45 protein-coding genes (1 of these 45 running past the window's edge) are annotated in these 57,671 nt (G+C 69.6%); 7 read left to right on the top strand and 38 right to left on the bottom strand.

Features of this window, described 5'->3' with window-relative positions:
• The 4 genes from ACFU6I_RS23110 to ACFU6I_RS23095 form a co-directional block, all read right to left on the bottom strand.
• Nucleotides 1–1,536 carry the 5' portion of an LCP family protein gene (locus ACFU6I_RS23110; RefSeq protein WP_384369826.1) on the bottom strand. Its footprint begins 144 nt before the window's first position, so only the first 1,536 of its 1,680 coding nucleotides appear in the window; its start codon is at nucleotides 1,534–1,536; the stop codon falls past the left edge of the window.
• 19 nt (nucleotides 1,537–1,555) lie between these two features.
• Nucleotides 1,556–2,173: a nicotinate-nucleotide adenylyltransferase gene (gene nadD, locus ACFU6I_RS23105; protein WP_266985757.1), complete on the bottom strand. Its 618-nt coding sequence runs from the start codon at nucleotides 2,171–2,173 to the stop codon at nucleotides 1,556–1,558.
• A gap of 38 nt (nucleotides 2,174–2,211) precedes the next feature.
• Nucleotides 2,212–2,373 carry a hypothetical protein gene (locus tag ACFU6I_RS23100; protein ID WP_266985755.1) on the bottom strand — a complete coding sequence of 54 codons (162 nt, stop codon included), beginning with the start codon at nucleotides 2,371–2,373 and terminating at the stop codon, nucleotides 2,212–2,214.
• 84 nt (nucleotides 2,374–2,457) lie between these two features.
• A complete protein-coding gene (locus tag ACFU6I_RS23095) occupies nucleotides 2,458–2,610 on the bottom strand; it encodes a hypothetical protein (RefSeq protein WP_266985753.1) in 153 nt (50 codons plus the stop codon).
• 110 nt (nucleotides 2,611–2,720) lie between these two features.
• Here ACFU6I_RS23095 and ACFU6I_RS23090 point away from each other — a divergent pair, with 110 nt between their 5' ends.
• Nucleotides 2,721–3,827, top strand: coding sequence for a M48 family metallopeptidase (locus ACFU6I_RS23090; RefSeq protein WP_384369823.1), 1,107 nt, complete (start codon nucleotides 2,721–2,723; stop codon nucleotides 3,825–3,827).
• Here ACFU6I_RS23090 and ACFU6I_RS23085 read toward each other — a convergent pair.
• From ACFU6I_RS23085 to proB, 5 genes are all read right to left on the bottom strand, one after another.
• Complete coding sequence (locus tag ACFU6I_RS23085) at nucleotides 3,772–4,914, bottom strand: hypothetical protein (protein ID WP_384369820.1); 1,143 nt, start codon at nucleotides 4,912–4,914, stop codon at nucleotides 3,772–3,774. The two genes, ACFU6I_RS23090 and ACFU6I_RS23085, sit on opposite strands and share 56 nt — an antisense overlap.
• Before the next feature lie 72 nt (nucleotides 4,915–4,986).
• On the bottom strand, nucleotides 4,987–5,631 hold the full coding sequence (locus ACFU6I_RS23080) for a hypothetical protein (protein ID WP_384369817.1): 645 nt from the start codon (nucleotides 5,629–5,631) through the stop codon (nucleotides 4,987–4,989).
• A gap of 65 nt (nucleotides 5,632–5,696) precedes the next feature.
• Nucleotides 5,697–6,980: a glutamate-5-semialdehyde dehydrogenase gene (locus tag ACFU6I_RS23075; protein WP_384369814.1), complete on the bottom strand. Its 1,284-nt coding sequence runs from the start codon at nucleotides 6,978–6,980 to the stop codon at nucleotides 5,697–5,699.
• 79 nt (nucleotides 6,981–7,059) lie between these two features.
• On the bottom strand, nucleotides 7,060–7,572 hold the full coding sequence (locus ACFU6I_RS23070; RefSeq protein ID WP_384369811.1) for a hypothetical protein: 513 nt from the start codon (nucleotides 7,570–7,572) through the stop codon (nucleotides 7,060–7,062).
• 143 nt (nucleotides 7,573–7,715) lie between these two features.
• On the bottom strand, nucleotides 7,716–8,822 hold the full coding sequence (proB, locus tag ACFU6I_RS23065; RefSeq protein WP_384369837.1) for a glutamate 5-kinase: 1,107 nt from the start codon (nucleotides 8,820–8,822) through the stop codon (nucleotides 7,716–7,718).
• 391 nt (nucleotides 8,823–9,213) lie between these two features.
• Between proB and ACFU6I_RS23060 the strand changes: the two genes are divergently transcribed.
• Nucleotides 9,214–11,253 carry a glycosyltransferase family 2 protein gene (locus tag ACFU6I_RS23060; protein ID WP_384369808.1) on the top strand — a complete coding sequence of 680 codons (2,040 nt, stop codon included), beginning with the start codon at nucleotides 9,214–9,216 and terminating at the stop codon, nucleotides 11,251–11,253.
• 52 nt (nucleotides 11,254–11,305) lie between these two features.
• Nucleotides 11,306–11,905, top strand: a complete 600-nt coding sequence (locus tag ACFU6I_RS23055; RefSeq protein WP_384369805.1) for a dTDP-4-dehydrorhamnose 3,5-epimerase family protein — start codon at nucleotides 11,306–11,308, stop codon at nucleotides 11,903–11,905.
• Nucleotides 11,906–11,978: 73 nt separating this feature from the next.
• On the opposite strand, the gene ACFU6I_RS23050 is transcribed toward ACFU6I_RS23055, so the two are convergent.
• The 10 genes from ACFU6I_RS23050 to rplU all read right to left on the bottom strand — a co-directional run bounded on the left by ACFU6I_RS23050 (nucleotide 11,979) and on the right by rplU (nucleotide 23,561).
• Nucleotides 11,979–12,773, bottom strand: coding sequence for a class I SAM-dependent methyltransferase (locus ACFU6I_RS23050; RefSeq protein WP_384369802.1), 795 nt, complete (start codon nucleotides 12,771–12,773; stop codon nucleotides 11,979–11,981).
• Nucleotides 12,774–12,938: 165 nt separating this feature from the next.
• Nucleotides 12,939–13,823 carry a dTDP-4-dehydrorhamnose reductase gene (rfbD, locus tag ACFU6I_RS23045; protein ID WP_384369799.1) on the bottom strand — a complete coding sequence of 295 codons (885 nt, stop codon included), beginning with the start codon at nucleotides 13,821–13,823 and terminating at the stop codon, nucleotides 12,939–12,941.
• Nucleotides 13,820–14,806, bottom strand: coding sequence for a dTDP-glucose 4,6-dehydratase (rfbB, locus tag ACFU6I_RS23040; RefSeq protein WP_384369796.1), 987 nt, complete (start codon nucleotides 14,804–14,806; stop codon nucleotides 13,820–13,822). Before rfbB ends, rfbD begins: the two co-directional genes overlap by 4 nt.
• Entirely contained in the window at nucleotides 14,803–15,873 is a 1,071-nt protein-coding gene (locus ACFU6I_RS23035; protein WP_266985732.1) for a glucose-1-phosphate thymidylyltransferase, read from the bottom strand. The genes rfbB and ACFU6I_RS23035 overlap by 4 nt, the downstream gene beginning before the upstream one ends.
• Nucleotides 15,874–15,985: 112 nt before the next feature.
• On the bottom strand, nucleotides 15,986–17,212 hold the full coding sequence (locus ACFU6I_RS23030; protein ID WP_384369793.1) for a glycosyltransferase family 2 protein: 1,227 nt from the start codon (nucleotides 17,210–17,212) through the stop codon (nucleotides 15,986–15,988).
• 139 nt (nucleotides 17,213–17,351) lie between these two features.
• A complete protein-coding gene (locus ACFU6I_RS23025) occupies nucleotides 17,352–19,397 on the bottom strand; it encodes a hypothetical protein (RefSeq protein ID WP_384369790.1) in 2,046 nt (681 codons plus the stop codon).
• 133 nt (nucleotides 19,398–19,530) lie between these two features.
• Nucleotides 19,531–21,030 carry a D-ribitol-5-phosphate cytidylyltransferase gene (locus ACFU6I_RS23020; protein ID WP_384369787.1) on the bottom strand — a complete coding sequence of 500 codons (1,500 nt, stop codon included), beginning with the start codon at nucleotides 21,028–21,030 and terminating at the stop codon, nucleotides 19,531–19,533.
• A gap of 337 nt (nucleotides 21,031–21,367) precedes the next feature.
• A complete protein-coding gene (gene obgE / locus ACFU6I_RS23015; RefSeq protein ID WP_384369784.1) occupies nucleotides 21,368–22,804 on the bottom strand; it encodes a GTPase ObgE in 1,437 nt (478 codons plus the stop codon).
• Between the two features lie 164 nt (nucleotides 22,805–22,968).
• Nucleotides 22,969–23,226 carry a 50S ribosomal protein L27 gene (gene rpmA, locus ACFU6I_RS23010; protein WP_116211787.1) on the bottom strand — a complete coding sequence of 86 codons (258 nt, stop codon included), beginning with the start codon at nucleotides 23,224–23,226 and terminating at the stop codon, nucleotides 22,969–22,971.
• Between the two features lie 14 nt (nucleotides 23,227–23,240).
• The gene (rplU, locus tag ACFU6I_RS23005; RefSeq protein ID WP_030921216.1) at nucleotides 23,241–23,561 is read right to left on the bottom strand and encodes a 50S ribosomal protein L21; all 321 of its coding nucleotides are present in this window, start codon (nucleotides 23,559–23,561) and stop codon (nucleotides 23,241–23,243) included.
• 343 nt (nucleotides 23,562–23,904) lie between these two features.
• On the opposite strand from rplU, the gene ACFU6I_RS23000 reads away from it, so the two are divergent.
• The 3 genes from ACFU6I_RS23000 to ACFU6I_RS22990 are packed head-to-tail and all read left to right on the top strand — an operon-like array spanning nucleotide 23,905 to nucleotide 27,369.
• Complete coding sequence (locus ACFU6I_RS23000) at nucleotides 23,905–25,182, top strand: hypothetical protein (RefSeq protein ID WP_384369781.1); 1,278 nt, start codon at nucleotides 23,905–23,907, stop codon at nucleotides 25,180–25,182.
• On the top strand, nucleotides 25,157–26,758 hold the full coding sequence (locus tag ACFU6I_RS22995; protein WP_384369778.1) for a glycosyltransferase: 1,602 nt from the start codon (nucleotides 25,157–25,159) through the stop codon (nucleotides 26,756–26,758). Before ACFU6I_RS23000 ends, ACFU6I_RS22995 begins: the two co-directional genes overlap by 26 nt.
• Nucleotides 26,755–27,369 carry an acyltransferase gene (locus tag ACFU6I_RS22990; RefSeq protein ID WP_345518317.1) on the top strand — a complete coding sequence of 205 codons (615 nt, stop codon included), beginning with the start codon at nucleotides 26,755–26,757 and terminating at the stop codon, nucleotides 27,367–27,369. Before ACFU6I_RS22995 ends, ACFU6I_RS22990 begins: the two co-directional genes overlap by 4 nt.
• Before the next feature lie 70 nt (nucleotides 27,370–27,439).
• On the opposite strand, the gene ACFU6I_RS22985 is transcribed toward ACFU6I_RS22990, so the two are convergent.
• The 19 genes from ACFU6I_RS22985 to ACFU6I_RS22895 form a co-directional block, all read right to left on the bottom strand.
• The gene (locus tag ACFU6I_RS22985; RefSeq protein ID WP_384369775.1) at nucleotides 27,440–28,723 is read right to left on the bottom strand and encodes a nucleotide sugar dehydrogenase; all 1,284 of its coding nucleotides are present in this window, start codon (nucleotides 28,721–28,723) and stop codon (nucleotides 27,440–27,442) included.
• A 2-nt stretch (nucleotides 28,724–28,725) separates the two neighbouring features.
• A complete protein-coding gene (locus tag ACFU6I_RS22980; protein WP_384369772.1) occupies nucleotides 28,726–30,369 on the bottom strand; it encodes a glycosyltransferase family 2 protein in 1,644 nt (547 codons plus the stop codon).
• Nucleotides 30,366–31,943: a glycosyltransferase family 4 protein gene (locus tag ACFU6I_RS22975; RefSeq protein WP_384369769.1), complete on the bottom strand. Its 1,578-nt coding sequence runs from the start codon at nucleotides 31,941–31,943 to the stop codon at nucleotides 30,366–30,368. The genes ACFU6I_RS22980 and ACFU6I_RS22975 overlap by 4 nt, the downstream gene beginning before the upstream one ends.
• Entirely contained in the window at nucleotides 31,933–32,952 is a 1,020-nt protein-coding gene (locus ACFU6I_RS22970) for a Gfo/Idh/MocA family protein (RefSeq protein ID WP_384369766.1), read from the bottom strand. Before ACFU6I_RS22970 ends, ACFU6I_RS22975 begins: the two co-directional genes overlap by 11 nt.
• The gene (locus ACFU6I_RS22965) at nucleotides 32,949–34,073 is read right to left on the bottom strand and encodes a DegT/DnrJ/EryC1/StrS family aminotransferase (RefSeq protein WP_384369763.1); all 1,125 of its coding nucleotides are present in this window, start codon (nucleotides 34,071–34,073) and stop codon (nucleotides 32,949–32,951) included. Before ACFU6I_RS22965 ends, ACFU6I_RS22970 begins: the two co-directional genes overlap by 4 nt.
• A gap of 360 nt (nucleotides 34,074–34,433) precedes the next feature.
• A complete protein-coding gene (locus tag ACFU6I_RS22960) occupies nucleotides 34,434–38,552 on the bottom strand; it encodes an Rne/Rng family ribonuclease (RefSeq protein ID WP_384369760.1) in 4,119 nt (1,372 codons plus the stop codon).
• Nucleotides 38,553–38,785: 233 nt separating this feature from the next.
• Nucleotides 38,786–39,568 (bottom strand): TIGR03936 family radical SAM-associated protein, encoded by a 783-nt coding sequence (locus tag ACFU6I_RS22955; protein WP_266985703.1) that lies wholly within the window; start codon nucleotides 39,566–39,568, stop codon nucleotides 38,786–38,788.
• A 123-nt stretch (nucleotides 39,569–39,691) separates the two neighbouring features.
• A complete protein-coding gene (locus ACFU6I_RS22950; protein ID WP_384369757.1) occupies nucleotides 39,692–40,954 on the bottom strand; it encodes a hypothetical protein in 1,263 nt (420 codons plus the stop codon).
• 104 nt (nucleotides 40,955–41,058) lie between these two features.
• Nucleotides 41,059–42,987 (bottom strand): TIGR03960 family B12-binding radical SAM protein, encoded by a 1,929-nt coding sequence (locus ACFU6I_RS22945; protein ID WP_345518297.1) that lies wholly within the window; start codon nucleotides 42,985–42,987, stop codon nucleotides 41,059–41,061.
• 50 nt (nucleotides 42,988–43,037) lie between these two features.
• On the bottom strand, nucleotides 43,038–44,564 hold the full coding sequence (locus tag ACFU6I_RS22940; protein ID WP_384369754.1) for a CHAD domain-containing protein: 1,527 nt from the start codon (nucleotides 44,562–44,564) through the stop codon (nucleotides 43,038–43,040).
• Between the two features lie 60 nt (nucleotides 44,565–44,624).
• A complete protein-coding gene (gene rodA / locus ACFU6I_RS22935) occupies nucleotides 44,625–45,815 on the bottom strand; it encodes a rod shape-determining protein RodA (protein ID WP_384369751.1) in 1,191 nt (396 codons plus the stop codon).
• Nucleotides 45,815–47,989 carry a penicillin-binding protein 2 gene (mrdA, locus tag ACFU6I_RS22930; protein ID WP_384369748.1) on the bottom strand — a complete coding sequence of 725 codons (2,175 nt, stop codon included), beginning with the start codon at nucleotides 47,987–47,989 and terminating at the stop codon, nucleotides 45,815–45,817. Before mrdA ends, rodA begins: the two co-directional genes overlap by 1 nt.
• Nucleotides 47,990–48,047: 58 nt before the next feature.
• The gene (mreD, locus tag ACFU6I_RS22925) at nucleotides 48,048–48,707 is read right to left on the bottom strand and encodes a rod shape-determining protein MreD (protein ID WP_266985692.1); all 660 of its coding nucleotides are present in this window, start codon (nucleotides 48,705–48,707) and stop codon (nucleotides 48,048–48,050) included.
• A gap of 11 nt (nucleotides 48,708–48,718) precedes the next feature.
• Entirely contained in the window at nucleotides 48,719–49,756 is a 1,038-nt protein-coding gene (gene mreC / locus ACFU6I_RS22920; protein WP_384369744.1) for a rod shape-determining protein MreC, read from the bottom strand.
• A gap of 101 nt (nucleotides 49,757–49,857) precedes the next feature.
• Nucleotides 49,858–50,877: a rod shape-determining protein gene (locus ACFU6I_RS22915; protein WP_384369741.1), complete on the bottom strand. Its 1,020-nt coding sequence runs from the start codon at nucleotides 50,875–50,877 to the stop codon at nucleotides 49,858–49,860.
• Between the two features lie 290 nt (nucleotides 50,878–51,167).
• Complete coding sequence (ndk, locus tag ACFU6I_RS22910) at nucleotides 51,168–51,581, bottom strand: nucleoside-diphosphate kinase (protein ID WP_037698740.1); 414 nt, start codon at nucleotides 51,579–51,581, stop codon at nucleotides 51,168–51,170.
• 100 nt (nucleotides 51,582–51,681) lie between these two features.
• Complete coding sequence (locus tag ACFU6I_RS22905) at nucleotides 51,682–52,038, bottom strand: DUF4233 domain-containing protein (RefSeq protein WP_266985688.1); 357 nt, start codon at nucleotides 52,036–52,038, stop codon at nucleotides 51,682–51,684.
• Between the two features lie 5 nt (nucleotides 52,039–52,043).
• Nucleotides 52,044–53,567 carry a folylpolyglutamate synthase/dihydrofolate synthase family protein gene (locus ACFU6I_RS22900; protein WP_345518281.1) on the bottom strand — a complete coding sequence of 508 codons (1,524 nt, stop codon included), beginning with the start codon at nucleotides 53,565–53,567 and terminating at the stop codon, nucleotides 52,044–52,046.
• A 290-nt stretch (nucleotides 53,568–53,857) separates the two neighbouring features.
• The gene (locus tag ACFU6I_RS22895) at nucleotides 53,858–56,479 is read right to left on the bottom strand and encodes a valine--tRNA ligase (protein ID WP_384369738.1); all 2,622 of its coding nucleotides are present in this window, start codon (nucleotides 56,477–56,479) and stop codon (nucleotides 53,858–53,860) included.
• Nucleotides 56,480–56,619: 140 nt separating this feature from the next.
• Between ACFU6I_RS22895 and ACFU6I_RS22890 the strand changes: the two genes are divergently transcribed.
• Nucleotides 56,620–57,630 (top strand): hypothetical protein, encoded by a 1,011-nt coding sequence (locus ACFU6I_RS22890; RefSeq protein WP_384369736.1) that lies wholly within the window; start codon nucleotides 56,620–56,622, stop codon nucleotides 57,628–57,630.
• Nucleotides 57,631–57,671: the final 41 nt, after the last annotated feature.

The following is a 57,671-nucleotide window of genomic DNA, read 5'->3' as shown; positions in this document are numbered from 1 at the left end:
GACCTCGGACGAAGCCGCGGTACCGGTGTTGCCGCCGCCGACGAAGGCATAGCCACCGTTGACCAGTGCGATCCGGGCGGACTCCGTACCGCCCGCGTTCCCGGTGCCGTTCCTGACCCCGACCCGCACGGCCGCGTCCTGGTCCGGTGCCTTCACCGTGCCGCCGAGGATGTCCTTGACGACGCTCTCGGTGGCCGCGTCGGTCAGGGTTCCGTCGGCCTGCACCGGCAGCAGCGCCGTCTTGTAGTCGCCGATCTTGGCATGTTCGGCGAGCTTCGCCAGGGACGCGCCGAGGTCCTTCTCCGGCAACGACGGGTCGAGGATCTGCGCCAGCGTCTGCACAGTGACGGTGGCGGCCTTCGGATCGTCCGAGATCTTCCGCAGCACGCCGCGCATGACCTGCCCGAACCGCATCAGCTGCTTCGCCTCGGCCTCACCGGTGCCCCGGTAGGTGGCGTACGCGACGGCCATCTGCCCGCTCAGGGTCTGCGCCTCGCCCTTCTTCACGAGGGGGGACGCGTCCTTCTTGGTGTCGGGCACATCGGTGTCGGTGTCGACCTCGATGTTGCCGACCAGGTCGACGAGGTTCTCCAGGTACGGGGTGTCCAGGCGCCACGTACCGGAGATCTTGGTGCCGAGCAGCGTGTCGATCGACTCGCGGGTGCCGGTCGAACCGTCGTCGTCGACGGACTTTCCGAGAGTGGTCGTGTTGCCCTCGTCGTCGGCGACGGCGAGCGAGTTGGGGAGAAGGACCGTGGTCCCCTGCTTGGTGGTGACGTTGTCGACGAGCAGCGCCGTGGAGGTTCCGCCCTTCTTCGTGTTGTGCAAATGGACCACGATGACATCGCGCTGCTGCGGACCCGTCGCCGCGGTGTTCTTCTCCTCCGAGCCGCCGAGGCCCGGGATTTTGCCCGCGGACCAGAGGTAGCCGACACCGCCGACCACGACGAGGGCCACCACGACGACGAGCGCGACCATCCGGTTGCGGCCGCGTCGCCGTGCCTCCTCGCGCCGCTCGCTGCGGCTCTCGGTGAACTTCAGCCAGTCGATGACGTCTTCGGAGTCCTCGTCGGGCTCCTCGATGAAGGAGAACTGCCCGGTGCCGTACTCGCGGTCCGAGCGGCGCTGCTCCGGAACGGCGGGCTCGGGCTCGGAGTCGAACCCGGATCGCGGTTCCGGCTGCTGCGGGGCGGATTCGGGTGCGGGCGCGGGAGCCTGCTGCGGGATGCTCCACTGCGCCGTGGTGTCGACCGCGGCCGGCTGCTGACCGGTGTCGTAGCCGTACCCGTCGTAGCCATGGCCCTGTTGCTGGGAGGCATACGGGTCGTACTGCTGCGGCTGTTGAGACTGCTGCCCGCCGTACGGGTCGTATCCGTACCCCTGCTGCCCCTGCTGCTGCGCGTACGGGTCGTACTGCTGCGGCTGCTGTTCCTGGTGCTGCCCGGGCTGCTGATACACCGGCTGCCCGTACTCGTCGTAGCCGACGATCTGCGGCTGCTGGTAGTACGGGTCGTACGGGTTCTGTCGGTCGTTCACCGCTCCCCCTCTCCGTGGCTCATTCGCCGCGGTACAGCTGGCGCTTGTCGATGTATCGGACCACGCCGTCCGGCACCAAGTACCAGACGGGATCCCCGTGCGCGACCCGCTCACGGCAGTCCGTGGACGAGATCGCGAGCGCGGGGACCTCCACGAGGGAGACACCGCCTTCCGGCAGCCCCGCGTCCGTGAGCACATGCCCCGGCCGTGTCACACCGATGAAGTGGGACAGCGAGAAGAGCTCCTCGGCGTCCCGCCAGGTGAGGATCTGGGAGAGGGCATCGGCGCCGGTGATGAAGAAGAGGTCCGCGTCGCCGTGGATGGCGCGAAGGTCCCGGAGCGTATCGATCGTGTACGTCGGTCCGCCACGGTCGATGTCGCTGCGGCTGACCGAGAACTGCGGGTTGGACGCCGTCGCGATGACCGTCATCAGATAGCGGTCCTCGGCCGGGGACACATTCTTGTGGCTCTTCTGCCACGGCTGCCCGGTCGGGACGAACACCACCTCGTCGAGGTGGAACCGGGCGGCCACCTCGCTGGCCGCCACCAGGTGTCCATGATGAATCGGGTCAAACGTCCCGCCCATCACGCCGAGTCGGCGTTTTGCGGCACCAGTAGGCACTTCCTGCTCTCCCATGCGTGCAGAGCCTACTGGCACAGCTGTACGCCTCGGCCTCAGCGGTCGCGGTTGAAGCGGGTGGTGATCCACAGCAGGAGCAGCAGCACGACGAACGCACCGCCACCGGTCAGGTACGGGTTGAGGCTTTCGTGGTTACCACCCTCGCCGCCCTCGGAGGCGAGGGTGACCAGCTGGTGCGCGGTGCTTGTGAGGCTCATCTTCGGCAGGACCTATCGATCGGGAGTCGGAAGGAAGACGTCGCGGACATCGTATGCGGGTGCTCCCGGCACGCTCACGCCGACTCAGTCGTTGTTGTCGTCGTTGCGGTATCCGCGGAGCAGGAACCACGCGAGCAGCGCCGCGCCGATGAGCGACGCGAGCAGCACGATCCGGAGGGTGTTGCCCGGGCCCTGGTCCTCGGATGCGGCGGCGAGCAGAGCAACGGTGTGCGGCATATTGGGCGTCTCCTCAGTTATCCACAGCCCCCCGCACACCGTAGCCCCAGCACCTACGCTGGGATGTGCCAGGGGGCGAGCGACGTCTCGTACGAACAGGGGGCCCATCCATGACCGACAGCAGCCACACGAGTCACGAGAACGTGCCGAGCAGGCAGCGCAGGCGTTTCGCCGGCATCTCGTCCCGGGCCTACGAACACCCGGCGGACCGCTCGGCCCTGGTGGCCCTGCGCAAACTGAGCGGTTTCGACACCGTGTTCAAGGCGCTCAGCGGACTGCTCCCCGAGCGCAGTCTGCGGCTGCTCTTCCTCTCCGACTCCGTCCGGGTGAGCGACGCCCAGTTCGCCCATCTCAACGACATGCTCCGCGACGCCTGTTACATCCTGGACCTGGAGAAGGTCCCGCCGATGTACGTCACCCAGGACCCGAAGCCCAATGCCATGTGCATCGGTCTCGACGAGCCGATCATCGTGGTGACGACGGGGCTGGTGGAGCTGCTCGACGAGGAGGAGATGCGGGCGGTCGTCGGCCACGAGGTGGGACACGCCCTCTCCGGCCACGCCGTGTACCGCACGATTCTGCTGTTCCTCACCAATCTTGCGCTGAAGGTCGCCTGGATCCCGCTCGGCAATGTCGCGATCATGGCGATCGTGACGGCGCTGCGCGAGTGGTTCCGCAAGTCGGAGCTCTCCGCGGACCGGGCGGGACTGCTGGTCGGCCAGGATCTGCAGGCGTCGATGCGCGGCCTGATGAAGATCGCCGGTGGCAACCATCTGCACGAGATGAACGTGGACGCCTTCCTCGCCCAGGCGGACGAGTACGAGAAGGGCGGCGACCTGCGCGACTCCGTGCTCAAGATCCTCAATGTGCTGCCCCGCTCCCACCCGTTCACCACGGTGCGCGCGGCCGAGCTGAAGAAGTGGTCCGAGAGCCGCGACTACCAGCGGATCATGGATGGCCACTACCCGCGGCGCGACGAGGACAAGGACACCTCGGTGACGGACTCGTTCCGGGAGTCCGCCTCGCATTACGCCGATTCGGTGCGCACCAGCAAGGATCCGCTGATGAAGCTCGTCGGCGACATAGCGGGTGGCGCCGGGGACCTGGGCGGCAAGCTCCGCGACAAGTTCACCGGCGGCGGCTCGGCCGGCAAGGGGGGCGCTACGGGTGGCTCCGAAGAGACCCGGCGGTCGGGGCCGGAAGACCAGGAGAGCTAGAGCTCACAGGAGCCCGGGACGGGTGCGCGCTGAGCTCCAGCGTCCCGCAGAGCGCCGCAGCGGGCCTGCCCGTGGCGTACGGGTCGGTGCCCGCCGGTCCGCGGGATTCCGCCCGCTGGCCGGCGAGCAGCGGACGCAGTGCGCCGGTGGTGTCGGCCGAGCAGGCCTGCGGTCCGGCCTGGACGTAGCTGGTCCGCAGCTCCAGCCGGTGCAGCCGCAGGTCCTCCCGGTCGAAGCGGAAGTGCAGCTCGCGCCGGACGGTGAACAGGGAGACGCCACCTGCCGGTTGGGGGCCGGAGACGGCCGGGCGCAGGGCGTACGTGAAGGTGTGGTCCGACACCACCTCCAGGGTGTCGGTCCCCTCCTCCGAGTAGGCCAGGGTGCCCTGGACCCGGATGCCCGGGTCGGCCAGTGCCACCTTCGCCGGGTCGAACCGCACCAGCCAGCCGGCCGCGGCGTGCTGCCCGTCGTCGTCCGGTCGGCTCATGCTCCGGTCGAACTGGCTCACCTGGTCCGGGTCGAGCAGGAGCTCCACCGGCCGTATCGCGCGGCCGGTGAGGACGTCGGGGTCGAGGGAGGACACGACCAGGTAGTCCTTGGCCGTGGTCAGGGCGGTGATCACCTGGCTCTCCGAGAAATTGTCCGTCCGCCGGACCATCGGGAAGTTGATGCCTGAGGCACCTGTCCGGAACTCTGCGGCGGGGCTGGTGGCGAAGAGAGCGGCGGCCGTGCCGCCGGGCACGGTGCCGCGGGGCGCCAGGGGTATGACGGTCGAACGCAGTGCCTCGGCCCGTCGGCCGGCGGGCGCCTGGTACGGGTGCCGGAAGCCTATGTAGACGGCCGCGGCGAAGGCCAGGGCTATCAGGACGACGAGGGCCAGGACGGCCCGGGAGCCGGTGCGCAGGTGCCGGGCGGGGAGGCTGCGTACGGCGCGGGCATGCTCGCCCATGCGCTCCTGGGCGGAGAATTCCTGGAGCCGGGCAGCGCGGACGAACGACTCGTCGAAGACGACGGATCGGTACTCGTCCTCGCCGCCACCGGGGAGCCCCTCGGGTGTCCCCTCGGGCGGGCCTCCACTCCCTGCCATACCTTCAGAGTAGGTCGGCGGGGGCCTGCGTAAACGCACTGGTGCGCGTCAAGTTCGTACGCGATCTTCAGGTCATGGAGTGCGGGGCACCGCGGAGACGGCCGGCCGGGAGTGATCCGCGGAGCCCGAGGGGCCGCCCGGACGTCCGGGAAGCGGTCCGCCGCCCGTTCGGGACTCCACGGCCCTCTGCTCGGGCGCGCTGTCCACGCCGGTCGAGGCGGGCGGCGGCACCTGGTCCTGCCGGTTGGCCGAGGCGCCCCGGTAGACCGCGCTGAAGGCCAGCGCGACCATACCGATGCCCATCAGCAGCGCGAGCAGCCAGGCCACCGGCCGGTGCCAGCGTGCGGCACCTCGGTAGGGACGCAGGGCGCCTCCATGGCGCCCGTAGGGGCTGTTGTCGTAATCGCCCAGCCCGTCGGGGTCCATCGGGTCGCCGTAGGGGCTTCCGCGGCTGTAGTCGCCGCCCGGGCCGTACCCGTCGTCGAAGAAATCGTCGTCGCCGGGGCCGCCGCCTGCGCGGGCTCGGGCCGCCTCGGCCTCGGCGCGCGCCTCGGCAGCGGCCAACAGCCGCTCCACCGCGGTGGCTTCATGGAACTCGGCGGCCCGGACGAAGTCCTCGTCGAACACCACGGAGGCGAAGTCCTCGTCCGCGCCCCCGCGGTCGTCGTCGGGCTCCCAGCCGTCCGGAAACGGCCTGCCCCCCACGTCGTCCGGCACAGCTTCAGCGTAGCCCCGGCGGGTCGATTTGGGCAGGGAGAGCGCAAAATCGCCGGGGCCGGAGATCACCGAACGTGACCGTCACCTGTCACGATGTACTTCGTCGAGGTCAGCTCCGGCAGCCCCATCGGGCCCCTGGCATGCAGCTTCTGCGTGGAGATCCCGATTTCCGCACCGAAACCGAACTGCCCTCCGTCGGTGAACCGGGTGGATGCATTTACGGCGACTGTCGTGGAATCCACCAGTTGGGTGAACCGGCGGGCGGCGGCCTGCGAGGTGGTGACGATCGCCTCGGTGTGGCCCGAGGACCAGAGCCGGATGTGTGCCACCGCCGCGTCCAGCGATTCGACGACGGCTGCCGCGATGTCGTACGAGAGGTACTCGGTCTCCCAGTCCTCGGGCGTCGCCGCCACGACGGTGGCCTTGGACCCGTCGGCGTACTCCAGGACCCGCTCGTCACCGTGGACCGTCACCCCTGCGTCGGCCAGCGCGTCCAGGGCCCGGGGCATGAACTCCGCGGCGACGTCCTTGTGGACCAGCAGCGTCTCGGCGGAGTTGCAGACGCTCGGACGCTGGGCCTTGGAGTTGATCAGGATCTCGACGGCCATGTCGAGGTCGGTCTGCGCGTCCACGTACACGTGGCAGTTGCCTGTTCCGGTCTCGATGACCGGAACCGTCGATTCCTCCACGACCGTACGGATCAGCGAGGCGCCGCCGCGCGGGATCAGTACGTCGACGAGACCGCGGGCCCGCATCAGTTCACGCACCGAGTCGCGGCTCTCGCCCGGCACCAACTGCACCGCGTCGGCCGGCAGCCCGGAACCTCCCACCGCGTCGCGCACCACGCGGACGAGTGCGGTGTTGGAGGCGTACGCGGACGACGAGCCGCGCAGCAGGACGGCGTTGCCGGACTTCAGGCAGAGCGCCGCGGCGTCCACCGTCACATTGGGCCGGGCCTCGTAGATGATCCCGACGACGCCGAGCGGCACCCGGACCTGGCGCAGGTCGATGCCGTTGGGCAGGGTCGAGCCGCGCACCACTTCGCCGACCGGGTCGGGCAGGGCCGCCACGTGTCGCACATCGGCGGCGATGGCCCGGATCCGCTCGGGGGTGAGGGTGAGCCGGTCGACGATCGACTCGCTGGTGCCTGCCTCGCGGGCGCGGGCGACGTCCTCGGCGTTGGCCTCGACGATCTCGCTCGTCCGCACTTCCAGCGCGTCCGCGATCGCGAGCAGCGCGTCGTCCTTGGCCGCACGCGGCAGTGGCGCGATGTCGGCGGCGGCAGAGCGTGCCCGGTAGGCGGCCTGGGCGACCGGGGACATGTTGTCGTACGGCGAAAGCGTGGTCATGCCCGCAGGGTAGTGCGCAGACTGCGGGCATCCCTCACGTATCCCGTGATGCGAGACGACCGTCCCAGAACGGGCCGGTTCAGTACGGGTGGACGCCGACCGGTGCGGCCGGCGGCGGCCCGTATCCCTCGGCGATCCGCTGGTGGTACGTCTCCCGGTCGATGACCTCCAGGCCGACGATCTCCCAGGGCGGCAGTTTGGCGCTGGAGCGGTGCTCGCCCCACAGCCGCAGCGCGACCGCCGCCGCGTCGTGCAGATCGCGGGCCTCCTCCCAGTAGCGGATCTCCGCGTGGTCGTTGGCGTACCGGCTGGTCAGCAGGAAGGGGTGGTCGTGCGCGAGCTGTTCCAGACCGCGTCTGACCTCCTTCAGCGGAGTCTCGGTGCCTGAGACGCTGAGCGTGATGTGCCACAGCTTCGACTGGGTGCGTCCCTCCTTCGCTCCCGTCGGCTCGGGGCCTGGGGTTCCGTCGGTGGCCCTGTCGACGACCCTGTCCGCGGGCCGGTTCCCGTCGAAGCCGGCACCTGCTCCGACGCTGGTCAGGGTGCGGCCACCCGTTCCTCGGGGCGGCGCCCCCGGGTGCGCTCGTCTCACCGGCGGCCTCCTGTCAATGCGTTGCTGTGCTGTACCCCGCTGTGTCCCCGTTACAAAGTTGACCAGTCCCGGGCCGGGCGTGGGGCGGTTTTCATGAAGGTCTCCGCCGGAAGTCCGGACTTTTCAGTCGATTCAGGGGCAGGTCAGTGGTGCAGGAGGACCAGATCGTCCCTGTGTACGACCTCGCGCTCGTACGCCGGCCCGAGCTCGCGTGCCAGGTCACGGGTGGAGCGCCCGAGCAGCTGCGGAATCTCCTTGGCGTCGAAGTTGACGAGTCCGCGGGCCACGGGGCGGCCGCGCAGGTCGCGCAGTTCCACCGGGTCCCCCGCGGTGAACTCGCCCTCGACGGCGGCGATCCCGGCCGGCAGGAGCGAGCTGTGGCGCTCGACGACGGCCCGTACGGCCCCGTCGTCCAGGGTCAGCCATCCCTGCGGGGTGGAGGCGTGGGCCAGCCAGAGCAACCGGTCGGCCGAGCGGCGTCCGGTGCGGTGGAAGTACGTACCGGTGTCGCGGCCCGCGAGGGCGTCGGCGGCGCGGCTCGCGGAGGTCAGCACGACCGGCACCCCGGCGGCCGTGGCGATCCGGGCGGCTTCGACCTTGGTGACCATGCCGCCGGTGCCGACGCCCGCCTTTCCGGCGCTGCCGATGGTGACGCCCTCCAGGTCGGTGGGGCCCGTCACCTCGGCGATGCGTGTGGTGCCGGGGGTGCTGGGGTCGCCGTCGTAGAGGCCGTCGACGTCGGAGAGGAGGACCAGCAGGTCGGCGCGGACGAGGTGGGCGACGAGCGCGGCGAGCCGGTCGTTGTCGCCGAACCGGATCTCGTCGGTGGCCACGGTGTCGTTCTCGTTGACGACCGGGAGCGCGCCCATCTCCAGGAGCTGGTCCAGGGTGCGGTACGCGTTGCGGTAGTGGGCGCGGCGGCTCGTGTCGTTGCTGGTCAGCAGCACCTGGCCGACGCGTACGCCGTACCGCGCGAAGGAGGCGGTGTAGCGGGCGACGAGCAGCCCCTGGCCGACGCTGGCCGCGGCCTGCTGCCTGGCCAGGTCCTTGGGCCGGCGCACCAGGCCGAGCGGGGCGAGTCCGGCCGCGATGGCGCCGGAGGAGACGAGGACGATCTCCTTCTCGCCGCCGCTCCTGACCTTGGCGAGCACATCGACGAGTGCGTCGACCCGGTCGGCGTCCAGGCCTCCGGCCGCGGTGGTGAGGGACGAGGACCCGACCTTGACCACGATCCTGCGCGCCTCGGTCACGCCCTGTCTTGCCCCTGCCACGTGCACTGTCCCCGTCCTCGCCGTCGGCTCCGCCTGCTCGCCGTCAGGGTACGCGAGCCGCATGGGGCGCGGACCGAACGGGCGTTCCCGATAATCGGACTCCACTCTCCCTTTTCGGTCATTGAGCGGAGACCGGTTACCCCGAGGAGCGCCGGAGCGGAAGCGGTCAGATCAAATGATTCGCAAATCCGTACGGGCCTTTCGGCGGCCGAATCATTGACCACCGCCCTGGGCAACCATCCGGCCACGCCGTCCATCTAACAGTCGATAGGGTGCACAGCAGGCGGTGCTGTATCGCCGTTCTCCGCAGCGCGCGGCCCCGCACCCGCCGCCGGCTCACAGGGCCTCTATCAGCCATGGGACAGTAGCGATGCCAATTAAAGTAAGTGTCGTCATTCCGGTATACAACCCGGGCAGGTTCATCGAACCCTGCATCGACTCGCTCCTGCGGCAGACCCTACCGGCGCGGGAGTTCGAAGTCCTCTTCGTCAACGACGGGTCGACGGACGACACTCCTGACCGCCTCAAGCAGCTGGCCGCGGAGCATCCGCATTTCCGGGTGATCACCATCCCGAATTCCGGCTGGCCGGGAAAGCCCCGCAACGTCGGGGTGGCCGAGGCGAAGGGGGAATACGTCCAGTTCGTGGACCAGGACGACCATCTCGCCTCCGGCGCCCTGGAGCGGCTGTACGACATGGGCCGACGCAACGGCTCGGACATTGTCATCGGCAAGGTGGCCAGCAACTTCCGCGGCGTCCCGCACGGCGTGTTCAAGACGAATCGCGAGAAGTGCACCCTGCGCGACGCCCCGCTGTACGACAGCCTCACACCGCACAAGATGTTTCGTACGGAATTCCTCCGTGAGAACGGCATCGCCTACCCCGAGGGGAAGCGTCGCCTGGAGGACCAGCTCTACATGATGCAGGCGTACTTCCCGGCCAAGGTCGTCTCCATCCTGGGCACGTACACCTGCTACTACTACTCGAAGCGGGACGACGGCAAGAACGCCGGATCGACGAGGATCGTGCCGTCCGGCTACTACGGGAACCTCCGCGAGGTCCTCGACGTCGTCATGGCCCATACGGAGCCGGGAGAATTCCGGGACCGGCTGCTGCGCCGCTTCTACCGCGTCGAGATGCTCAGCCGGCTCAGCGAGCCGGCGGTGCTGCGCTACCAGCCGGAGTTCTACGACGAGATGTGCGACGCCATCCGGCCGCTGGCCACGGACTTCATGGGCGACGGAGTGCACGACGGCCTGGGTCCGGTCCTGCGGGCGCGGTCGACACTGCTGCGCGAGGACGACCGGCAGGGTCTCCTCCGCATCGCGCGCTTCGCCTCGTCCGTCACGGCGGCGGCACAGCTGGAGACATTCGCCTGGCAGCCGGACGGCAGGATCGCGATCACCGTCAGCGCCCGGCTGGTCCACGGCGAGGACCGGGCCCCGGTACGGCTGCTGCGCCGCGAGGGCCGCTATTACCTGCACCCCGATCTCGCCGACGGGCTGCAGGCCGACGGCGGACTGCTGGACATCACCGACGACCTCGACGGCTTCTCCGCCGAACTCTCGCTCCGCAATCGCGAGACGGCCGTCGAGTGGCCCTGCCCCGCGACGTTCACCAGGAAGACGGAAGAGCTCGGAGACGACGTCTGCGAAGTCGTCCTGCACGGCAGCGGCCATCTGTCCGCCGAGGCGGTCAAGGGCCGCGGGCGGGTGTCGCGCGGCTTCTGGGACGTCTGGGTGCCACTGCGCGGACTGGGCCTGGTCCGCAAGGCCCGGCTCGGCGCCGACCGTGCCGAAGGCGTGGACGCCGCCTGTCTGCCCGCCTCCCTCGGGTCCCCGGCGCGCGCTGTCATCCCGTACTTCACCGATCCGCACGGCAACCTCACGCTCGATGTCGCCCGCCGCAGCAAGAAGCTGGCCGACCATCTCGCGGGCCGTCCGGTGCTGCGGACGCCGGGCATCCGGCCGGAGCTGCGGCTGGACCTCTTCACCACGACTGCCACCGCCGTCTCCGGCGCCCAGCTGGTCCTGAGCCCGGCCGACGGGACAACCGGCACCGTCCGCACGGTACGGACCTCGCTGCACCCCGCCGAGGGCCGCGCCCATCTGACGGTGCCCGGACGTGCGCGGGGAGTCGCGACGGGCAACTGGAAGCTCTCCGTCCGGCTCGACGGCGAGGACGGCCCCGCGCTCCCGCTCTGCGACGTCACCGTCGGCGGCCGCGGCCGGATCCACCTCGACCCGGCCCTGCCCGAGGTCGACGCCACGATCATGGCGGAGGTCGGCACGAAGCGCCGGAGGGCGGCGCTGCGGCGGGCGCTGCGCACGGTCGGCGGCCCGCTCGTCCGCAGGCTCCCGCCCGGCGGCCGCAAGCGGGCGCGTCGCCTGGCCGCCCGATTCACCAGCTGATCCGGGGTCCCGGACCATCCCCTCAGCCAGCACGGAACAAGGACGTGATCGCATGCGGCAGCTCTCTCTCGAAGGCGCCTGGGTGCACGAGCCCAAGGTCTTCCCGGACAGTCGCGGCAGCTTCCACGAGTGGTTCAGGGCCTCCGAGCTCAGCGAGGCCGCAGGCCACGGTCTGCAGCTCGCCCAGGCCAATTTCTCGGTCTCCCGCCGCGGCACGCTGCGCGGTATCCACTTCGCCGATGTGCCGCCGAGCCAGGCGAAGTACGTCAAGTGCGTGCGCGGCGCGGTGCTCGACGTCATCGTGGACATCCGGGTCGGCTCCCCCACGTACAAGCAGTGGGAGGCGGTACGCCTCGACGACATGGGCCATCACGCGGTCTACCTCGCCGAGGGGCTCGGACACTCCTTCATGGCGCTGACGGACGACGCGACGGTCCTCTATCTGTGCTCCGAGGGGTACGCGCCCGGTCGTGAGCACGGCATCGACCCGCTCGACCCGGAGCTGTCGATCGAGTGGCCGGAGGGCATCACCCCACTGCTCTCGGAGAAGGACGCCGCCGCCCCTTCGCTGGCCGAGGCCGAGAAGCAGGGCCTGCTTCCTTCGTACGAGGCGTGCCGGGCGTACTACGCGCAGCTGCGCGCCCGGGGCTGAACGGGCGGCAGCGCAGCGAAAGCCCCCTGGAATTCGCCGGAGGGATCACGGGGGCTTCTCCGTCCGCGCGGACTCAGCCCGCGACGGCCTCGATACGCCCGCGCAGCGACGTGAACGCCGAGCGGGGACGGCGCAGATTGCGGGCCCGGGTCAGCGCGGGCCAGAAGTCGGCCCCGAGCAGCGTCTCCGGCCGGACTGCGGTCTTGCGCACCAGTACCTCTTCGGGCACGTCCTGAGGATCGGGTACGACATACTCCTCGATGATCTTGTCGTACGCGTTCTTCAGAATGTCGCTCTCCGGATCGGCACCGAACACGGCGACCACTCCGGTCGGCGCCGTATCGATCTCGACGACCACCAGGTCGGGGCGGTAACGGCGCAGCACCTGCACCACCTTGTAGACATCGCCGGTCCAGAATTTGGTGTGCCGGTCCCGGGCCGCCTCGTCGACATTGCGCGGCAGCATGTCATCGAGAACGATCACGCTCGACCAGCGGGAATGCCGTTCGACGTTCATGAAGTCGCGCAACGCGTACTCGAAGAGGTGCATGCCGTCGATGAAGGAGAGTTCCACCTTGGGATCTCCGCCGAGCACATTGAGCGGGTCCCGGCGGGCGAGTGCCCGGAACGGGTTGCGGCCGTTGCGCAGATGGATCAGCGGGTCCTTGCGGGCGAAGAAGGCGTCGCTCGTCGCCTTGACCAGGTGGACGTCGCAGCTGATGTCCGTCACCACGCGGAAGGCCGGGTCGACGGCGACGGATGGCACCCGCGAAAGGGCCAGGCTCCTGCCGTCATTGACCCCGATCTCCAGATAGTTCCGAGGCCGGTAGACACGGTGCATGTGACGCAGAAACTCATGGCGGTTCACGTGGAGCGGCCCTTCGACAGAAATCAACTGGTCCGATTCCCGGCGAAGTTACCCTATGAATGCACTGCGGCGTAAGCGTTCTTCCATTGTTAACACCTGGGGTCTCCCGCGAGCGGAATACAGGAGGCCAGTTGACTGCCGGTTATCGGTGTGATCATTGGATGATCAGGGGCGTTCCGTTCGGAGCAGTGCCGGAAATGCCTCCACCAGCGCCTCCCGCCAGTCGCGGACCGGTTCCATTCCGGCCGCCGCCCAGCGGTCGTGCCCGAGCACGCTGAACGCGGGCCGGGGCGCAGGCCGGACGAAGGCGTCGCTGGTGGTGGGGCGGACGCGCGACGGGTCGGCGCCCAGGAGCCGGAAGATCTCCCGGGTGAAGCCGAACCAGGTGGTCTCACCGCCGCTGGTGCCGTGGTAGACGCCCGCGGGGGCGGTCCCTGCCAGGGCGGCCTGCCCGAGCCGGACCAGCTGGCCTGCCAGGTCGGCGGTCCAGGTGGGTTGTCCGCGCTGGTCGTCGACCACGTCGAGGGTGTCCTTGACTCCCTCCAGTTTGATCATCGTACGGACGAAGTTGGGGCCGCCCGCGCCGTACAGCCAGGCGGTGCGGACGACGTAACCGGTGTCCGGAAGGGTCTCCAGGACGGCACGCTCCCCCGCCAGTTTGGTCCGCCCGTAGGCGCTGCGCGGGCCGGTCGCGGCGTCCTCCGGGTAAGGCTTCTCGGCGTCCCCGGCGAAGACGTAGTCGGTCGAGACCTGGAGGAGGACCGTGCCGTATGCGCGGCAGGCGGCGGCAAGGACCTCCGGGCCCGTGCCGTTGACCCGCAGCGCCGCGTCCTCCTGGGACTCGGCGTCGTCGACGGCGGTCCAGGCGGCGCAGTTCACGACAACGGCGGGACGGTGCCGCTCGAAGCCCGCCCGCACCGAGGCGGGGTCGGTGATGTCCATGGCCGCGCGGTCGGCGGCGACCGCGGTGAGGCCCTCGCCGACGAGCCGGGCCAGGACGTCCTGGCCGAGCATCCCGGCGGCTCCGGTCACCAGCCAGGCGGCGCTCACAGGGCGGCCCTGCTCTTCAGCGGCTCCCACCAGGCACGGTTGTCGCGGTACCACTGCACGGTTTCCGCGAGTCCCGTGCGGAAGTCCTTGCGGGGCTCGTAGCCGAGCTCCTCGCGGATCTTCGTGCAGTCGACGGAGTAGCGGCGGTCGTGGCCCTTGCGGTCCTCGACGTAGGTGACGCTGGTGTCCCAGTCGGCGCCGCAGGCGTCCAGCAGCAGGCCGGTGAGTTCCTTGTTGGAGAGTTCGGTGCCGCCGCCGATGTTGTACACCTCGCCGGCCCGGCCCCTCGTGCGGACCAGTTCGATGCCCTGGACGTGGTCGTCGATGTGCAGCCAGTCGCGGACGTTGGCGCCGTCTCCGTACAGCGGGACCGTCCTGCCGTCCAGCAGGTTGGTGACGAACAGCGGGATGACCTTCTCGGGGAAGTGGTGGTGCCCGTAGTTGTTGGAGCAGCGGGTCACCCGCACGTCGAGGCCGTGGGTGCGGTGGTACGAGAGGGCGATCAGATCGCTGGACGCCTTGGCCGCGGAGTACGGCGAGTTGGGCGCCAGCGGGTCGGTCTCGGGCCAGGAGCCCTCGTCGATCGAACCGTAGACCTCGTCGGTCGAGATGTGCACGAAGGTCCTGATGCCCGCCAGGTGTGCGGCGTGGATCAGGGTGTGGGTGCCCACCACATTCGTACGGACGAACTCGGCACCGCCGTCGATGGACCGGTCCACATGCGACTCGGCGGCGAAGTGCACCACCTCGTCGTGCTCGGCCATCAGCTTGGAGACCAGCTCGGGGTCGCAGATGTCGCCCTGCACGAAGGCGAAGCCGGGGTGCTCGCGGACCTCGTCGAGATTGGCCGGGTTGCCCGCGTAGGTGAGCTTGTCGAGCACCGTGACGGCGACATCGCCGGGCCCCTGCGGGCCGAGCACCGTACGGACGTAGTGCGAACCGATGAAGCCGGCCCCTCCGGTCACCAGGATGTTGGTCGTCATGAGGAGATCTGCACCTTGCTGTGGTCGCCGAGCACGAGTCGGTGGGCGGACGGGGATCGGGGGGCGGGGGTCACTTCGACGTCATGGCCGATGAGCGACGCCTCGACGCGCCGGACACCGGCGATGGAGGCGCCCTGCAGAACGATGGAGTACTCGATCTCGCTGTCCTCGATCCGGCAGTTCTGCGCGATCGAGGTGAACGGGCCGACGTACGCGCCGCTGATCACCGATCCCGCACCGATGATCACGGGGCCGACGATCCGGCTGCCGGTGACCTTGGCACCGGCCTCGATCCGGACCCGGCCGATGATCTCGCTGTCGTCGTCGACGTCGGCGCCCTCGACGGACGGCTCGACGGTCTCCAGCACGGTCCGGTTGACCTCCAGCATGTCGGTGACATTGCCGGTGTCCTTCCAGTACCCGCGGATGGTGGTGGAGCGGACGTCGCGTCGCTGGTCGATCAGCCACTGGATGGCGTGCGTGATCTCCAACTCGCCGCGCCAGGAAGGCTGGATCGAACGCACCGCCTCGTGGACGGCGGGTGTGAAGAGATAGACACCGACGAGCGCAAGATCGCTCTTGGGCCTCTTCGGCTTCTCCTCCAGGGCCACCACCCGGCCGTCGCCGTCGAGTTCGGCGACGCCGAACGCGGTCGGATTGGGCACCCGGGTCAGCAGGATCTGGGCCTCGGGCCGGTCCGCGCGGAACTCCTCGACCAGACCGGCGATCCCGCCGACGATGAAGTTGTCACCGAGGTACATCACGAAGTCGTCGTCGCCCAGGAAGTCGCGGGCGATCAGCACCGCGTGCGCGAGCCCGAGCGGCTCGGCCTGCGGGATGTAGGTGACATCGAGGCCGAACCGGGAACCGTCGCCGACCGCCTCGCGGATCTCCTCGGCCGTGTCGCCCACGATGATGCCGACCTCGGTGATGCCGGCCTCCGCGATCGCTTCCAGGCCGTAGAACAGCACCGGCTTGTTCGCCACGGGGACCAGCTGTTTGGCCGAGGTGTGCGTGATGGGGCGGAGACGGGTGCCCGCCCCTCCGGACAGTACGAGAGCCTTCACGTGACCAGTCCTCATGGTGAGATGTCGGTCCTGTCGCGCGGCGCGACCTTCTGGGCGATTTTACCGAGAATCCACCTTCGATTCGGGGGAAATCCGCGGGTCGAGCGACCGTTCAGCCCGTGCTCAGGCGCGACGTCAAGCGTCGGACGTCCCTGCGCATACGGCGCGCCACCCGCCGGGAGAGCGACGCCCGGCGAGCCGCGGCCGCGGGCTGCTCGATGCGCTTGCCGCCGTGCCAGTCGGGCACGGTGACCTGGAAGACGGAGTCGCGGAGCCCGGCCGACCGGTCACGGAAGTGCGGGTACGCGAGATAGAGCCTGTCGCCCCCGCGCGAACGGATCACGTCCGGAACGGTCTCCGCCCGGAGGAACTCCAGGTGGTCGACGAGCAGGTCGGCACGCCCCTTGGCGACGCAGGCGAGCCGCAGCCGCTCGGCCACCTTGATCCGCCCGGCCACGCCGTCGTTCCAGTACGCGTCCATCAGTGGCGCCGCGAGCTCCATCTTGTGGCGATGCACCTCCGGCGACTCCTTGAGCACGCGAGGACCGAACTGCTGCAGCATGCCGACCGTGAAGGGCCGGACCATCAGGAAATCACGCTTCGGACCTGCGGGTTCGAGCCGGTGAATGAGCTCCATCATCGCCCGCATGGAATCGAAGCGCCATTCATAGGTGCCGCTCTTGGTGACGTGCTTTCCGTCGTCCCGGCCGACCAGGTAATAGCAGACGTAGTCGGAGATCACGGAGATCCCGGCGCCTCGCAGATATGCCTCCAGGGTGAACAGGGCGTCCTCGCCGGTCCGGAGATCTTCGTCGAATCGCAGCGCGAGCCGTTCCAGCAATTCCCGCCGGAAGAGTTTCTGCGCGCTCAGCGTGTATATGACCTTGGAGTTGTATACGTCGACCCGGTCCTTGGTGGCCTTCCACATCGACCGGGGCGCTCCCCGGTTGACGCCGATCACCTTTCCGAGCACGACATCGGTGCCGGCCCGGTCGGCCGTGGCGACCATCCGCTCCAGGGCCTCGTCGCCGAAGTAGTCGTCGGCGTCGAGGAAGAAGACATAGCGGCCGCGCGCCATGCCGAGCCCCACGTTGCGCGGGCCGCTCGGGCCGCCGGAGTTCGCCTGACGCACGACTCTCGTCGGCACCGCGGAGCGGGCGGCGAATTCCTCCAGGTATTCGCCGGTGCCATCGGTCGAACCGTCGTCGACCGCGACGATTTCGATCCGGTCCGCGCCGATCGTCTGGGACTCCACGGATTCGAGACAGCGCACGAGGTACGGCATTGCCTCATACGCTCCGACGATCACCGTCACGTCAGGAATTTGAATCTCGTTCACACCCACAGAAGACAGCCGACGCGACCCGTTGGTTGTCCGACACTCGACGCGTGAACAGTGACGCTCATCACAAAGGCCCGGCAAATCCCCTCAGGGTCTTTACCGGGCCTTGGTGAACCTGTATAGGTTGCGGCGTTTTTCAGCCGTTCACGGGCTCGCTCAGGCTGATCGCCACACCCTTGTTCCGCGCTTCCGACTTGGCGGCGAGCGCCGTCACGGCCGCGTCGAACTGCACGATGGACGTGGGCTCGTCCGGGCCGAGCAGATAGCGCTTCAGCTCACGCCGGGCGTCCGCCAGGGTGTCCGCGCTCTCGTCGACCACCGCGCCGAGCAGGGCATCCAGCTCGGTCGCCGCGTTGGAGAGGATCACTGCGGCACGCACCGCGGTGTTCTGCCGACGGAACTCGTCCTCGCCCAGCTCGGCGGAGTCCGTGACCGCGTACGGCTTGCCGCTCGCGATGAAGTCGGACACCACACTGGAGATGTCCGAGACCATGCCGTCCGACTCGTTGAAGCAGTCGTACAGACGCATCTGGGAGCCGGAGATGACCTTGTGCTCCCACCAGCCCAGCGAGCGCCAGAACGCGGCGTTCCACTCGTCCTTCAGCCTCGCGGTCTCGGCCTCGCGCGCCGGGTCCGCGAGCGAGTCCCGGGAGAGCTCCGCCTCGTCCCGGGCCACACGGCCGCCGCTCGGCTCCGCGGCCAGCTGCGCCTCGATGCGGGCCAGCTCGGACTGCGCCGCGGCGCGCTCGCCTTGCAGGGTGGCCGATTCCGTGGCCCAGCGCGGGTCGGTGGCACGCCTGGCGGCGGCCTCCTCGATCATCGCGGTGATGCGCTGGTGCACGGCCTTGGCCGCACGGCTGCGGGTGCCGGTGAAGGGGTGCGGCTTGTACAGCAGCCGCACCGGCGGCTCGGCCTCCAGCAGCCGCCGGACGATGTTCTCGCCGGCCAGCAGCAGCGAGGTGTTCCCCGGGTTGTCGTCCCAGCCCTCCCAGGTGGGCGCGTACAGCACGGTCGGGATCGGGTTCTTCGGCGCGCCGGTCCACGGCTTGATGGAGGCCAGCTGGGGACGGCCCACCTCGACGATGTCCTCGTCCCGTACGCCGACGTCGGCCAGCGCATAACGGTCGCGGCCGGCCCGGCCCGCGGTCCACACCTCGTCGTAGACCTTGCTGTACGGGTTGACGCTGGCGAGCTTGTCGCTGTCGCCGTGGCCGATGAAGACGTGCTTCATGGTCGGCACCCGCAGCAGGTGGATGTTCTTGCCGACGTTGGCGGCGTAGAGGGCAACCCGCACCGACGACAGGTTCAGGTTCATCAGGTGCACGCCACCGGGTACGCAGAGCACCGGCACCGAGGTCGTGCTCAGCTGCGGGACCATGGTGCGCTCCCGCAGCAGGATGAGAGGCCGGCCACCGAGCTGTGCCATCGTTTCCAGCCACATGTTGACCTGGTAGGCCGATTCCTTCGAGCCGGAGAAGTACAGCATCACCGTCGGCTGGTACTCACCGAGCCAGTCGCCCACGGCCTTGAGCACCTTGGCCTCGGGCGGCGCGAGGCGGCTCGGCCGGACATGGGGAAGGAGCGCTGCCAGATAGCCGACCGCGACGACGAGCGTGAGCCCGAGTCCCACGTAGGCGAGCCCGTGCCTGCCGGTCTCGATCGCGGCCAGGACGCCGATCATCGCGAAGACGTCCAGGTGCAGCATCTTCTCCGCAGACCGGTTCATCAGCAGCTGCGGCGGGGCGTCCGGAATCCGCGCGGCTTCGAGGTCGACGTTGAGGGTGACCACCGGAAGCTTGCGGCGCAGCCGGATGAGGGCGACCATCGCGCCCTGCGGCGCCTGGAGACCGTAGAAGACCAGCAGGCAGGCGATCGTCACGTAGAAGAGCGTCTCCTCGCCGTATCCCATGCGGGAGAGCAGCAGGATCAACAGGAGCTGGCGCACCAGGAAGCGGATCGAGAGCCCGGCTCGGACGGCGGCCAAGCGGTTGATCAGGTAGCTGCCGCAGTTGTGCAGATACCGGTCCGCCAGGTACGTCGCCGCTGCTGCCACGACGAAGAACCACAGATTGGGGATTATCGCCGCGAGCATTATGCACGGGAACCCCAGAGCCATGAGGAGCGCGGCGGTCAGCTCCGAACCGCTGCCCACACGAGCCAAGCGAATGGCTTTCGAAATCACGAAGTACCGCTTCCGAAAAGGGTGCCGACTTTTTACCTTACGAGGGAAGTGTGAAGAAGACCTTCACGAATTCGGACCCCTGCGGTTCGCACGAGCGACAACAGGGGTCCGAATAGTCGATTGTCAAGCAGTATTACACATCCGCCTGCCGATCCAGGACAGCGGCAAGCGCCTGTTCGAAGCCGGATGCCTCGGATGCACCACGGGTCGGGTCCTGCTGACGTACGTCGATGACGTGGCCGGTCATCTCGGAGAGCAGGACGTCGAGCGAGGTGCGGGCGACCGCCTCGGAGGAGAGCAGCGTGCCCGCGGGCTCGTCGCCGAACGCCTTGGTGCGCATCGGGGTCGCGGTGCGCTCGGGGTTCACGCAGTTCACCCGCACTCCGTCACCCGCCCACTCGTCCGAGAGCGCCTGGGTCAGGTTGACCATGGCGGCCTTGGTCGACGAATAGAGGCTGTACTCCGCGCGTCCGCGGGTGTAGCTGCTGGAGGTGTAGAGCAGCAGCTGACCCTTGGTCTCCACGAGGTACTTGTACGAGGCGCGGGCGATCTGCACGGGCGCCAGGTAGTTGACGTTCAGCGCTTCCTGGATGGTTGCGTTGTCCGTCTCGGCCAGCTTGCCGATGCGCAGCACGCCCGCGGTGTTGATCACGTAGTCGACGCGGCCGGTGTCCGCGTAGGCCTTGGAGAGAGCCTCGTCGACGTGCTCGGGGTTCTCCACGTGCGTACCGGTGGTGGAGCGGCCCAGGGCATAGACGTTGGCGCCGTAGGACTCGGCGAGCGTCGCGATGTCCGCGCCGATCCCGTACGAGCCGCCGAAGACGACCAGGGTCTTGCCGGTGAGCAGTTCGCGGTAGGCGGCGTCGTCGGCCGGCTGCGGGACGGCCGTCGAGGCCAGCTGGAAGAGCTTGTCCGCGATGAAGACATCGACCGGCTGGGTGACCTTCATGTTGTACTCGTCGCCCGCCACGACGTAGATCGGCACGTCGGGGAGGTACTTCAGCACGACCGAGCAGTCGTCGGTGGCCTGGAAGTTCGGGTCGCCCGCGGCGACCTCGTAGGCGCGGCGGATCGTGGAGAGCTTGAAGGCCTGCGGCGTCTGGCCACGGCGGAGCCGGGACCGGTCGGGCACGTCGGTGATGAACTCGCCGTCACCGCCGTGGGTGCGGGTCACGATGATCGTGTCCGCGGACGGGATGGCGACGTCGACGGCCTGGTAGCGGTCCAGGGCGTCCACGCAGTCCTGGATGACGCGCTGCGACAGCAGGGGGCGCACGGCGTCGTGGAAGAGGACATTGCGGTCCTCGCCCTCGGCCAGGCCCTCACCGAGGGCCGCGATGGCGCGCTCGGTGGTCTCGTTGCGCGTGGCGCCTCCCTCGATCACCTTGGTGACCTTGGTCAGGCCGGCCTTGGCGATGATCTTCTCGACGTCGGGCACATAGCCCGGCGCCATCAGAACGATGATGTCGTCGATGGAATCGGCCTGCTGGAAGATCGACAGCGTGTGCTCGATGACAGCCTTGCCTGCGATCTTCAGCAGCTGCTTGGGGATCGACAGCCCCACGCGCTGGCCGGTACCGCCGGCGAGCACGACTGCTGTGGTTCGGGCTTTAGCTATGTGCTGAGCAGACACAGACGACCTACCTTGCGAGGGCTGGGAGACACAGCGATGGTTGCACTCTCCGTTACCGTCTCGCAAGGTGAACGTCGGCTGCCGCATGCTCCGTGGACACCTTCCGTTGCCTTGCGATCAGGGCGAATACCGGAATCGGCGCTTCCCTGCCAGGTGACCGACACCACACGGTTGAGCGGTATGAACCACCCCTGAGCGGGATTCCTGGCCACTGGCCGCGACGGGTGGCGGTTCCGGATGCAGGGTCACCGCAGGGGCGGGCCGTCGGCACAGATCTGCCACCGCGACCCGCCACACCCTGCGTGACCCGTCCGGAACGGGCTGAACCCGTCGAACCCTAGAACGGATTGAACTCGTCGAACTCGCGCTGCGCCTCGTCACGCTCCGCCTCGCGGTCGCGACGGCGCTGGGCCGCCGGACGGGGGGCTTCGAGACGGTGGTCCTCGCCGCGCCGGCCGAGCATCTCCGCGCCCGCCGCCATGGTCGGCTCCCAGTCGAAGACGACCGCGTTGTCCTCGGCGCCGATGGCCACGCCGTCGCCCGCCCGGGCACCGGCCTTCATCAGCTCGTCCTCGACCCCGAGCCGGTTGAGCCGGTCGGCGAGGTACCCGACGGCCTCGTCGTTGTTGAAGTCGGTCTGGCGGACCCAGCGCTCCGGCTTCTCGCCGCGCACCCGGTAGATGCCGTCCTCGTCCAGCGTGACGGTGAAGCCCGCGTCGTCCACGGCCTTCGGGCGGATGACGATGCGGGTCGCCTCCTCCACCGGCTTGGCGGCGCGCGCTTCGGCGATCACACCGGCGAGCGCGAAGGAGAGCTCCTTCAGACCGATGTGCGCGACGGCGGACACCTCGAAGACGCGGTAGCCACGCGCCTCGAGCTCCGGGCGGATCATGTCGGCGAGGTCCTGGCCGTCCGGGATGTCGATCTTGTTGAGGACGACGATGCGGGGCCGGTCCTCGAGTCCGCCGTACTGCTTCAGCTCCTCCTCGATGACGTCGAGGTCGGAGACCGGGTCGCGGTCGGACTCCAGCGTCGCGGTGTCCAGTACGTGCACGAGGACCGAGCAGCGCTCGACGTGCCGCAGGAACTCCAGGCCGAGGCCCTTGCCCTGGCTGGCGCCGGGGATCAGCCCGGGGACGTCGGCGATGGTGTAGACGGTGCCGCCCGCGGTGACCACGCCCAGGTTCGGGACGAGCGTGGTGAACGGGTAGTCGGCGATCTTCGGCTTGGCCGCGGACAGGACGGAGATGAGCGAGGACTTGCCCGCGCTCGGGTAGCCCACCAGTGCGACGTCGGCGACCGTCTTGAGCTCCAGGACGATGTCCCGGGACTCGCCCGGCTCGCCGAGCAGCGCGAAGCCGGGGGCCTTGCGGCGGGCGGAGGCGAGTGCGGCGTTGCCGAGGCCGCCACGGCCCCCCTGTCCGGCCACGAACGTGGTGCCCTGGCCGACCAGGTCGGCGAGCACGTTGCCGTCCTTGTCGAGGACGACCGTGCCGTCGGGAACGGGCAGGATCAGGTCCTGGCCGTCCTTGCCGGCACGGTTGTCGCCCGCACCGGGCTGCCCGTTGGTGGCCTTGCGGTGGGGGCTGTGGTGGTAGTCGAGAAGCGTGGTGACGTCCTGGTCGACGACCAGGGTCACGTCCCCGCCACGGCCGCCGTTGCCGCCGTCGGGACCGCCGAGCGGCTTGAACTTCTCACGGTGAACGGAGGCACAGCCGTGACCTCCGTTACCCGCGGCGGCATGCAGCTCGACGCGGTCCACGAAGGTGGTCATGGTGGAAACCTCCAGTTACTCACATGCAGAAATGGCTCAAAGCTCAGGATCCCCCGCTGGGGACAGAAGCTGTCTCTCACAGGAGAAACACGCGAAAGGCGGACCCGCTTCCCGTACGGGAAGTGAGGTCCGCCTCCGCAGAAACCGCTCGACGAGCGCCGAAATTACTCGGCGATCGGAACGATGTTCACGACCTTGCGGCCACGGTGGGTGCCGAACTGCACCGCACCAGCGGCGAGCGCGAACAGCGTGTCGTCGCCGCCACGGCCGACGCCCGTGCCCGGGTGGAAGTGGGTGCCGCGCTGGCGGACCAGGATCTCACCGGCGTTGACGGCCTGGCCGCCGAAGCGCTTGACGCCGAGCCGCTGAGCGTTGGAATCGCGCCCGTTCCGGGTGGACGATGCGCCCTTCTTGTGTGCCATGTCTCCTCAGTCCCTTACTTCGCAGCCGCGGGGATACCGGTGACCTTGATCGCCGTGTACTGCTGACGGTGACCCTGGCGACGGCGGTAGCCGGTCTTGTTCTTGTAGCGAAGGATGTCGATCTTCGCGCCCTTGTGGTGGTCCACGACCTCGGCCTGGACCTTGATCCCGGCAAGCACCCACGGGTCGCTGGTCACGGCGTCGCCGTCGACCACGAGCAGGGTCGAGAGCTCGACCGTGTCGCCAACCTGGGCAGTGGAAATCTTGTCAACCTCAACGATGTCACCGACAGCAACCTTGTGCTGGCGGCCACCGCTGCGCACGATGGCGTACACGCGGATCTCTCTCTCACTCGGAACGGATCCCCTGATGCCAGCCGCTCGCGCAGGCCGAAACCTGCGACGATCCGGAAGGATGAGCGGCCTCTCCTGACGGACGGATCCGTCACGAGGGATGTGCTCAGGGGTGGGCGCGCATGGAAACACGCCGAGGTGCAAGGCTACGGGTCCGCACACTTGTGGGTCAAACCGGGACCCTCGGACCCGCCGGCCGCCTTCCGCCGGGTCGTCTCAGGGCTCCGCGGACCCGCTTGCGGGCTCTCCACACCGGCCGAAGCACCGGGCCGGCGCCGTGCTAGTTTGTCAGTTTTGATCACTCTCTGTACTCCCGAGGCCGTAGATGCTGCGATCCGCCCTGCTCGGCCGCACCTGGCTGTTGCCCCTCCTGGTCTGTGCCGTTTACGCGCTGGCGCAGCTGACCTCCGGTTCCTCGTGGACCCTTTTCCCGGACTCGTACCGTTACGCACGCGCCGCGGAGCAGCAGCTCGGCGCCACGCGAGAGGAGGCGCACCGGACCGCGCTCAAGGCGTTCTGCACGAGTCGCGCCGACGCGGCCGCGGAGACGAAATCCCTGGATCCGCTGGCCGCTTCCGCCGACGCGGCCGACGCCGGGGCATCGGACTCCGCCGCCTGCCTGAGCCGGTGGTCCGACGCCACCGACATCACCACGGCGGACGACCGCTACCAGTCGATCTTCTCGTCCCGGCCCGGGTATCCGTTGCTCGCCGCTCCTTTCGTCGGCGCTCTCGGCGTGCTGGACGGGATGCGCGCCCTGGGCCTCGTACTGACGCTCGCCGGTTCACTGATGGTGCGCGGACTGCTGCGGAGCGCCGGTCTCGGCCGCGTACCGGCCGTCGTCGGGCAGATCGCATTTCTTGTCTCACCACTCGGCTGGTGGAGCCTGCAGGCACTGAGTGAGGGCCTGGTCACGGTCTGTGCGCTCGGGGCGGTGTGGGGTGGCGTCCTGATGGCGCGCGGCAGGCGGCTGTCCGGTGCGGCGCTGTTCACCGGCGCCCTTGCCGTGTGCGCGGTGACGCGCTACTCGACGGCTCTGCTGCTGGCGGCCCTGATCGCGGCCGCCGCGCTCGCTTCCTGGCTCTTCCGCCGTTCCCGGAACGATCTCCTCCTCGCCGGTGCGGCCACCGGATGCGCCGCGGCCGTGGCGCTGGCCATGAAGCTGCTCGGCCTGCCGTCCTCCGAGGTCACCCTCCAGGACACCTTCACGCGCCATTTCCGCTCGCCGGAGATACCCGACCCGTGGGCCCGGCTGATCGACCTCAATCTGCGGTACTGGGGTCACTGGTTCGCGGAGCAGGCCGCGATGCCGTTCTTCCTGGTGGCCGCGGTGGTCTCGCTCTGGGTGCTGATCCGTCGCGGCGGGGTCCTCGGCCCGCTCGCGTGTGCGGTGGCACTGACCGGCGCCGCTCAGGTCGCGGCTCATCCGCTGGTCCAGGAGGCGGATCGGCTGGGTGTCCTCATGTGGGTTCCGATGACACTGGGGGTTGCCCTGATCGCGGAGGGCGTCCAGGACTTTCGCCGGTCCCCGATAGGCCGTACGGTCCGAGTTCCTGACTCAACCGTGGAGCCACAACGTGTCGACACCACAGATCCCCGATGAATTCCTGGCCAAGGTCGCCCGCCGGGCGACCGCGCGCATGGCCCGCGCCGACCGGCCGTTCCTGGCCGAGCGCGTCCTGGGCATCACCGCCCACCGAGTCCGTGACCGCAGGCTCAAGGCGGACCTGCTCGGCGCAGCGGCCGACGCGCAGCTGTCCCGGGGGCTGGTCCCACGCCACCTCGTCCAGGCGTACGGATCCGAGCTGGCCTGCGCGGACGCGGACCTGAAGGCGGGCCGGAAGAAGGAGGCCGCCGCGGCTCTCACCCGGGCCCTGCTGCTGGCTTTTCACCGGGTTCCACATGTCGACCGGCTCCACTCGCCCCTGTCGGACGATCCGGCCGGATTCACCGCCCGGCTGCGCGCCAGCACCACCGCCCGCGCGGTGGCGGCACCCCGCGGCCGGAGGACACCCCCCGCTGTACCCCCGACCGACCGGCCGCTGCGGCTGCTCGTGGTGAACCGGGCCAACGCCAACTTCCTGGGCCTGCTCACCCAGCGTTACGCGGACCACCCCGATGTCGAGCTCCGCACACTGGACCTGGCGGCCGATCCGGTACTCGCGCCGCTGGCCAAGGGCCTGCGGCGGATGATCGAGCTGCCCCTCGGGACCCAGGCCGCGTACGCAGCCGAGGTCGAAGCGGCGCTGCGCCCCCATCTGGACTGGGCGGACACCGTCTTCGTCGAGTGGTGCTCCACGGCCGCCGCGTTCATGACCTTGGTCGATCCGGGGAGTACCCGGATCGTCGTCCGGCTCCACAAGTACGAGTCGTTCACGTACTGGCCGCACATCATGGACTTCTCCCGGGTCGACGATGTCGTGTTCATCGCGGAGCACATGCGGGAGTTGACCACCGCCGCCGTTCCCCGGCTGCTCGCTACCGGCGCTCCACGCCTCCACTTCCTGCACAACGCACTGGACCTGCGGCGGTTCGACCGTCCCAAGAGCGACGACGCGCGGTTCACCGTGGGCCTGATAGGCATCGGCCAGATCGCCAAGGACCCGCGCTGGGCGCTGGAGGTGCTCAGGCTCCTTCGGGCCCGGGACGAGCGCTACCGACTGATGATGGTCGGCGGCGGAATCGATCCGGCACCCAGCGCGGCGGCCGCCGCCTATCACGAGGCCCTGGAGAAGGATCTCGCCGAGCTGGAGCCCACGGGTGCCGTGCGCAGACTCGGGCCGACCGACGACGTACCCGGCGTGCTCACCGGAGTGGGCGTGATCCTCAGCAGCTCCGTCCGTGAGGGCTGTCACGTCGGCCTCATGGAGGGAGCGGCGGCCGGTGCCGTGCCGGTCGTCCGGGACTGGCCGTTCGTGGCCGGCCGTCCGCACAGCACGCGGACCCTCTTCCCCGAGGACTGGGTCGTCACCACCCCGCAGCAGGCCGCCGAGCGCATCCTCGCCGTCACCGCGTCCGAGGAGATCCGGGCCGAGGCCGGGCTCGAGGCGTCCCGGTACGCCCTCTCGACCTGGGACTGGGAGACCGTACGGAGCGACTACGACTGCCTGCTGCTGGGCACGGACCGCGACGTAAGCTCACCGGTCGAGGCCCCACTCCGAAAGGCAGACGCGCAGTGAACTACAGAGTCCAGCCCACCGCCCAGGTCGACGAGACCGCCGAGATCGGCGCCGGCAGCAGCGTCTGGGAACTCGCCCAGATCCGCGAGCAGGCCCGGCTCGGCGAGGGCTGTGTGGTCGGACGCGGCGCATACGTCGGCACGGGCGTCCGGATCGGCGACAACGTCAAGATCCAGAACTATGCGCTGGTGTACGAGCCGGCCGAACTCGCCGACGGTGTTTTCATCGGCCCGGCGGTGGTGCTCACCAACGACCACAACCCGCGTTCGGTCGACCCGGACGGCAAGCAGAAGCGCGGCGGTGACTGGGAGGCCGTCGGCGTGAAGATCGCCGAGGGCGCGTCGCTCGGCGCGCGCTCCGTCGCGGTGGCCCCCGTCCGGATCGGCCGCTGGGCCATGGTGGCGGCAGGCGCCGTGGTGACCAAGGACGTGCCCGACTTCGCTCTCGTCGTCGGTGTTCCGGCCCGGCAGGTCGGCTGGGTCGGCCGCGCCGGTGTGAAGCTGGTGGAGTCCGCGGACGAGCCCGGGGTGTGGGAGTGCCCGCAGACCGGTGCGCGCTACCGCGAGACCGGCCCGGCCACCCTCGTAGAAGCCGCATCCGACGAGCGGTAGATCTCCGACGAGACGCCCGAGGGACCCGGCCGACACGATCGACCGGGTCCCTCGGCGCGTGTACGGCGGATCAGCCGCCGATGACGACGCGGCGGACGCCTTCCCAGCGGGCCGGATCCGTCGTGCGACGGCCGTCGACCAGGACCCGCACATCCGGCAGGTCGGCCGCGGCCAGCTCCCGGTACTCGGCGTGGTCGGCCTGGAGGATGGCGGCGGTGACGGCCTCACCTGCGTGCGGCGTCAGACCGTGTGCGGTCAGCTCCTCGGCGGTGTACATCGGGTCCGACACGTAGACGTTCGCGCCTCGCGCGCGGAGCGCGTCGACGGTCGGGTAGACGCCGGAGAACGCCGTCTCCTTGACGCCGCCGCGGTACGCCGCGCCGAGCACCAGCACCTCGGCACCGGTCAGGTCGCCGTAGGCGGCGGCCAGCAGGTCCACGGCGTACTCCGGCATCGCGGCGTTGGCCTCGCGCGCGGAGCGTACGACGGTCGCCGCCGGGTCGTTCCACAGGTACATCCGCGGGTAGATCGGAATGCAGTGGCCACCCACGGCGATCCCCGGCTGGTGGATGTGGCTGAACGGCTGCGAGTTGCAGGCCTCGATGACCTTCAGGACGTCGATGTTCTGCTGGTCGGCGAAGCGGGCGAACTGGTTCGCCAGACCGATGTTGACGTCGCGGTAGGTCGTCTCGGCGAGCTTGGCCAGCTCGGACGCCTCCGACGTGCCCAGGTCCCAGACGCCGTTGGGGCGCGGCAGATCCGTGCGGTCGTCGAAGTCGAGGACCGACTCGTAGAACGAGACACCGTGCGCGGCGGACGCCTCGTCGATCCCGCCGACCAGCTTCGGGTAGCGGCGCAGGTCGGCGAAGACCCGGCCGGTGAGCACCCGCTCCGGGGAGAACACCAGGTGGAAGTCCTCGCCGGCCTTGAGACCGGAGCCCTCTTCGAGCATCGGCGCCCAGCGGGTGCGGGTGGTGCCGACCGGCAGCGTGGTCTCGTAGCTGACGAGGGTGCCCGGCTTGAGACCGGCGGCGATCGCCTTGGTCGCGGAGTCCATCCAACCGAAGTCCGGGGTGCCTTCGGCGTCCACGAACAGCGGCACGACGACCACGACGGCGTCGGACTCCGCGACCGCGGCGGTGGTGTCCGTCGTCGCGGTCAACAGGCCTGCCGCAACGGTCTCCTTGAGCTTGACGTCGAGGTCGTGCTCACCGGGGAACGGCTCGACACCGGCGTTGACCAGCTCGACGACCTTCTCGTTGACGTCGGCACCGATCACCCGGTGGCCCTTGGCGGCGAACTGCACGGCGAGCGGCAGACCGATCTTGCCCAGGGCGACTACACAGATGTTCATGGTTACTTCCTCTTGGAGCGCTTGGCACCGGTCAGTCGGGATCGCAGCCGCGAGCCCAGCGATGTCTTGGGCGGATGGAGCGGGCGAGTGCTGACCACCACGCGCCCCTTGCTGTTGGGACGTGCCGCGGCCCGGTACGGCTCTTCCCCGCTGTGCCACCGCCGCGTCAGCGGCATCGGACGGCCGTCGGCCCGCACCGGGATCTCGTACGTCGATCCGGCCACGTCGATGTAGACACGCACCCCGCGCTTGGAGCTGCGCGGCTCCAGCGGGATCCGGGCATACAGCAGCGTGGCGTTGCCGTCGGCCGCGACCTCCCGGAGGAACTCGCCGGGCGCCGGGGGCAGTTCCTTGCCATCGGGGAGCCGCTGGGCCCGTGCCTTGTCGGCGCTGCCGGGCATGGCGCCTTCGGCGAGGCGCAGGACGGCGGAGCCGGTGTCACCGACGACGCCGATCCGTATCGTGGCGGTGAAGGACAGTTCGTCGCCCTCCTGCGCCCAGCCGGACTCGATCAGCTCGGTCCTGTTCGCGAGCCGTCCGGGGACGCGCTCGCCGACCAGCTCGAAGCAGCGGTCCGGAAGCTCCGTGCCGGCATCGCGGAAGCCGGGGTACCGCGCGAAGGCCCGGCCGTCCTCCAGGTGGAACGGCGGCGCGCCCTGCTCGGCCTCTTCGGTGATGGCACGGCAGAGCGTGTCCACGGCGCCGCTCTGCGCCAGCCGGAGCCTGGCCCGCAGTTTGACGGGCAGCGAGTCGCTCAGCTCGTCCGTCAGGTAGGTGTCCGCCAGCCGCGCGATGCCCGCGCAGACCTCGCGCCGGGTCTCCGCGTCGAGCGCCGGGAAGTCGCCCTGGATGAGCTTGGACAGCTCCCAGGTGAAGTGGCGCTTGAGGAGGGCGTCCCGGTTCGGCCCGGCCTCGATCAGCCCGGCCGCATGATCCATGATCGCCGCGGTGCAACGCAGCCGCGCCAGGTGATCGGCGCGGTAGGTGATGTTGCTGGCGTCGCCGCGCTTCACCGCGTAGTAACAGGTGTAGTCGGCGACCACCGATATCTTGCGGGCGCGGTAGCAGGCCTCGATGGTGAACGGCTGGTCGCTGCCGACCGCCAGGTCCTCCGGGAAGCGCAGCTTGTGCTTCTCCACGAGCTCGCGGCGGAAGAGCTTGGTATTGGCCAGCGCGAAAGGCAGTTCCGGCCCGTAGAGGCTGACGTCCGTGTCGTTGGCCTTGTAGAGGGACTGGCGCACGTACCGGCCGTTGGTGCCGACCATCTTGCCGACCACGACGTCCGACCCGTTCCGGTCGGCGCAGGCGACCATCCGCTCCAGCGCTTCCTCGCCGAGGTAGTCGTCGGAACCGATGAAGTAGACGTACCGGCCGGTGGCGAGCTCCAGCGCGCGGTTGCTCGGCGCCGCCGGGCCACCGGAGTTGGGCTGGTGGACCACCTTGACGACGTCCGGGTAGCGCTCGGCGAACCGGTCGAGTTCGGCGCTGCTGTCGTCCGTCGAGCCGTCGTCGACCGCCACGACCTCAAGGCGGTCCGTACCGATGGACTGCCCTACGAGTGAGTTGAGGCACTCGGTGAGGTAGGGCATGGTGTTGTACACGGCCACGACGACCGTCACATCAGGAACATCGGTTCTACCGGTCACACGGTCACCTCGGCGGCTCTGTCGACGGAAGTGCGCGGACGTGCGGGAAGCAGCTTCGTGTACACCTGGTCAAGCGCCTCTGCCTGGGCCTCCCAGGTCCACTGGTCGAGCAGCCCCGGTTCGTCGTACACGTCCCGGTACTTCTTCGGCTCCGCGAGCACCGCCTTCACTGCGCGGATGTAGTCCTGGACGTCGTCGGCCTTGAAGACCTCGCCCTGACCGGTCCTGGCTGCCATCTCGCCCATCGTCTTCACATCGCTCACCACGAGCGGCAGCCGCGCGTGCGAGTACTCGAAGAACTTGGTGATCAGAGCGATCTCGTGGTTCGGCCAGTGGTGGATCGGGATGACGCCGAAGTCCGCCGTCCCCAGGAAGGGTACGACCTGGTAGTGCGGAACGTACGGAAGGATGTGCACCCGGTCGGCCACTCCGAGCTCCTCGGCGCGCTGCGCCAGCTCGGTCATGTACGGCGACTTCGGCCGCAGCACGATGAAGGCCACGTGCAGTTCGGGCAGGTTCGGCAGCGACTCGACCATGATGTCGAGGCCGCGCTGCGGAGCCGCGGCGCCGCTGTAGACGGACAGCGGAACGTCCGGCCCGATCCCGCACAGTTCGCGCAGATCCGGTACCGGCTCCGCGGCCTGCTCCGGCGAGATCTCCGCGTCCGGTGCGTTCAGCACGACCGTGGGCGTCTTGGCCAGTCCGTGCCGCTCGACCAGCATGTCCGCGAGCGTCGCGGAGACGGTCGTCACGGCGTCGGCGTACTTGGAGTACGCCAGCTCGTGCAGGCACTGCGCGACATGCCACCGCGGGTGCGGATCCCACGGCTTGATGCCCGGCAGGAACTCGTGCGCGTCCCAGACCAGCTTGACGTCGCGCTTCGCGGCCCGTGCGCGCAGCATGGCCCGCGCACCGACCCCGAGCATGCGGAAGTCATTGGCGTGGATCAGATCGGGCTTCAGTTCGTCGATCACCTTGCCGTAGGCAAGGTCGAGGTCGAGCAGATACGGGTCGAGCCGACGCCAGGCCCGCTCCCCCATCATGCGCTGCCAGAACGCCGTGGTGAAACGGTCGAGCGGCGCGTCCATCCGCTTGCGCCGCTGCTCCAGTGCAAAGGTCCGGCGCACCCGCAGACCGACCCAGCGGCTGACCACCTTGGCACTGGCCCGCTCGGGCGCCAGCGTCAATTTGGACACGGCCGAGCCCTTGGCCGCCGCCTCGATCACACGGACGTTGAGATCGGCGCGCCATGCCTTCATCTTCTGCTTGCGGTAGGCAGCGAGCGGCCCCGGGCGGTAGGCCAGCGGCGCGCGCAGCGGAGCACGCCGGTACTCGTGCCGGCGCCGCTGCATCGGGCCCGGCACCTTGAGCAGCCGGACCTTGGCGTCGCCGATCATCCAGTGCTGCTCCGACTTGCCGGGCGACTTGCCGAGCAGCGTCACGTCCCAGCCCGCCTCGGCGGCCGAACGCGCTTCCTTCTGAACCCGGGAGTCCCCGTTCACGCCGTTGTCGACCAGCATGACGATCCGACCGCGGGTTCCGGTCCGCGGTGCCGGGTTGTTCTCAGACGCCATGAGCGGCCATATCTCCCGTGGAGGTGGTGACGGTGAGTCCGCTGCGCGCGGATTCCAGTACTGCGGCGGCGACCTCGACCGTACGAAGCCCCTCCCGCAGCGTGCAGATGTCCTGCGAGACGCCGAGCACCGCGTCGCGGAAGAGCTCGTGCTCGACCAGCAGCGGTTCGCGCTTGGGTATGGCGTACCGGACCATGTCGCCCTCGGAGACTCCACGGAAGGCCTGGAGCGCCTCCCACTCGGTGGCCACGGCGGCGTTGGAGTGGAAGGTCAGGTCGGCGGTGAGGGTGTCGGCGATGAAGGTGCCGCGCTCGCCGGTGACGGAGGTGAAGCGCTCCTTGAGCGGGCTCAGCCAGTTGACGAGGTGGTTGGCCATGCTGCCGTCGCTGAGCAGACCGGCGACGGAGACCATGTCCTCGTGCGGCCGGCCGCTCTTGTGGACGGTGTGGGCCGCGACCGAGACATAGCTCTGTCCCGTCACCCAGCCGGTCAGGTCGATGTCGTGCGTGGCGAGGTCCTTGACGACGCCCACGTCGGCGATGCGGTGCGGGAACGGGCCCTGTCGGCGGGTGACCACCTGGAAGACCTCGCCCAGCTCGCCCGCCTCCAGACGGGTACGCAGGGAGCGCAGCGCCGGGTTGCAGCGCTCGATGTGCCCGACACCCGCGACCAGACCACGCGACTCGAAGGCCTCGACCAGACGGCGGGCCCCCTCGACCGTGTCGGCGACCGGCTTCTCGACCAGGGCGCAGACCCCGGCCTCGGCGAGCTTCAGGCCGACTTCCTCGTGCAGCGCAGTGGGGCAGGCCACGACGGCGTAGTCGATGCCGAGCCCGATCAGTTCCTCGACGGTGGACAGCACCGGAGCGCCCTGGGCCCATCCGTTCTTGTCGCCCATCGGGTCGACGACGCCGACCAGCGTCACGTTCTCCAGGCCGGCCAGCACGCGCGCGTGGTGGCGGCCCATCGAGCCGAGACCGATCAGCCCGGCTCTCAGTCCTGCAGTCACTGCATCTCTCCCAGCGAGTTCACGGCCGCGACAATGCGGTCCAGGTCCTCCGGCGAGAGCGAAGGATGTACGGGCAGTGAGACGACCTCGGCGGCGGCGCGCTCGGTCTCCGGAAGATCCCAGTTGCGGCCGGCCTTCTGGTCGGGCTCCCAGTACGGCTTCAGCCGGTGGATCGGGGTCGGGTAGTACACGGCGTTGCCGATACCCGCCTCGTTCAGTCTGGCCATGGCGGCGTCCCGGTCACCATGCACCCGGACGGTGTACTGGTGGTAAACGTGGCGTGCACCTTCGGCAACGGGCGGGACCGTCACATTGGCCGCGGTGATGTGACGGTCGAGGTAGGCGGCGTTGGCGCGGCGCTGCTCGGTCCAGCCGAGCACCTTTCCGAGCTGTACGCGGCCGACGGCGGCCGAGACGTCCGTCATCCGCATGTTGGCGCCGACGATCTCGTTGGCGTACCTCTGCTCCATGCCTTGGTTGCGCAGCAGCCGGAGGGTCCGGGCAATCTCGGCGTCGGCGGTGGTGATCATGCCGCCTTCGAGGGAGTGCATGTTCTTGGTCGGGTAGAAGCTGAACGTGCCGCCGGATCCGAAGGCGCCGACGGGCGTGCCGTTCAGGGCCGCGGCGTGGGCCTGGCAGGCGTCCTCGACGACGGCGAGGCAGTGCTTCGTCGCGATCGGCATCAGCGCGTCCATCGCCGCCGGGTGCCCGTAGAGGTGGACGGGCATGATCGCGGCGGTGCGGGGGGTGATGGCGGCCTCGACGGCGGCCGGGTCCAGACCGAAGCTCCCGGGCTCGATGTCGGCGAAGACGACGTCGGCCCCGGTCAGACGGACCGCGTTGGCCGAGGCGGCGAAGGAGAACGACGGGACGATGACCTCGTCGCCGGGGCCGATGCCCAGGGCGAGCAGCAGGAGGTGCAGCGCGGAGGTGCCGGAGTTGACGGCGACGCAGTGGCGTCCGTCGACCAGCTCCGAGAAGCCCTCCTCGAAGGCGGCCACCTCCGGTCCCTGGACCACACGACCGCTGCGCAGTACGCGCACCGCCGCTTCGATCTCTTCCTCACCGATCACCGGCCGGGCAGCGGGGACAGGTTCCCGGGTGTCGCTCGACATGGGCATCCTCCTTGAACAGCACAAGAGCTTGATCGGCGAGGGCTTTGAGACGTGCGGATGTCCGGGGGGACTCCTACGCCCGGCACATAACCGATGGCGCACCAATACATTACGGACAAATCTGGCATTCCCTACGGAATTGGTTCACGCAGGGAATGAACGGCTGTTTCGGGCTGGCTGGGCCAGGCCACCGCCGGGAGGAGTTCCTTTCCAGGAAGACCTCTCCCGGCACGGCCGCGTCACATTATCAGGCTTTTCACAGCGGGTTTCGTCAAGGTTAAGGGTAAAGAAAAGGGCTGCCCGAACGACGAGATGCGGCCCTCCCGCGAGAGGGCCGCACCTCGTCGTTCACCTTCTGACCATCGATCAGCTCTCGGTGTCGGCCGAGACGACCGTCGGCGACGACTGCTCCGCGGCAACCGCCTTCTTCGCCGCCTTCTTGGCCGTCGTCTTCTTCGCGGCGGTCTTCTTGGCGGCCGTCTTCTTGGCAACCGTCTTCTTGGCAACCGCCTTCTTGGCCGTCGCCTTCTTGACGGTCTTGCGCGCCGTCTTCTTGGCCGGGGCCTCGGTCTCAGCGGCTTCCGCGGCCTGTGCCTCCTCGACTGCGGCGGCGACCGGCTCGACGTCGGGCTTCGGCTCGATGGAGCCGGTCACCACGACGACCTCGGCGCCGTCCGCACCCGCGGGCGATCCCGCGGGGGCAGTGACCTTGCGGGTCACCCGGCGCCGGGCACGCGGCGGGGCGGCCGGAGCGGCCACCTCCTCCGATGCGGCCTCCGGCTGCGGCGCCTCGGCAACCGGAGCCTCGGCAACCACGTCCGCGACGGACAGCGGCGCTTCGGCCGGCGCGACCTGCTCGGCCGGGGCCGGCGATCCCGCCGGAGCAGTCGCCTTGCGGGTCGCCCGACGGCGCGTACGGCCCTGCGGCGCCTCGGCCACGGGGGCCTCGACAGCCACCGGGACCTCGACGACCGGCTCGGGCTCGACGACCGCTTGGACCTCGACAGCCGGCTCCGGCTCCACAACCGGAGCAGGCGCGGGTGCGGACTTCGGGGCGCCGGCCGGGGCCGATGCCTTACGGGTCGCACGCCGGCGGCCACGGCCACGCGAGGCGGCCGCTTCGGCCTCGGCCGGGCTGCTGTACAGCTCCTCGTCCGGCACGAACTCCGGCTCGGGGAGCGCCAGCGGGGCTGCGACCTCCGCAGCCACCTCGGCCTCGGTCTCCACCTCCGCCTCGACATGCTCGTGGTCGACGAGGTGCTCGTGCTCGGGCTGCTCACCGGCACCACCGCGGCCGCGCTTCTTGGCCCGCTTGCCGTTGCCGCCGCCACCGATCGAGCTCGGCTGCTCCATGTGCACGATCACGCCGCGCCCATTGCAGTGGACGCAGGTTTCGGAGAACGACTCCAGCAGCCCCTGGCCCACCCGCTTGCGGGTCATCTGGACCAGGCCCAGCGAGGTGACCTCGGCGACCTGGTGCTTCGTACGGTCGCGACCCAGGCACTCCAGCAGACGCCGCAGCACCAGGTCCCGGTTGGACTCCAGGACCATGTCGATGAAGTCGATGACGACGATGCCACCGAGGTCGCGCAGCCGCAGCTGACGCACGATCTCCTCGGCCGCCTCCAGGTTGTTCCTGGTGACGGTCTCCTCGAGGTTGCCGCCCTGACCGGTGAACTTGCCGGTGTTGACGTCGACGACGACCATCGCCTCGGTCTTGTCGATCACCAGCGAACCGCCGCTGGGCAGCCAGACCTTCCGGTCCAGCGCCTTCATCAGCTGCTCGTCGATCCGGTACGTCGCGAAGATGTCGACCTCGGAGGTCCACTTCGACAACCGGTCCGTCAGGTCGGGGGCGACGTGCCCCACGTAACCGTGGATGGTCTGCCACGCGTCGTCACCGCTGACGATGACCTTCGAGAAGTCCTCGTTGAAGATGTCGCGGACGACCCTGACGGTCATGTCCGGCTCGCCGTAGAGGAGCGTCGGCGCGTTGGCGCTGCCGTTGCTCTTCGACTTCTTCTGGATGTCCTCCCACTGCTGCTGCAGCCGCTCGACATCACGGCGCAGCTCGTCCTCGCTCGCGCCCTCGGCCGCGGTACGGACGATGACGCCCGCGTCCTCGGGGACGATCTTCTTGAGGATGGTCTTCAGCCGGGCGCGCTCGGTGTCGGGCAGCTTGCGGCTGATGCCGGTCATCGAGCCCTCGGGCACATAGACCAGGTAGCGGCCGGGCAGCGAGACCTGACTGGTCAGGCGGGCACCCTTGTGGCCGATCGGGTCCTTCGTCACCTGGACGAGGACCGACTGGCCGGACTTCAGCGCGGTCTCGATCCGGCGCGGCCCGTGGGCCATGCCGAGCGCCTCGAAGTTCACCTCACCGGCGTACAGGACGGCGTTGCGCCCCTTGCCGATGTCGACGAAGGCGGCCTCCATGGACGGCAGTACGTTCTGCACCTTGCCCAGGTAGACGTTGCCGACGTAGCTGGTGGCCTGCTCCTTGTTGACGTAGTGCTCGACGAGCACATTGTCCTCGAGGACACCGATCTGGGTGCGCTCGCCGTTCTGGCGGACGACCATCACGCGATCGACGGCCTCACGGCGGGCCAGGAACTCCGCCTCGGTGATGATCGGGACGCGGCGACGGCCCTGCTCACGGCCCTCGCGGCGGCGCTGCTTCTTCGCCTCCATACGGGTCGAGCCCTTGATGGACTGGACCTCGTCGAAGCCGGTGCCGGGCTCGGCCGCCTCCTTCCCGCGCCGCTCCCGCGGCTCGCGGACCTTGACGACGGTACGCTCCGGGTCGTCCGTGCCGGATTCGGCCTCGGCCGACACGTCACCACTGCGACGGCGGCGACGACGGCGACGACGGCTGCTGCTGGAACCGGAGGCGGCCGCCTCGTGGTCCTCTTCCTCCTCCTCGGCCTCGTGACCAGGCTCGTGCTCGTCCTCGGACGTGTCGGCGGCGTGCTCGTCGGCGTGCTGCTCCGCGGCTTCGTCCGACTCGCTGGGCTCACCGCGGCGACGGCGACGGCCACCGCGACGGCGACGGCGCGACGGACGGTCCCCGTACTCGTCCGACTCCTCGCCCTCGTGCTCGGCTTCGCCCTCGGCCTCCGCCTCGAGCTCGTCCTCGGCGTGCTCCTCCACCGGGGCGGCGGGGGCGGGCGCCCGGTCGGCGACCGGCTCGGTCTCGACGGCCTCGCCGCGGCGGCGGCGCCGGCGCCGGGAACCGCCCTGCGGGGCGGCCTCGGCGGCCGGGGTCGCCTCTTCGGCCGACGGGGTCTCCTCGGCCGTCTCGATCTCTTCCTCGGCCTCGTCGTAGTGCGCGGCGGGACCGGCGGCCGCGGCGGCGGCAGCGGCCGTCTCCGGGGTCTGGAACATCGGCTCGGCGAAGACCGGCGCCTGGAAAACGGCCACGGCGGGACGCGTCGCCCGACGGCTCTTGCGGGCGGGCTCCTCGACCTCGCCGGTGAACTCCGGCCGGCCTGCGGGGGCGGTGGCCCGGCGGCGGGTACGACCGCGCGGCGCGGCGGCCTCGGTCTCCTCCTCCGGCTCGGCGACCGGCTCCTCGGCGGCTTCGGCCTCGACCACGGCCTCCACCGGCGCCACGGGCTCGACGATCTCGGCGGCCTGCGGGGCACCCGCGGGCGAGGTGGCCTTGCGGGAGGCCCGACGACGGCCGCGCGGGGCAGCCGGCTCGGCAACCTCTGCCGTCTCTGCGGTCTCGGTGACCTGCACGGCCTCCGCGGCCGCCACGGGCTCGACGATCTCGGCGGTCGTGGTGTCGCCCGACACGGGCTGCGGGGCACCCGCCGGAGCGGAGGCCCGGCGGCGGGTACGGCCACGCGGAGCGGCCTCGACGGGCTCGGCAACAGGTGCCTCGATCGGAGTGGCGGTCTCGACGACCGGCGCCGCCTCGACGGCCTCGGCGGCCTGCGGGGCGCCTGCCGGAGCCGTGGCCTTGCGCGTCGCCCGACGACGCGCACGCGGCGCCGGAGCGGCCTCAGTGGGCTCTGCGGCTTCGGCCGGCGCAGCAGCCTCGGGGGTCTCCTCGGCCTTGGGCGCACCCGCGGGAGCGGTCGCCTTGCGCGTCGCCCGACGACGCGGACGCGGCGCCTCGGCGGCCTCGGCGGGAGCAGCGGCTTCGGCAGGCTCCGCCACCTCGACGGGCTCGACGACCTCGACGACCTCGGCGGCCTGCGGGGCGGCCGTGGGGGTGGTCGCCTTACGGACCGCGCGGCGGCGGGTACGTGCCGGCGGCGCGGTCTCCGCCTCGGCGGCAACGGTGTCGGACGCTTCGGCGTCAATGGCCGGTATGGCCGGCGCGACTGCCTCGGCGGCTTCCGCACCCGTGGCACCCGTCGACGGCGGGCCTGCCGGGCGGGACGCTGCGCGGCGCCTGCGGCGCGGCGGCAGCTTGTCGCCGGGGGCGTTGTTCTCTTCGGCGTTCCCGGTCGTACCGGGTTCGATCGGTTCGAGCATGCGGGCGGTTCTCCCGTCACGCTCCCGGGCGCCGCGCCTGATTCCGGTCCGGCACGGTCCGCATGAGAAACGCGGTACCGCCGTCCGGGGCGCGGGCGCCGCACGGGAGCTGAATGTCTGGCTCGCCGGTTCCGTCCGCGATGTACGCACGGCCTGGCGAAAGTCTTATGGGTCAGCGCGCGACCCGGCCCAGGTGGCTCCCGAGCCCGAGGGCTGCGCTACAACGACCGGCCTTACGCGGAACCTGCACCTTCCGGCGCCGTCGCGACGGCGGTCCCGGTGGCCGTGGGTTGCGCGGCCGGGGATGCCTCGCGGTCGGGCGCGAGCGGGTCGGTCACCGTGCCGGACTCCTCGTCGAAGAGCCCCTGCGCCAGCCTGGTCACCGCTGCGGGGACCGGCGGCGCCAGGTCGGCCACAACGCGGAGACCGGACAGGACGTCGTCAGGTCGCACGGCAGGTGTCACGTGCCGAACAACCAGCCGCAGTATCGCACAGGCCTTGTCCCCGGGCCTATCAGCGCCGGGATCGACGGCCTCGAGACCGGCGACGGCCGCGCGGGCGTCGAAGGTCCGCATGCCGTTCTTCGTACGGCGCTGGACCTCGACGGTCTCGGCGCCGAGGAATCCGGCGACGGCCTTCTCGGCGTCCTCGAAGGGGACCCCGTCGAGCCGCATCTCCCACACCGAGGCGGTCAGCCGGTCGGCGAGACCCGAGGTGCGGGCCTCCACGGCGTCGGTGATGTCGAGACCGTCCGGGAGCGACTCGTCGAGCAGTGCGCGCAACGTGTCGGGGTCCCGCGGCTCGGTGAGGGCGATCTCCAGGAACTCGGCCTCGCTGCCCGTGCCGGTGGGTGCGGCATTGGCGTACGAAACCTTGGGGTGCGGGGTGAAGCCCGCCGAGTAGGCCATGGGCACCTCGGCGCGCCGCAGCGCCCGCTCGAACGCGCGCTGGAAGTCGCGGTGGCTGGTGAACCGGAGGCGGCCGCGCTTGGTGTAGCGCAGTCGGATGCGCTGCACCGCCGGTGCGGGCGGCGGGCCTTCGGGCTGTCGCTTGCCCAGTGGTTCTTCTCCTCGGTGCGGAGCGGACGCGGTGGCACGCCGCCCTCGAAATACGGGTGGCCCGGGGGTGTCCGGTCCGGCTCACCCCTGCTTGTGCAGGGAGATCTCGGGTTCGGGCGCCGCGCTGGGCACAGTCGTTGTACTGCCCAGAGTACGCGCAAGGGGGCGCACCGGTTCCCGGGGCTCGGGGACCGGGCCCCCGCCGACCAGTGCGCGCCATGCGTCTCGGCGGGCCTGCCGCACGCTCTCGCGTGCGGTACGCAGCGCACTGCGGGCCGCATGTCCCGCCTCGACCGCGGCGCGCTTGGCGGGGGCCCAGACCGCGTCGCGGACGACATGTCCCACGGGTGTGCACACCGTGCGGTAGACCCAGGTCGCCGGGGCGCCGATGAGAAGCCACGCCAGCCGGGCGATCGCCCGGCCGACGGCCCGCGAGACGAATCCGGCGATACGCCAGGCGACACCGACGGCGGTGACGATCTCCCGTCCGACCGGGGCGAGGACCCGGCGGTACAGCACACGCACCGGGGCGACCAGCAGCGTCATGACGAGCCGGACGATCGCCGTCCCCAGCCCGCGGGCGGCGGCGGCGACACCGCGGGCCAGCAGACCGGCCAGCCGGGCGATGCCGTGGCCGAGCGGGGTGAGCAGTTCCCTGTACGTCCAGACCAGCGGCAGCACGACCAGGTGCTCCACCAGCCAGGTGACGGCGGCCGCGAGCGGCACCAGGAGGTAGCGCCACACGCCGACGACGGGCCGGACGAAGAGCAGGGTGAGCAACAGACCGACCGCGGTGGCGATGCCGCGTCCGGCGGGGATGAGCAGTTCGCGGTACACCCACCGCAGTCCGTGCCCCAGCGGTGTGAGGACCACCCGGTGGAACCACACGGCCGGGACGACGACCCCGTACCGGACGACGGGCACGACGACATGGCGCCACAGCGCCACCCACGGCCATACGAAGACGGCCGCGCCCAGCCACTCCAGCCCCTGCCCGACCACGGCGCCCAGCCACTCCAGCCCCTGCCCGACCACGGCGGCCAGCCACCGCAGCCCGTGCCCCAGCGGGGTGAGGACCGACTCGTACAGCAGGACCAGCGGGACGACGACGAGCACCCTGCCCAGCCAGGACAGGGCCCGTCCCAGAGGGCGCAGCAGGATCCGGTCGGCGGCCCATGCGGTGGCGACGAGTGCGTCCCAGATCATCCGTACGGGCAGGACGAGCACCAGCACCACGATCCGTACCGGAATCCTGATGAGCGTGGTCAGGCAGCCGTCACCGGTTTCGTAGTGCGCGGGTGCCTGATGCCTGCCGTACACGCGGGGCTGCTTCTCCTGGTCCATGGGGAACAGGACGCGAAAGGCCCGGCCCGGGGTTTCCCGGGCCGGGCCTTCGTCATCGAGCTGTCACCCGAAGGGTGACGCCCGGTGTGACTCGACGCCCGGTGTTACTTGTCGACCACAGTCAGCGGCAACAGCTTCTTGCCCGTGGGACCAATCTGAATGTCGAGACCGAGCTGCGGGCACACCCCACAGTCGAAGCACGGGGTCCAGCGGCAGTCCTCGACCTCGGTCTCGTCGAGCGAGTCCTGCCAGTCCTCCCAGAGCCAGTCCTTGTCGAGACCGGAGTCCAGGTGGTCCCAGGGCAGGACCTCCTCGTACGTCCGCTCGCGGGTGGTGTACCAGTCGACGTCCACACCGAACTCGGGGAGCGTCTTCTCGGCGCACGCCATCCAGCGGTCGTACGAGAAGTGCTCGCGCCAGCCGTCGAAGCGGCCGCCGGACTCGTAGACGGCGCGGATCACCGAGCCGACACGACGGTCGCCGCGCGAGAGCAGGCCCTCGACGATGCCGGGCTTGCCGTCGTGGTAGCGGAAGCCGATCGAGCGGCCGTACTTCTTGTCGCCGCGGATCTTGTCGCGCAGCTTCTCCAGCCGGGCGTCGGTCTCCTCGGCGCTCAGCTGCGGGGCCCACTGGAACGGGGTGTGCGGCTTGGGTACGAAGCCGCCGATGGAGACGGTGCAGCGGATGTCGTTCTGACCGGAGACCTCGCGGCCCTTGGCGATCACGTTGACCGCCATGTCGCCGATCTGGAGGACGTCCTCATCGGTCTCGGTGGGCAGGCCGCACATGAAGTACAGCTTCACCTGACGCCAGCCGTTGCCGTACGCGGTGGCAACCGTCCGGATGAGGTCCTCCTCCGAGACCATCTTGTTGATGACCTTGCGCATGCGCTCGGAGCCGCCCTCGGGGGCGAACGTGAGACCCGAACGGCGGCCGTTGCGGGTCAGCTCGTTGGCCAGGTCGACGTTGAACGCGTCGACACGGGTGGAGGGCAGTGAGAGGCCGATCTTGTCCTCGGTGTACCGGTCCGCGAGCCCCTTGGCGATGTCGCCGATCTCACTGTGGTCCGCGGAGGAGAGCGAGAGCAGGCCGACCTCTTCGAAGCCGGTCGCCTTGAGACCCTTCTCGACCATGTCGCCGATGCCGGTGATGCTTCGCTCCCGCACGGGGCGCGTGATCATGCCGGCCTGGCAGAAACGGCAGCCGCGGGTGCAGCCGCGGAAGATCTCGACGGACATCCGCTCATGGACGGTCTCGGCGAGGGGGACGAGGGGCTGCTTCGGGTACGGCCACTCGTCGAGGTCCATGACGGTGTGCTTGGACACGCGCCACGGCACGCCCGACTTGTTCGGCACGACGCGGCCGATACGGCCGTCCGGGAGGTACTCGACGTCGTAGAACCGCGGTACGTAGACGCCACCGGTCCTCGCGAGGCGGAACAGCACCTCCTCGCGTCCGCCGGGCCGGCCTTCGGCCTTCCAGGCGCGGATGATCTCGGTGATCTCCAGGACCGCCTGCTCGCCGTCGCCGATGACCGCGCAGTCGATGAACTCGGCGATCGGCTCGGGGTTGAACGCGGCGTGGCCGCCGGCGAGGACGATCGGGTCGTCGAGACCGCGGTCCTTGGCATCCAGCGGGATGCCTGCGAGGTCGAGGGCGGTGAGCATGTTGGTGTAGCCGAGTTCGGTGGAGAAGCTCAGCCCGAAGACGTCGAACGCCTTCACCGGGCGGTGGCTGTCCACGGTGAACTGCGGCACCTTGTGCTCGCGCATCAGCTCTTCGAGGTCCGGCCACACGCTGTACGTGCGCTCGGCCATGACGCCCTGGCGCTCGTTGAGCACCTCGTACAGGATCATGACGCCCTGGTTGGGCAGCCCGACCTCGTACGCATCGGGGTACATGAGCGCCCAGCGGACGTCGCATTCGTCCCACGGCTTGACGGTGGAGTTGAGCTCACCGCCGACGTACTGGATGGGCTTCTGCACATGCGGGAGCAGAGCTTCGAGCTGTGGGAAGACCGAATCGACAGACATCGCGAACTTTCGAGAGCCGACAGAGGGGACCATCCAGCGTACCCCGGCGATCAGCCTGTCAGATCCGACCGCAGTTTCGGCCGGGAGGCCCGCTCCCACACTCCGGGCAGTTCCCGTTCACGGGCGGCCGCGGTCGCTTCCTCATGCCCGTACAGCAGCCCCCAGGTGAAGGCGGACTCCCCCGCCGCGTGCGCCTGGGCGGCCAGGGTGCGCAGGGCTGCGCGGGCGACGACGCTGTCCTGGTGGTCGCCCAGCACGGTCTGCACCGCCTTCATCCGCTTGGCGAACTTCTTGGCGGGCTTGCCCAGGGCGGGGGTGGCCGCCTCCCCCGCGTACCTGGCCCGCTTGGCGGCCTTGCGGGCCTGGTGCATCGCCACGTCCCGGTCCGGGCCGGCGGGCAGGTCCAGGGCGTGACCGATCCGGGTGGCCAGGCGTGCGTAGTCCTTGAGGACGGCGCGCGGCAGTGCGTCCTGCGGGCTGCGGTCCGCGGCGGGCAGCAGCGGCGGATCGGAGAGGAACGCGTCGAGCGTGTCGAGGAGCGCCAGATACCGCTTTCCGTCGAGTACGCCGACGGTCCGCCGCCGGGAACCCGAGCGGCGGGCGGTGGACCAGATGCGCAGGCGACTGCGGACGGGCCCGAGGACGAGGCTGCGGGACAGGTCCGCGGTCCGGCTGCGGAACCGTTCGTCGAGGACCTCCTGGTCCCGGTCGACGCCGAGCTCCGCGGCCAGCCATTTCAGCTCGTCACCGATCGGATCGGTGACGGCCCGGTCCACGATCTTCCCGTACGTCCTGAAGACGCTGCGCAGCCTGCGTGTGGCGACCCGCATCTGATGCACGGAGTCGGGCAGATCGCGGCGTACGGCGGGGTCGAGGGCGACGATCGCCGTGATCTGGTCGCGTGCGTACGCCAGGATGTGGTCGCCCGCCGTCCGGGGCCGCGGCCTGCCGTCCTCCTCCGGGTGCTGCTTCCTCTTCGGGGCGGTCTCGTCGAGGGCCCTGGCCAGTTTGGACGGCGCCGCGGAGGGGCGTACGCCGCCCTTGCGCAGTCGGCGTTCGACGGCGTCGAGGAACGCGGGGTCGCCGTCGTCGGCGAGTTCGACCTCGATCTCGGTCCAGGCGGCGGTGCCGCTGCCGCCCGTGAGCCGCTCGGCCCGGACCTCGTCGACGCTGAGTTCGGCGAGCAGCGCGCCGTCGGCGTCGAGCAGGTGGTGGACGTCCCGGGTGGAGAGCAGCCGGACGACGGGGACGAGCTCCGTCTCGCGGACCCGGGAGCGCAGCAGCCCTGCGAGGCTGTCCGGAAGGGTGTCGGAGAGCGGGGCCCGGATCTCGTCGCGGATCCCGGAGGCGACCGGGAATTTGAGGTGCCAGCCGGCATCGGCGCCGCCGGTGCGGCGGCGCAGAGTGAGCGCGTCGGCCGCGAGCCGGTGGTCCTCGGTGTCGTAGTAGACGGCGTCCAGCTCCATGACGCCGCGGTGGTCCACGGCCGCGACGGCGGCCACCCGGGTCAGATCGGGAAGCCGGGTATCGACGGTGGCTTCGTACTTTCGCTCGATTTCACGCTTCGAGTCCGCCATGAACCGAATCTAGTCGCGTTTGCGCCCTCCCGGCAGTGGGCCGGGCGGATCCTCACCTGCTCAGGCCGACATCGGCCGCTGCACCCGGATCGACTGGAGCAGTCCGATGGCCACCCAGACGGCGAACATCGACGACCCTCCGTACGACACGAACGGCAGCGGGAGTCCGGCGACCGGCATGATGCCGAGCGTCATCCCGATGTTCTCGAACGCCTGGAAGGCGAACCAGGCGATGATGCCGGCGGCGACGATCGTGCCGTACAGCTCGGTGGTCTCGCGGGCGATCCGGCAGGCGCGCCACAGGACGACACCGAGGAGGACGAGGATCAGTCCGGCGCCGAGGAAGCCGAGTTCCTCGCCCGCGACAGTGAAGACGAAGTCGGTCTGCTGCTCGGGAACGAACTGGCCGGTGGTCTGGGTGCCCTGGAAGAGGCCGGTGCCGGTGAGTCCGCCGGAGCCGATGGCGATGCGGGCCTGGTTGGTGTTGTAGCCGACGCCCGCCGGGTCGAGCGCCGGGTTGGCGAAGGCGGCGAAGCGGGCGATCTGGTAGTCGTCGAGCAGGCCGAGCTGCCAGACGGCGACGGCTCCGGCCGCGCCGGCGCCGAGGAGTCCGAAGACCCAGCGGTTCGACGCGCCGGAGGCCAGGAGCACGCCGAGCACGATGACGGCCATGACCATGACGGAGCCGAGGTCCGGCATCCCCATGACGATCACCATCGGGAGGAGCGCGAGACCGAGTGCCTTGGCGACGGTCCGGTGGTCCGGGTGCAGCTGGTCGCCCGCGTCGACGCGGGCGGCGAGGATCATCGCCATCACCAGGATGATGGTGATCTTGGTGAACTCGGACGGCTGGAGGGAGAAGCCTCCGCCGATGATGATCCAGGCGTGGGCGCCGTTGACGGTGGCACCGAGCGGGGTGAGGACCGCGAGGACCAGAAGCACCGAGAGGCCGTAGAGGATCGGGACGGCGCCGCGCAGGGTGCGGTGGCCGAGCCAGATCGTGCCGACCATCAGGGCGAAGCCGATGCCGGTGTTGAGGGCGTGCCGCAGCAGGAAGTAGTACGGGTCGCCGTGGTTGAGCGTGTCCCGGCCGCGGGTCGCCGAGTAGACCAGGGCCGCGCCGATGAGGGAGAGCGCGATCGCGGAGCCGAGCATCGGCCAGTCGAGCCGGCGTACGACGGAGTCGCGGGCGGTGAGTCTGCCCCAGACACCGCGGTCGGGGGCATACCGGGAGACGGAGAAGCCGGCCATCAGTCGCGCCTCCCGAGCACCGCGGCGAGTGTCTGCTCCTCCGGGGTCTTCTGCGAGTTCGGGTCGTAGGGCTTGATCGTCGGGGCGTCGATCGTGCCATCGTGCTGGATCTTGGGCAGGGACTTCTGCGGGGTGGGCAGCAGCGCCTTCTTGAGGTCCTGCTTGCCGGAGTCGTCGAGTCCGTAGAGCGCGTCGTAGATGTTGCGGACGGCGGGCCCGGAGGCGCCGGATCCCGTACCACCCTGGGAGATCGTCATGACGACCGAGTAGTCCTTGGTGTAGGTGGCGAACCAGGAGGTCGTCTGCTTGCCGTAGACCTCGGCCGTACCCGTCTTGGCGTGCATCGGGATCTTGTCCTGCGGCCAGCCGCCGAATCGCCAGGCGGCCGTACCGCGGGTCGCGACGCCCGCGAGCGCCCCCTCCATCTGCTTCAGGGTCTTGGCGCTGGCCGGCAGCTTGCCGTGCGAATGGGGCTCGACCATGCGGACGTTCTTGCCGTCGGGGCTGATGATCGCCTTGCCGACGGTCGGGTCGTAGAGCGTGCCGCCGTTGCTGATCGCGGCGTAGATGGTCGCCATCTGGATCGGGGTGACGAGGGTGTCGCCCTGGCCGATGGAGTAGTTGATCGCGTCATAGGCGTGCAGCTTCATTCCCTCGAGGCAGTTCTCGTGGGCGAGCACAGTAACGAAGTCCTTCTTCTTGGGCCATTTCTTGGCCTGTTCGCACCAGGTGTCCTTGTTGGCCTTCCAGAAGGCCTTCTTCCACTGGCGGTCGGGGACGCGGCCGGTGACCTCGTTGGGGAGGTCGATGCCGGTCTCCTTGCCGAGGCCGAACTGGTGGGCGGTCTTGAAGAACCAGTCCTTGGCGTTCTTCTTGGGTTTCAGCCCGCCGTCCTTCTGCCACTGCTGGTGGCCGAGGGCGTAGAAGACGGTGTCGCAGGAGACCTCGAGCGCCTGGCCCAGGGTGATCGCGCCGTGGCTCGCCGATTCGAAGTTCTTGTAGACATTGCCGTCGGCGGTGTACGAGCTGCCGCAGTTGTAGCGGCCGTCGAACGGGTAGCCCGCATTGACGGAGGCAGCGGTGGAGACCACCTTGAAGATCGAGCCCGGTGCGGCCTGGCCCTGAATGGCCCGGTTGAGCAGCGGATAGTTGGACTTCTTGCTGGTCATCCGGGCGTAGTCCTTGCCCGAGATGCCGCCGACCCAGGCGTTGGGGTCGTAGTCGGGGTTGGACGCCATCGCGACGACCCGGCCGGTCTTGGCCTCCATGACGACGACGGCGCCGGAGTCGGCCTTGTAGTTCTGGTTGGTGTTCTTGTCGAAGGACTTGCGGGCCGTCTTCATGGCCTCGTTGAGCTCGTACTCCGCGACGGCCTGGACCCGGGCGTCGATGGAGGTGACGACGCTCGATCCGGGCTCCGCCTTGTCGTCCTTCGCCTGGCCGATGACCCGGCCGAGGTTGTCGACCTCGTAGCGGGTAACGCCGGCCTTGCCGCGCAACTCCTTGTCGTACGTGCGCTCCAGGCCGGAGCGGCCGACCTGGTCGGAGCGGAGGTACGGCGAGTCGGTGTCCTTGGCCTTGGTGATCTCTTCGTCGGTGACGGGCGAGAGGTAGCCGAGGACCTGGGCGGTGTTGGCCTTGCCGGGTGCGGCGTAGCGGCGCACGGCGGTGGGTTCGGCGGTGATGCCGGGGAAGTCCTCGGCACGTTCGCGGATCTGGAGGGCCTGCTGGGTGGTGGCCTCGTCGGTGACCGGGATCGGCTGGTACGGCGAACCGTTCCAGCAGGGCTGCGGCGTCTTCGCGTCGCAGAGCCGGATCTTGTCGAAGACGTCCTTCGGCTTCATGTCGAGCACATCGGCGAGCCGGGTCAGAACGGCCTTGCCGTCGTCGTCCATCTTCAGCAGCTCGGTGCGGCTGGCGGAGACGACGAGGCGGGTCTCGTTGTCGGCGAGGGGAACGCCGCGGGCGTCGAGGATGGAGCCGCGGACGGCGGGCTGGACGACCTGCTGGACGTGGTTGCTCTTCGCCTCGTCGGTGTATTCCCGGCCATTGCGGATCTGGAGATACCAGAGGCGGCCACCGAGTGTCAGGAGCAGGGAGAAGACGAGGACCTGAATGATGATGAGCCTGATCTGGACCCGCTGGGTGCGGCCCGTCTCCGGAATGTTGCTCACAGGGCGCCCCCGGCGGTCGGGCCGGGTGTCCGGGGGGTGCTCCCCGGGAGATACAGGCTCACAGTCGCTTGACTCCCTTGATCCGTCCGGCCCGTGCCGCCCGGTTGCGGGCGACCTTCACACGCAGTCCGCCGCGCTGGCTGCCGATCCTGAGGCCGGTGCCGGACGAGAGCCAGCCCGAGGCCACGTCGCCGCCCGAGGGCTCGGAGAGCGGGTCGTTCTCGGTGCGTCTGGCGAGCGCCATGATCAGCGGAACGGTGAACGGCGCGAGAAGCAGGTCGTAGACAGCGGCGGTGAACAGCAGGCTGCCGAGGCCGACATGGCGGGCTGCGGTGTCCCCGACGAGGGCGCCGACGAGGGCGTACAGCAGCGTGGATCCGATCGCGGCGGCCACGACCACGGTCATCGGGGCGAGCGCGGACTTGAGCCGGCCGTTCTCCGGCCGGGCAAGTCCGGCGAGGTAGCCGATGATGCACAGGACCATGGCGTAGCGCCCGGCGGCGTGGTCGGCGGGCGGCGCCAGGTCGGTGAGGAGCCCCGCGCCGAAGCCGATCAGGGCCCCGGCCACATGCCCGTACACCAGGGCGAGGCCGACGACGACGAGGAGCAGCAGGTCGGGGACGGCGCCGGGGAGTTGGAGGCGCGCGAGTACGCAGACCTGGACGACCAGGGCGATCACGACCAGAGCGGTGGAGAGCAGTGTCCGGTTGAAGCGCATGGGGATCAGCTCTACCTCTGCTCGTTGACCGCGTTGCCGGTGGTTCCGGTGGGGCTGGGACTCCCACTGGGACTGCCACTCGGGGTCTCGTTGACGTTCCCCACGACCTTTCCGTTGGTGTCGACGATGTCACCGTTGGGCGAGATGGTGACGGTGACCGTCGGGGTCGGGGTGGGTTTCGGTTTGGCGGGCTGCTTCGGCAGGACCATGTCGCGCGGGTCCTCGCGCGGTGCCTGGACGACGACGCCGACGATGTCGAGCCGGGTGAAGCCGACGTACGGGCGGACGTAGACGGTACGGGTCAGGTCGCCGCCGGACGGGTCGACGCGGACCACCTCGCCGACCGGGACTCCGGGCACGAACGGCTTGTTCCTGCTGGAGCCGAAGGTGACCAGTCGGTCGCCCTTCTTCACCTTGGCCTTGCCGTTGAGGAACTGGACGGAGAGCGGGCGATCGCCCTGGCCGGTGGCGAAGCCGAGTTCGTCGGTCTTCTCCATCCGGGTGCCGACCGTGAAGTCGGGGTCGTTGGCGAGGAGCACCGTCGCGGTGTCCGGGCCGACGGTGGTGACGCGGCCGACGAGTCCGTCGCCGTTGATGACGGTCATGTCGCGCTTGAGCCCGTCGTTGGAACCCGCGTCGATGGTGACGGTCCAGGAGAAGCCCTGGGCCGACCCTATGGCGATGACCTCGGCGGCCTTGATGCCGTACTGCCCGGCGGCGGACTTCTTCAGCATCTTGTCGAGTTCGCGCACCCGGTTGCGGTTGCGGTCGTCGCTGCCGAGCTTCGTCTTCAGCGCGGCGTTCTGCTGTTCCAGGGCGGCGATCCGGTTGTGCCGTTCACCGGAGTCGCGGATCGCCCCTATGGCGTTGCCCACCGGGTCGACGGCTGCCGCAACGCCGTTCTCGACCGGCCCGAAGGCCGTTGCGGCGACCCGCCGGGCGCCGTCCACCGGTGACTCCTCGCCGCCGCGGATGTCCACCGTAATCAGTGCGAATGCGATGGCGATCAGCAGCACCAGGAGCAGCCGGCTCTCTCGTGTGTCCCTCACGTGCGGCGGCCGTGCCTTCCTCGTCGGAATGTTCGTGCCTGTATATCAGCGGTCCGCCGTACGGGGCGGCAGCGCCCGTACGGCGGACCGCTGTGTTGTCGCTACCTGCGGGGCTGGGCGTCCAGCACCTGCTGGAGCGCCTCGAACTCCTCGACACACTTACCGGATCCCAGTGCCACCGAGTCCAGCGGGTCCTCGGCGATGTGGATCGGCATGCCGGTCTCACGGCGCAGTCGCTCGTCCAGTCCGCGCAGCAGCGCACCGCCGCCGGTGAGGACGATGCCGCGGTCCATGACGTCGCCGGAGAGCTCCGGCGGGCACTTGTCGAGCGTGGTCTTCACCGCGTCGACGATCGCGTTGACCGGTTCCTCGATGGCCTTGCGGACCTCCGCGGCGGAGATGACGACCGTCTTGGGCAGTCCGGAGACCAGGTCGCGGCCGCGGATCTCGGTGTGCTCGTCCTGGTCCATGTCGTACGCCGAGCCGATCGTGATCTTGATCTGTTCGGCGGTGCGCTCACCGAGGAGGAGCGAGTACTCCTTCTTGATGTGCTGGATGATCGCGTTGTCCAGCTCGTCACCGGCGACCCGGATCGACTGGGCAGTGACGATTCCGCCGAGCGAGATCACGGCGACCTCGGTGGTGCCGCCACCGATGTCGACCACCATGTTGCCGGTGGCCTCGTGGACCGGCAACCCGGAACCGATGGCCGCGGCCATGGGCTCCTCGATGATGTGCACCTGCCGCGCGCCGGCCTGCGTCGACGCCTCGATGACGGCGCGTCGCTCGACCCCGGTGATGCCCGAGGGCACACAGACGACGACCCGCGGGCGGGCCAGGTAGCGGCGCTTGTGGATCTTCAGGATGAAATAGCGGAGCATCCGCTCCGTGATCTCGAAGTCGGCGATCACGCCGTCCTTCAGGGGGCGTACGGCAACGATGTTGCCCGGTGTACGCCCGATCATCTTCTTGGCCTCGGAACCGACCGCCAGGATTCCGCCGGTGTTGGTGTTGATGGCCACGACGGACGGCTCGTTCAGAACGATGCCGCGCCCCCTGACGTACACCAGCGTGTTGGCAGTCCCGAGGTCGATAGCCATGTCACGGCCGATGAACGACATTGAGTTCCCCTTGTTCCCCATGAGGATGCGTCGGGCCTTCCCAAGAAGCGGTTATGGCTTGTTTTGGTAGGCGAGGTGAGCGCTGCGGGCGTGGAAGATTCCATCGTAGTGCCGTATTCACGGACACCGCGCGAGGGTCCTTCGCCATTGTGGGCGGAACGGGTGGCCGTTCCACTCATGGTGACGTTACGTCGGAGGGATGCGTTCCCGCGATCGGGGACCCTATGCCGAAGGGCGACCGAATTACTTCGGTCGCCCCGGGTCATGAGCGCTGTTTGGCTGATCCGAGGTCAGGAAAGTCCCGGAAAGAACAGCTTCAGTTCTCGCTCTGCGGACTCCTCGGAGTCCGAGGCGTGGATGAGGTTCTCGCGGGTGATCGTGCCGAAGTCGCCACGGATGGAGCCGGGCGCGGCGGCGATCGGGTCGGTCGGGCCGGCCAGGGCACGGACGCCCTCGATGACCCGCTCGCCCTCGGCGACCAGGACGACGACGGGGCCGGACTGCATGAACTCGACGAGCGGCTCGTAGAACGGGCGGCCGACGTGCTCGGCGTAGTGCTGCTCCAGGGTCGCCCGGTCGAGCGTGCGCAGCTCCAGCGCGGTGACCTGCCAGCCGGCCTTGCGCTCGATCCGGCCGACGATCTCGCCGATCAGCCCACGCCTGACAGCGTCGGGCTTGAGAAGGACGAGGGTGCGCTGAGTCATGTACGGCTCCTTGAGGGCATGCGGGTGCGGTGAGGCGAGGTTACAGGGGTACGCGGACGGGCCGGCGGCCGGGTTTGCCCGCCGTGCCCGGCTTCAGGTTTCAGCCGCCGGCCGGGGCTTCGGTCGCCGCCTGCGCAGCCCAGCGTGCCTTCGCCTCGTCGATCTTGCGACCGTAGTGCACCGAGGCCCACCACAGTCCGCCGAAGACCAGCCCCAGGATGAACATCATCGGGACGACGAATCCGCTGGCGACCAGTGCGACCTGCAGCGCCCAGCCGAGCGCTGTGCCGCCGGGGCGGGTGAGCATCCCGCAGAGCAGGACGGAGAGCAGCATGCCGATGCCGCAGACCGTCCAGACGGTGGTGTTCGACAGGTCGTCGGACTTCATCGCGACGAGTCCGGCGAAACCGATCACGAAGAATTCGCCGATCAACGTCGACGCGCAGAGCGTACGCACAGGGGTCAGTGCCTTCCCAGAAGCAGCCGGGCCTCGCCGACCGTGATCACGGAGCCGGTCACCAGGACGCCGGCGCCCGCGTACTCGTCCTCCTCCTCGGCGAGGGTGATCGCCGCCTCCAGTGCGTCGTCGAGGCGCGGCTCGACCTGGACGCGGTCGCCGCCGAAGACCTCGACCGCGACGGCGGCCAGCTCGTCGGCGTCCATCGCGCGGCCGCTGGAGTTCTGGGTGACGACGACCTCGGCGAAGATCGGCTCGAAGGCTTCGAGGAGCCCCCGGACGTCCTTGTCGCCGCTCGCGCCGACCACGCCGATCAGCCGGGAGAAGCCGAACGCCTCGGACAGCCCGTCGGCGGTGGCGCGGGCGCCCGCCGGGTTGTGGGCCGCGTCCAGGACGACGGTCGGGCTGCTCCGGACGACTTCGAGGCGGCCCGGCGAGCGGACCGAGGCGAAGGCCCGGCGGATCGTGTCGATGTCGAGCGAGCCGGACTGCTCGGCGCCGATACCGAAGAACGCCTCGACCGCGGCGAGCGCCACCGCCGCGTTGTGCGCCTGGTGGGCGCCGTACAGCGGGAGGAAGACCTCCTCGTACTCGCCGCCGAGGCCGCGCAGTGTCAGAAGCTGGCCGCCGACCGCGATCTCGCGGGAGACGACGCCGAACTCCATGCCCTCGCGGGCGACCGTGGCGTCGACCTCGACGGCCTTCTTCAGCATGACCTGCGCGGCATCGACCGGCTGCTGGGCCAGGATGACAGTGGCGTCCTGCTTGATGATCCCGGACTTCTCGGCGGCGATCTCGGCGGGTGTGGAGCCGAGCCGGTCGGTGTGGTCCAGCGAGATGGGGGTGACGACGGCGACCGAGGAGTCGATCACGTTCGTCGCGTCCCAGCTGCCGCCCATGCCGACCTCGACGACCGCGACGTCGATCGGCGCGTCGGCGAAGGCCGCGTACGCCATACCGGTCAGCACCTCGAAGAAGGAGAGCCGGTAGGGCTGCTGGGCGTCGACCATCTCGACGTACGGCTTGATGTCGTTGTACGTCTCGATGAACCGCTCCGGGTCCATCGGCGAACCGTCCAGGCTGATCCGCTCGGTGATCGACTGGACGTGCGGCGAGGTGTAGCGGCCGGTGCGCAGCTCGAAGGCGCCGAGCAGGGCCTCGATCATGCGGGCGGTACTGGTCTTGCCGTTGGTGCCGGTGATGTGGATCGACGGGTACGCGTGCTGCGGCTCGCCGAGCACGTCCATCAGCGCGGCAATCCGCGACACGGACGGTTCGAGCTTTGTCTCGCCCCAGCGGCCGGCGAGCTCCTGCTCCACCGCGCGCAGTGCCTTGTCCACCTCCGGGTCGGCGGGTCGGGCGGGGATCTCGTCACCCGGGACCGGTCCCGAGGCCGTGCGCAGGGTGCGGCTGCCGGCCTCGATCACCGCCAGGTCGGGGTCGCGTTGGGTCGCTTCGTCGACGATCTCCGCGAAGGTGTCGTCGGACTCGGACGCGTCGTGCCGGTCTGAAGGGCGGGGCTCACTCACGGGTCCCAGTCTACGGATCGGGACGGACATCCGGCGCGGGGCCCGGCAACGGTCACGAATCGCCCGCCCGGGCCGCTGTCGGCACAACGCGCCCAGGGAGCACATGGCGCTCCGTGTCCCCCTGACCTCCGGGTCCGACCACGGCTCCGGAGCGGCGCGCGCCGGAGGCCGGGCGGACGGCTGCCCGGCACCGATCACGCCGTACGGGCTGTACGAGCCGCCGGAGCGGGGACGGCGAAGCCCCCGTGTCCCTGGTCGGTCAGGGACACGGGGGCTTCGCGCTCAGATCATCAGTTCTGCGGCAGGTTCGCCAGCTGAGCGGTGATCCGCGCGATGTCCTCGTCGGCCTTGGCGAGCCGGGTACGGATCTTGTCGACCACGTTGTCCGGTGCCTTGGCCAGGAACGCCTCGTTGCCGAGCTTGGCGTTGGCCTGGGCCTTCTCCTTCTCGGCGGCGCCCAGGTCCTTCGTCAGGCGCTTGCGCTCGGCCTCCACGTCGATGGTGCCGGACAGGTCGAGGGCGACGGTGGCACCCGCGACCGGCAGCGAAGCGGTGGCGTGGAAGCCGTCACCGGCGGGCTGCAGGCGCAGCAGCTGGCGGATGGCCGCCTCGTGCGGCGCGAGCGCCGTGCCGGTCAGGGTGAGCTCGGCCGGGACCTTCTGGCCGGGCTGGAGACCCTGGTCGGAGCGGAACCGGCGGACCTCGGTGACGACCTGCTGGACGAGCTCGATCTCCTGCTCGGCGGCCGCGTCGCGGAAGCCGGAGTCCTTCGGCCAGTCGGCGATGACGACGGACTCGCGGCCGGTCAGCGTGGTCCAGAGCGTCTCGGTGACGAACGGGACGACCGGGTGCAGAAGCCGCAGCATCACGTCGAGGACCTCGCCGAGGACCCGGCCGGAGACCTTCGCCTGCTCGCCGCCCGCGAAGAACGTGGTCTTCGACAGCTCGACGTACCAGTCGAAGACCTCGTCCCACGCGAAGTGGAAGAGGGCCTCGCTGAGCTTGGAGAACTGGAAGTCGTCGTAGAACGCGTCGACTTCGGCAACGGTCTTGTTGAGCTTCGACAGGATCCAGCGGTCCGTCGCGGACATCTGTGACGGGTCGGGCAGCTCGCCCTCGATCGTGGCGCCGTTCATCAGCGCGAAGCGCGTGGCGTTCCAGATCTTGTTGGCGAAGTTGCGGGAGCCCTGGACCCAGTCCTCACCGATCGGGACATCGACGCCCGGGTTGGCGCCGCGCGCCAGGGTGAAGCGCAGGGCGTCCGAGCCGTACTTGTCCATCCAGTCCAGCGGGTTGACCGCATTGCCGAAGGACTTGGACATCTTCTTGCCGAACTGGTCGCGGACCATGCCGTGCAGAGCGATGGTGTGGAAAGGCGGGGTGCCGTCCATCGCGTACAGGCCGAACATCATCATCCGGGCGACCCAGAAGAAGAGGATGTCGTAGCCGGTGACCAGGACGGAGTTCGGGTAGAACTTCGCCAGGCTCTCGGTCTGCTCCGGCCAGCCGAGCGTCGAGAACGGCCACAGGCCGGAGGAGAACCAGGTGTCGAGGACATCGGTCTCCTGCGTCCAGCCCTCGCCGCTCGGCGGCTGCTCGTCGGGGCCGACGCAGACGATCTCCCCGTCCGGGCCGTACCAGACGGGGATGCGGTGGCCCCACCACAGCTGACGCGAGATGCACCAGTCATGGAGGTTGTCGACCCAGTCGAAGTACCGCTTCTCCATCTCCTGCGGGTGGATCTTGACCCGGCCGTCGCGGACCGCGTCGCCCGCCGCCTTGGCCAGCGGGCCGACCTTGACCCACCACTGCATGGACAGCCGCGGCTCGATCGTCGTCTTGCAGCGCGAGCAGTGGCCGACGGAGTGGACGTACGGGCGCTTCTCGGCGACGATCCGGCCGTCGGCGCGCAGAGCACCGACGATGGCGCTGCGCGCCTCCAGCCGGTCCAGGCCCTGGAAGGGACCGTGTGCCGTGATGATCGCGTGCTCGTCCATCACGGCGAGGCTCGGCAGACCGTGCCGCTGGCCGATCTCGAAGTCGTTCGGGTCGTGCGCGGGCGTGACCTTGACGGCGCCCGTGCCGAACTCGGGGTCGACGTGCTCGTCGGCGACGACCGGGATACGGCGGCCGGTGAGCGGAAGCTCGATCTCCTTGCCGACCAGGTGCTTGTAGCGGTCGTCCTCCGGGTGGACGGCGACGGCCGTGTCGCCCAGCATCGTCTCGGCGCGGGTCGTCGCGACGACGATGGAGTCCTCGCCCTCGCCGTACCGGATGGAGACGAGCTCGCCGTCGTCGTCCTGGTACTCGACCTCGATGTCCGAGATGGCCGTGAGACAGCGCGGACACCAGTTGATGATGCGCTCGGCCCGGTAGATCAGCTCGTCGTCGTAGAGCTTCTTGAAGATGGTCTGGACGGCCTGGGACAGGCCTTCGTCCATGGTGAAGCGCTCACGCGACCAGGCGACACCGTCACCCAGGCGCTTCATCTGCCCGGAGATCTGTCCACCGGACTCGCCCTTCCACTGCCAGACGCGGTCGATGAAGGCCTCGCGCCCCAGGTCGTGGCGGGACTTGCCCTCCTTGGCGAGCTCACGCTCGACGACGTTCTGCGTGGCGATACCGGCGTGGTCCATGCCCGGCTGCCACAGCGTCTCGTAGCCCTGCATCCGCTTGCGGCGGGTGAGGGCGTCGATCAGCGTGTGCTCGAAGGCGTGCCCCAGGTGGAGGCTGCCCGTGACGTTCGGCGGCGGGATGACAACAGTGAACGGAGGCTTGTCGCTTGTCGCGTCGGCCTCGAAGTAACCACGTTCTACCCAGCGCTCATACAGCTTCCCCTCTACTTCGGCCGGCGCGTACTGGGTCGGCAGTTCGGGGTTGCTGGCTGTCTGGTGCTGAGGGTTCTCGGTCACGGGGAACAGTTTAGGGCCGTCACAGTCGTGCACTGAAACCGGTTTGTTCAGTAACGGTGTGACTCCCGGTGCTCCATGCGGGTGGACCTTCCGCCAGGATGTTCGGAACGCATAAGCATGACGAACAGGGGACACCGCAGATGAGCTACAACCAGCCGGGCCCGTACGGCGGGCAGCCTCCGCAGGGCCAGCCCGGACCGTACGGCGGTCAGCCGCCGCAGGGTCAGCCCGGCCCGTACGGCCAGCAGCCGGGCCCGTACGGCGGTCAGCCTCCGCAGGGCGGCCAGCCGGGTTACGGGTATCCGCAGCAGGCTCCCCAGGGTGTTCCGCAGCAGCCCCAGCCGGGCTACGGCTACCCGCAGGCCCAGCAGCCGGGCCCGTACGGCCAGCAGCCCCAGCCCCCTTACGGCCAGGCGCCGTACGGCGGCCAGGTCCCGATGCCCCCGGCCCCTCCGAAGAAGAAGACCGGCCTGATCATCGGCGGCGTCGTCGTGGCACTGGCGGTCATCGCGGGCGGGGTGTACTTCCTGACATCGGGCGGTGCCAGCAACAGCGACGTCGCGGACAGCACGAAGGGCTACAAGCTGACGCCGGCCGCCAAGCTGGATGACTACAAGAAGAGCCCCAGTGCTGCGATACCGTCGGGGCCGATGACGGGCGCTGACAAGACCAAGGCCGAGGGCCTGGGGATCAAGAATCCCCAGCAGGCGGGCGCGGTGTACCAGGCCGGCTCCAAGGACAATCCGCTCGCCGTCAAGTCCGTGACCCTTTCGGGTATCTGGGGTGATGTCACCGACCCGGCGAAGGTCATCGACAACTCCTTCAACAACGCGGAGTCGGACTTCAAGAAGGGCGACAAGGGCATGGACGTCAAGCTGGTCGGCAGCGCCAACGCTGTCACGCCGGCTGGGTTCGATGGCGCGCTGATGAAGTGCCAGAACATGAAGGTGATCAACAAGGACGGAGACGGTACCCCCGCGAAGGGTCCCAAGGAGTTCGAGTTCCCCATCTGCGTCTGGGCCGACTACAGCACGGTCGGCGTCGTCGAGGGCGTCGACGTGGCGCTCTCCATGGCCGGCAAGGGCATGTCCCAGGACGACGTGGCCGCCCTGGCCGCCAAGCTCTACAACACGTCCCGCACCAAGATCTGAGCACTCGGTACAGCGGAAGGGGCGCCCGGCCAGTCACTGGC

The sequence above is a fragment of the Streptomyces sp. NPDC057486 genome, assembly GCF_042802415.1.
In the GTDB taxonomy this organism is placed as follows: Bacteria; Actinomycetota; Actinomycetes; order Streptomycetales; family Streptomycetaceae; genus Streptomyces; species Streptomyces yanii.
Note: the sequence above shows the minus strand (reverse complement) of the source record. Positions and strands in the feature narration are given on the sequence as shown.

Bases quoted from the DNA above. Each gene is read 5' to 3' on its own strand.
- nadD (WP_266985757.1), bottom strand. From the start codon at position 2,173: ATGGGAGAGCAGGAAGTGCCTACTGGTGCCGCAAAACGCCGACTCGGC.
- ACFU6I_RS23100 (WP_266985755.1), bottom strand. From the start codon at position 2,373: ATGAGCCTCACAAGCACCGCGCACCAGCTGGTCACCCTCGCCTCCGAG.
- ACFU6I_RS23095 (WP_266985753.1), bottom strand. From the start codon at position 2,610: ATGCCGCACACCGTTGCTCTGCTCGCCGCCGCATCCGAGGACCAGGGC.
- ACFU6I_RS23090 (WP_384369823.1), top strand. From the start codon at position 2,721: ATGACCGACAGCAGCCACACGAGTCACGAGAACGTGCCGAGCAGGCAG.
- ACFU6I_RS23085 (WP_384369820.1), bottom strand. From the start codon at position 4,914: ATGGCAGGGAGTGGAGGCCCGCCCGAGGGGACACCCGAGGGGCTCCCC.
- ACFU6I_RS23075 (WP_384369814.1), bottom strand. From the start codon at position 6,980: ATGACCACGCTTTCGCCGTACGACAACATGTCCCCGGTCGCCCAGGCC.
- ACFU6I_RS23060 (WP_384369808.1), top strand. From the start codon at position 9,214: ATGCCAATTAAAGTAAGTGTCGTCATTCCGGTATACAACCCGGGCAGG.
- ACFU6I_RS23055 (WP_384369805.1), top strand. From the start codon at position 11,306: ATGCGGCAGCTCTCTCTCGAAGGCGCCTGGGTGCACGAGCCCAAGGTC.
- rfbB (WP_384369796.1), bottom strand. From the start codon at position 14,806: ATGACGACCAACATCCTGGTGACCGGAGGGGCCGGCTTCATCGGTTCG.
- obgE (WP_384369784.1), bottom strand. From the start codon at position 22,804: ATGACCACCTTCGTGGACCGCGTCGAGCTGCATGCCGCCGCGGGTAAC.
- rpmA (WP_116211787.1), bottom strand. From the start codon at position 23,226: ATGGCACACAAGAAGGGCGCATCGTCCACCCGGAACGGGCGCGATTCC.
- ACFU6I_RS23000 (WP_384369781.1), top strand. From the start codon at position 23,905: ATGCTGCGATCCGCCCTGCTCGGCCGCACCTGGCTGTTGCCCCTCCTG.
- ACFU6I_RS22985 (WP_384369775.1), bottom strand. From the start codon at position 28,723: ATGAACATCTGTGTAGTCGCCCTGGGCAAGATCGGTCTGCCGCTCGCC.
- ACFU6I_RS22975 (WP_384369769.1), bottom strand. From the start codon at position 31,943: ATGGCGTCTGAGAACAACCCGGCACCGCGGACCGGAACCCGCGGTCGG.
- ACFU6I_RS22965 (WP_384369763.1), bottom strand. From the start codon at position 34,073: ATGCCCATGTCGAGCGACACCCGGGAACCTGTCCCCGCTGCCCGGCCG.
- ACFU6I_RS22960 (WP_384369760.1), bottom strand. From the start codon at position 38,552: ATGCTCGAACCGATCGAACCCGGTACGACCGGGAACGCCGAAGAGAAC.
- ACFU6I_RS22950 (WP_384369757.1), bottom strand. From the start codon at position 40,954: ATGGACCAGGAGAAGCAGCCCCGCGTGTACGGCAGGCATCAGGCACCC.
- ACFU6I_RS22945 (WP_345518297.1), bottom strand. From the start codon at position 42,987: ATGTCTGTCGATTCGGTCTTCCCACAGCTCGAAGCTCTGCTCCCGCAT.
- ACFU6I_RS22940 (WP_384369754.1), bottom strand. From the start codon at position 44,564: ATGGCGGACTCGAAGCGTGAAATCGAGCGAAAGTACGAAGCCACCGTC.
- rodA (WP_384369751.1), bottom strand. From the start codon at position 45,815: ATGGCCGGCTTCTCCGTCTCCCGGTATGCCCCCGACCGCGGTGTCTGG.
- mreD (WP_266985692.1), bottom strand. From the start codon at position 48,707: ATGCGCTTCAACCGGACACTGCTCTCCACCGCTCTGGTCGTGATCGCC.
- ACFU6I_RS22915 (WP_384369741.1), bottom strand. From the start codon at position 50,877: ATGTCGTTCATCGGCCGTGACATGGCTATCGACCTCGGGACTGCCAAC.
- ndk (WP_037698740.1), bottom strand. From the start codon at position 51,581: ATGACTCAGCGCACCCTCGTCCTTCTCAAGCCCGACGCTGTCAGGCGT.
- ACFU6I_RS22890 (WP_384369736.1), top strand. From the start codon at position 56,620: ATGAGCTACAACCAGCCGGGCCCGTACGGCGGGCAGCCTCCGCAGGGC.